The sequence below is a fragment of the Arcicella aurantiaca genome, assembly GCF_003148625.1.
GTDB lineage: Bacteria > Bacteroidota > Bacteroidia > Cytophagales > Spirosomataceae > Arcicella > Arcicella aurantiaca.
In genome coordinates this window covers 173,014-230,684 of the sequence record NZ_QGGO01000003.1, presented here as the reverse complement: position 1 = coordinate 230,684, position 57,671 = coordinate 173,014, and the positions used below count along the sequence as shown (strand labels likewise).

47 protein-coding genes (1 of these 47 running past the window's edge) are annotated in these 57,671 nt (G+C 35.0%); 26 read left to right on the top strand and 21 right to left on the bottom strand.

Annotation, left to right across the window (positions count from 1 at the left end):
• The first annotated feature begins 253 nt into the window (after positions 1-253).
• Positions 254-2,392 carry a S9 family peptidase gene (locus LV89_RS04185; protein ID WP_109741609.1) on the top strand — a complete coding sequence of 713 codons (2,139 nt, stop codon included), beginning with the start codon at positions 254-256 and terminating at the stop codon, positions 2,390-2,392.
• Positions 2,393-2,449: 57 nt separating this feature from the next.
• Here the strand turns inward: LV89_RS04185 and LV89_RS04180 are convergent, their stop codons facing one another.
• The 6 genes from LV89_RS04180 to LV89_RS04155 all read right to left on the bottom strand — a co-directional run bounded on the left by LV89_RS04180 (position 2,450) and on the right by LV89_RS04155 (position 9,699).
• The gene (locus LV89_RS04180; protein WP_109741608.1) at positions 2,450-3,115 is read right to left on the bottom strand and encodes a CBS domain-containing protein; all 666 of its coding nucleotides are present in this window, start codon (positions 3,113-3,115) and stop codon (positions 2,450-2,452) included.
• Between the two features lie 132 nt (positions 3,116-3,247).
• Positions 3,248-4,027, bottom strand: a complete 780-nt coding sequence (locus LV89_RS04175) for an alpha/beta fold hydrolase (protein ID WP_109741607.1) — start codon at positions 4,025-4,027, stop codon at positions 3,248-3,250.
• Between the two features lie 472 nt (positions 4,028-4,499).
• Positions 4,500-5,465 (bottom strand): AAA family ATPase, encoded by a 966-nt coding sequence (locus tag LV89_RS04170; RefSeq protein ID WP_109741606.1) that lies wholly within the window; start codon positions 5,463-5,465, stop codon positions 4,500-4,502.
• 445 nt (positions 5,466-5,910) lie between these two features.
• Positions 5,911-7,257 carry a peptidylprolyl isomerase gene (locus LV89_RS04165; RefSeq protein WP_109741605.1) on the bottom strand — a complete coding sequence of 449 codons (1,347 nt, stop codon included), beginning with the start codon at positions 7,255-7,257 and terminating at the stop codon, positions 5,911-5,913.
• 188 nt (positions 7,258-7,445) lie between these two features.
• Entirely contained in the window at positions 7,446-8,396 is a 951-nt protein-coding gene (locus LV89_RS04160; protein WP_109741604.1) for a nucleoside hydrolase, read from the bottom strand.
• Between the two features lie 25 nt (positions 8,397-8,421).
• The gene (locus LV89_RS04155; protein WP_109741603.1) at positions 8,422-9,699 is read right to left on the bottom strand and encodes a M20/M25/M40 family metallo-hydrolase; all 1,278 of its coding nucleotides are present in this window, start codon (positions 9,697-9,699) and stop codon (positions 8,422-8,424) included.
• A 495-nt stretch (positions 9,700-10,194) separates the two neighbouring features.
• Between LV89_RS04155 and LV89_RS04150 the strand changes: the two genes are divergently transcribed.
• Positions 10,195-11,619 carry a glycoside hydrolase family 125 protein gene (locus LV89_RS04150; protein WP_109741602.1) on the top strand — a complete coding sequence of 475 codons (1,425 nt, stop codon included), beginning with the start codon at positions 10,195-10,197 and terminating at the stop codon, positions 11,617-11,619.
• Between the two features lie 95 nt (positions 11,620-11,714).
• Here the strand turns inward: LV89_RS04150 and LV89_RS04145 are convergent, their stop codons facing one another.
• Genes LV89_RS04145 through LV89_RS04135 form a run of 3 tightly spaced genes read right to left on the bottom strand, consistent with a single transcriptional unit; the run spans position 11,715 to position 14,952 of the window.
• Positions 11,715-13,028 carry an alkaline phosphatase D family protein gene (locus LV89_RS04145; RefSeq protein WP_109741601.1) on the bottom strand — a complete coding sequence of 438 codons (1,314 nt, stop codon included), beginning with the start codon at positions 13,026-13,028 and terminating at the stop codon, positions 11,715-11,717.
• A 17-nt stretch (positions 13,029-13,045) separates the two neighbouring features.
• The gene (locus LV89_RS04140) at positions 13,046-13,573 is read right to left on the bottom strand and encodes a hypothetical protein (protein ID WP_109741600.1); all 528 of its coding nucleotides are present in this window, start codon (positions 13,571-13,573) and stop codon (positions 13,046-13,048) included.
• Positions 13,574-13,587: 14 nt separating this feature from the next.
• Complete coding sequence (locus tag LV89_RS04135; RefSeq protein ID WP_109741599.1) at positions 13,588-14,952, bottom strand: AAA family ATPase; 1,365 nt, start codon at positions 14,950-14,952, stop codon at positions 13,588-13,590.
• Positions 14,953-15,074: 122 nt separating this feature from the next.
• Here LV89_RS04135 and lysA point away from each other — a divergent pair, with 122 nt between their 5' ends.
• Positions 15,075-16,319: a diaminopimelate decarboxylase gene (lysA, locus tag LV89_RS04130; protein WP_109741675.1), complete on the top strand. Its 1,245-nt coding sequence runs from the start codon at positions 15,075-15,077 to the stop codon at positions 16,317-16,319.
• A gap of 218 nt (positions 16,320-16,537) precedes the next feature.
• Here the strand turns inward: lysA and LV89_RS04125 are convergent, their stop codons facing one another.
• Complete coding sequence (locus LV89_RS04125) at positions 16,538-17,455, bottom strand: porin family protein (protein ID WP_146199072.1); 918 nt, start codon at positions 17,453-17,455, stop codon at positions 16,538-16,540.
• Positions 17,456-17,767: 312 nt separating this feature from the next.
• Between LV89_RS04125 and LV89_RS04120 the strand changes: the two genes are divergently transcribed.
• Entirely contained in the window at positions 17,768-18,214 is a 447-nt protein-coding gene (locus LV89_RS04120; protein WP_109741597.1) for an Hsp20/alpha crystallin family protein, read from the top strand.
• 66 nt (positions 18,215-18,280) lie between these two features.
• On the opposite strand, the gene LV89_RS04115 is transcribed toward LV89_RS04120, so the two are convergent.
• Together LV89_RS04115 and LV89_RS04110 are read right to left on the bottom strand one after the other, a co-directional pair.
• Entirely contained in the window at positions 18,281-19,171 is an 891-nt protein-coding gene (locus LV89_RS04115) for an NAD kinase (RefSeq protein WP_109741596.1), read from the bottom strand.
• A 248-nt stretch (positions 19,172-19,419) separates the two neighbouring features.
• A complete protein-coding gene (locus tag LV89_RS04110) occupies positions 19,420-20,514 on the bottom strand; it encodes a chorismate mutase (protein ID WP_109741595.1) in 1,095 nt (364 codons plus the stop codon).
• 307 nt (positions 20,515-20,821) lie between these two features.
• Here LV89_RS04110 and LV89_RS04105 point away from each other — a divergent pair, with 307 nt between their 5' ends.
• Positions 20,822-22,036, top strand: coding sequence for a proline dehydrogenase family protein (locus LV89_RS04105; protein ID WP_109741674.1), 1,215 nt, complete (start codon positions 20,822-20,824; stop codon positions 22,034-22,036).
• A 209-nt stretch (positions 22,037-22,245) separates the two neighbouring features.
• A complete protein-coding gene (locus tag LV89_RS04100; protein WP_109741594.1) occupies positions 22,246-22,974 on the top strand; it encodes a lipoprotein signal peptidase in 729 nt (242 codons plus the stop codon).
• Between the two features lie 149 nt (positions 22,975-23,123).
• Here LV89_RS04100 and LV89_RS04095 read toward each other — a convergent pair whose 3' ends face one another.
• From LV89_RS04095 to LV89_RS04085, 3 genes are all read right to left on the bottom strand, one after another.
• A complete protein-coding gene (locus LV89_RS04095) occupies positions 23,124-23,831 on the bottom strand; it encodes an ATP-binding cassette domain-containing protein (RefSeq protein WP_109741593.1) in 708 nt (235 codons plus the stop codon).
• Between the two features lie 89 nt (positions 23,832-23,920).
• The gene (locus tag LV89_RS04090) at positions 23,921-24,256 is read right to left on the bottom strand and encodes a YbaB/EbfC family nucleoid-associated protein (RefSeq protein WP_109741592.1); all 336 of its coding nucleotides are present in this window, start codon (positions 24,254-24,256) and stop codon (positions 23,921-23,923) included.
• 117 nt (positions 24,257-24,373) lie between these two features.
• Complete coding sequence (locus LV89_RS04085; RefSeq protein ID WP_109741591.1) at positions 24,374-26,656, bottom strand: T9SS type B sorting domain-containing protein; 2,283 nt, start codon at positions 26,654-26,656, stop codon at positions 24,374-24,376.
• Between the two features lie 780 nt (positions 26,657-27,436).
• Between LV89_RS04085 and LV89_RS04080 the strand changes: the two genes are divergently transcribed.
• Entirely contained in the window at positions 27,437-28,645 is a 1,209-nt protein-coding gene (locus tag LV89_RS04080) for a bifunctional 3,4-dihydroxy-2-butanone-4-phosphate synthase/GTP cyclohydrolase II (protein ID WP_109741590.1), read from the top strand.
• A gap of 125 nt (positions 28,646-28,770) precedes the next feature.
• Here LV89_RS04080 and LV89_RS04075 read toward each other — a convergent pair whose 3' ends face one another.
• Complete coding sequence (locus LV89_RS04075) at positions 28,771-30,258, bottom strand: Do family serine endopeptidase (RefSeq protein ID WP_310588761.1); 1,488 nt, start codon at positions 30,256-30,258, stop codon at positions 28,771-28,773.
• Between the two features lie 406 nt (positions 30,259-30,664).
• Here LV89_RS04075 and LV89_RS04070 point away from each other — a divergent pair, with 406 nt between their 5' ends.
• From LV89_RS04070 to LV89_RS04045, 6 genes are all read left to right on the top strand, one after another.
• Entirely contained in the window at positions 30,665-31,717 is a 1,053-nt protein-coding gene (locus LV89_RS04070) for a hypothetical protein (RefSeq protein ID WP_109741589.1), read from the top strand.
• 58 nt (positions 31,718-31,775) lie between these two features.
• Positions 31,776-32,450 carry a type IX secretion system protein PorG gene (gene porG / locus LV89_RS04065; RefSeq protein ID WP_109741588.1) on the top strand — a complete coding sequence of 225 codons (675 nt, stop codon included), beginning with the start codon at positions 31,776-31,778 and terminating at the stop codon, positions 32,448-32,450.
• A gap of 343 nt (positions 32,451-32,793) precedes the next feature.
• Positions 32,794-33,540 (top strand): undecaprenyl pyrophosphate synthase, encoded by a 747-nt coding sequence (uppS, locus tag LV89_RS04060; protein WP_109741587.1) that lies wholly within the window; start codon positions 32,794-32,796, stop codon positions 33,538-33,540.
• Positions 33,541-33,633: 93 nt separating this feature from the next.
• A complete protein-coding gene (bamA, locus tag LV89_RS04055) occupies positions 33,634-36,246 on the top strand; it encodes an outer membrane protein assembly factor BamA (RefSeq protein WP_109741586.1) in 2,613 nt (870 codons plus the stop codon).
• A gap of 282 nt (positions 36,247-36,528) precedes the next feature.
• Positions 36,529-37,170 carry an OmpH/Skp family outer membrane protein gene (locus LV89_RS04050; protein WP_109741585.1) on the top strand — a complete coding sequence of 214 codons (642 nt, stop codon included), beginning with the start codon at positions 36,529-36,531 and terminating at the stop codon, positions 37,168-37,170.
• Positions 37,171-37,195: 25 nt separating this feature from the next.
• Complete coding sequence (locus LV89_RS04045; RefSeq protein WP_109741584.1) at positions 37,196-37,792, top strand: OmpH/Skp family outer membrane protein; 597 nt, start codon at positions 37,196-37,198, stop codon at positions 37,790-37,792.
• 289 nt (positions 37,793-38,081) lie between these two features.
• Here LV89_RS04045 and LV89_RS04040 read toward each other — a convergent pair whose 3' ends face one another.
• Positions 38,082-38,633: a septal ring lytic transglycosylase RlpA family protein gene (locus LV89_RS04040; RefSeq protein ID WP_109741583.1), complete on the bottom strand. Its 552-nt coding sequence runs from the start codon at positions 38,631-38,633 to the stop codon at positions 38,082-38,084.
• A gap of 296 nt (positions 38,634-38,929) precedes the next feature.
• Here LV89_RS04040 and LV89_RS04035 point away from each other — a divergent pair, with 296 nt between their 5' ends.
• The gene (locus LV89_RS04035; protein WP_109741582.1) at positions 38,930-39,724 is read left to right on the top strand and encodes a thymidylate synthase; all 795 of its coding nucleotides are present in this window, start codon (positions 38,930-38,932) and stop codon (positions 39,722-39,724) included.
• 188 nt (positions 39,725-39,912) lie between these two features.
• On the opposite strand, the gene LV89_RS04030 is transcribed toward LV89_RS04035, so the two are convergent.
• Entirely contained in the window at positions 39,913-40,776 is an 864-nt protein-coding gene (locus tag LV89_RS04030) for a nitrilase family protein (protein WP_109741581.1), read from the bottom strand.
• Between the two features lie 289 nt (positions 40,777-41,065).
• Here LV89_RS04030 and LV89_RS04025 point away from each other — a divergent pair, with 289 nt between their 5' ends.
• Positions 41,066-42,175, top strand: a complete 1,110-nt coding sequence (locus LV89_RS04025) for a redoxin domain-containing protein (protein WP_109741580.1) — start codon at positions 41,066-41,068, stop codon at positions 42,173-42,175.
• Positions 42,176-42,286: 111 nt separating this feature from the next.
• Here the strand turns inward: LV89_RS04025 and LV89_RS04020 are convergent, their stop codons facing one another.
• Together LV89_RS04020 and LV89_RS04015 are read right to left on the bottom strand one after the other, a co-directional pair.
• Positions 42,287-42,745 (bottom strand): DUF1801 domain-containing protein, encoded by a 459-nt coding sequence (locus tag LV89_RS04020; protein WP_109741579.1) that lies wholly within the window; start codon positions 42,743-42,745, stop codon positions 42,287-42,289.
• 111 nt (positions 42,746-42,856) lie between these two features.
• Complete coding sequence (locus LV89_RS04015) at positions 42,857-44,017, bottom strand: hypothetical protein (RefSeq protein ID WP_146199071.1); 1,161 nt, start codon at positions 44,015-44,017, stop codon at positions 42,857-42,859.
• A gap of 284 nt (positions 44,018-44,301) precedes the next feature.
• On the opposite strand from LV89_RS04015, the gene LV89_RS04010 reads away from it, so the two are divergent.
• The 10 genes from LV89_RS04010 (at position 44,302) to trxA (ending at position 56,596) form a co-directional block, all read left to right on the top strand.
• Positions 44,302-46,344, top strand: coding sequence for a kojibiose hydrolase (locus tag LV89_RS04010; protein ID WP_109741672.1), 2,043 nt, complete (start codon positions 44,302-44,304; stop codon positions 46,342-46,344).
• A gap of 199 nt (positions 46,345-46,543) precedes the next feature.
• On the top strand, positions 46,544-47,122 hold the full coding sequence (locus LV89_RS04005) for a Crp/Fnr family transcriptional regulator (protein ID WP_109741577.1): 579 nt from the start codon (positions 46,544-46,546) through the stop codon (positions 47,120-47,122).
• Positions 47,123-47,197: 75 nt separating this feature from the next.
• The gene (locus LV89_RS04000; RefSeq protein ID WP_109741576.1) at positions 47,198-47,737 is read left to right on the top strand and encodes a DinB family protein; all 540 of its coding nucleotides are present in this window, start codon (positions 47,198-47,200) and stop codon (positions 47,735-47,737) included.
• 82 nt (positions 47,738-47,819) lie between these two features.
• Positions 47,820-50,690 (top strand): DNA polymerase I, encoded by a 2,871-nt coding sequence (polA, locus tag LV89_RS03995; RefSeq protein WP_109741575.1) that lies wholly within the window; start codon positions 47,820-47,822, stop codon positions 50,688-50,690.
• A 343-nt stretch (positions 50,691-51,033) separates the two neighbouring features.
• Positions 51,034-51,741 carry an Abi family protein gene (locus LV89_RS03990; protein WP_109741574.1) on the top strand — a complete coding sequence of 236 codons (708 nt, stop codon included), beginning with the start codon at positions 51,034-51,036 and terminating at the stop codon, positions 51,739-51,741.
• A gap of 7 nt (positions 51,742-51,748) precedes the next feature.
• Positions 51,749-53,662 (top strand): ATP-binding protein, encoded by a 1,914-nt coding sequence (locus LV89_RS03985; protein WP_109741573.1) that lies wholly within the window; start codon positions 51,749-51,751, stop codon positions 53,660-53,662.
• Between the two features lie 3 nt (positions 53,663-53,665).
• Complete coding sequence (locus LV89_RS03980; protein ID WP_109741572.1) at positions 53,666-54,040, top strand: DUF3574 domain-containing protein; 375 nt, start codon at positions 53,666-53,668, stop codon at positions 54,038-54,040.
• Between the two features lie 124 nt (positions 54,041-54,164).
• Positions 54,165-54,926 carry an SDR family NAD(P)-dependent oxidoreductase gene (locus LV89_RS03975; RefSeq protein WP_109741571.1) on the top strand — a complete coding sequence of 254 codons (762 nt, stop codon included), beginning with the start codon at positions 54,165-54,167 and terminating at the stop codon, positions 54,924-54,926.
• Positions 54,927-55,153: 227 nt separating this feature from the next.
• Complete coding sequence (rlmF, locus tag LV89_RS03970; RefSeq protein ID WP_211321143.1) at positions 55,154-56,119, top strand: 23S rRNA (adenine(1618)-N(6))-methyltransferase RlmF; 966 nt, start codon at positions 55,154-55,156, stop codon at positions 56,117-56,119.
• A gap of 153 nt (positions 56,120-56,272) precedes the next feature.
• Positions 56,273-56,596 carry a thioredoxin gene (gene trxA, locus LV89_RS03965; protein WP_109741569.1) on the top strand — a complete coding sequence of 108 codons (324 nt, stop codon included), beginning with the start codon at positions 56,273-56,275 and terminating at the stop codon, positions 56,594-56,596.
• Between the two features lie 88 nt (positions 56,597-56,684).
• On the opposite strand, the gene LV89_RS03960 is transcribed toward trxA, so the two are convergent.
• On the bottom strand, positions 56,685-57,152 hold the full coding sequence (locus tag LV89_RS03960; protein ID WP_109741568.1) for an FKBP-type peptidyl-prolyl cis-trans isomerase: 468 nt from the start codon (positions 57,150-57,152) through the stop codon (positions 56,685-56,687).
• 108 nt (positions 57,153-57,260) lie between these two features.
• Between LV89_RS03960 and LV89_RS03955 the strand changes: the two genes are divergently transcribed.
• On the top strand, positions 57,261-57,671 hold the 5' end (the start) of the coding sequence (locus tag LV89_RS03955) for a methyltransferase RsmF C-terminal domain-like protein (protein ID WP_109741567.1). Its footprint extends 975 nt past the window's final position; the window shows 411 of its 1,386 coding nt (coding positions 1-411); it begins with the start codon at positions 57,261-57,263; its stop codon lies off the right edge, out of view.

The window sequence follows — 57,671 nt, the reverse complement described above, 5'->3', positions numbered from 1 at the left end:
TGACAAATCTATTTACTATACCATTTAAAGTCAAATTACGAAGTAAAATAAATAAAATTTAGATAATTTATCTATTTCATAGCAATAAAACAAACAATTTATTTAGACAAAAAGAACATTTAATAAATAATTTCAACACCCATCATTATACGTAAAACCTGATTTATAGGGTATCTATTTTCTATTTTGTGAGACGTAAACGAAATATGGCTAAATTTGAGTAATCACATTTTTAAATATTAACTCATCAACAATGAAAAAACTATTCTTCCTTTTTTTACTTATTTCAAACCTAATATTAGCACAGTCGGGTAAAGAAAAAGTTTTGGTTACAGACATGACCAAGCTAAAACAAATTACAAATGTAACCATTTCTCCAGATGGAAAACGAGCGGTTTATGCACTTCGTAGCAATGAAGTAAATGAAACTGACAAATTAGATTTTGATTACCGAAGTCATTTATGGGTAACTGATTTTCAGTCGGTTAAACAATTAACTCGTGGAACAGAAAGCGTTGGCGGAGCTTCTTGGAGTGCTGATAGCAAACAAATTGCCTTTACGAGAAATGTAAAAGGGAAATCTCAAATTTTCATCATGCCTCTTGATGGTGGCGAGGCTATTCAATTGACAGATTTGAAATACGGAGCAAATAACCCGCAATATTCTCCTGACGGAAACAAAATTTTATTTTCAATCAATGTTTCTTTTTCTGAATTATTGAAAGACACCGTTTTGAATCCCAACAAAAAACTCCCTTCTTGGTCATTTGAAAAAGCTGGTTTTAAAACAAACGATTTCTTAAAAGCTGATAAAAAAGTGAAAGCTAATCCAGATGGTTCATTGGAAGAAATTAGAGCCTATTTGGATAAAGATGTTGATGATAAAAAAGCAAAAGTTTTTAGTCGATTAAATTTTCAAGGAGAAGCCAGTACAGAACCAGAAATCCGTTTCAATTTACTTTTTGTAGTTGATGCAAAAGAAGCAGCTAAACCTCAACAAATCACCCGTAGTTTTTGGTCTTTTAATGGTGCAACTTGGTCGGCAGATAGTAAAAAGATTTACGCAGTTTGTGGTAGGGATTCACTTCAACATCCTGACCGTGAACAAAATACGGCTATCGTCCGAATGAATGTAGATGGTACAGGTTTGCAAACATTAATAGCTGAAAAAGGAATTTCATACAGTAATCCAACACTTTCTCCAGATGGCAAGTCAATGGTATTCACGATGTCAAAAATAGAATGGTTGGGTTTTAATCAAACCTTGATTGCTAACGCTGATGGCACAAATGTAACGCCAATCGTTTTCGACCGTGCAGTTAGCAATTTTGAGTGGTCGGACGATTCAAGATTTGTTTATTTTGCAGCAAATTCAAATGGTGGAATTCCTCTTTACAGACTTGATTTTACCACGAAGAAAGTAGAAAAACTAAGCGATTATGATTCGGGGATTTCAAGTTTTGATATTTCTAAAGACAGAATTATCTATGCAAAAACTGAAGTAAAAAATCCTTCTGAATTATACTCGTCAGATTTATTGATGAAAAATTCTATAAAGCTTTCTTCTCACAACGATAATCTTTTGAAAAATAAAGCTTTAAGTTTTCCAGAAAAGCATATCTACGTAAACTCGAAAGGGCAAAATGTTGAATATTGGATTATGAAACCTGCCAATTTTGAAGCAGACAAAAAATATCCATTATTGCTCAATATGCACGGAGGACCAACCGCCATGTGGGGACCGGGAGAAAATTCAATGTGGCACGAATTTCAATATTTCTGCTCGCAAGGTTATGGCGTTGTATATGCAAATCCAAGAGGTTCGGGTGGATATGGTAAAGATTTTCAGTTTGCCAATTATCAAGATTGGGGAACTGGCCCTGCCGAAGATGTTTTAGCAGCAGCTACCAATGCCACAAAAGAATCTTGGGTTGATACTGCTCGTCAGGTTATCACAGGAGGTTCTTATGCAGGATATTTAACCGCTTGGATTGTTGGGCATGATAACCGTTTTAAAGCGGCATTTGCACAACGTGGCGTATATGAATTGACAACTTTTATGGGTGAAGGAAACGCTTGGAGACTTACGCCAAACTATTTTGGGGGTTATCCTTGGGAGGCTAAAACAAAGGATATTTTAGACCGAGAATCTCCGTATTCTTATATCGACAAAATCAAAACGCCATTGTTGATTAAACATGGAGAAAATGACTTACGAACAGGCGTAATTCAGTCGGAAATGATGTATAAATCTTTAAAAATCTTAGGAAAGGAAGTTGAATATGTTCGTATGCCGGGAGCTACACATGAACTTTCTCGAGCTGGGAATGTGCGTCAAAAAATTGACCGAATGTTGAGAATTTATGAATTCTTTGAGCGATATATTTTTTAGTAACACAGACTTCAGTCTGTATGAGTATTTTACAGACTGAAGTCTGTGTTACCAAATTTACATATCTAAATATCTCATGAGCATATCATATCGTTCACGGTCAGGGGCTTCGATAGCATCAAAATTGTAAGCACCTACAATATCGTAGCTATACCTTTCTAAAGTAGCAACAACGTGAGTAATATCCTTACGATTCAATTTTAAGGTCAAAACATCTTTCATATCTTCAGTCGAATTGCCACTTGTATAATAAGAACTAATAATTTTTGTATCATTAGATTCTATCAAACGGCTAATTTCAGCCAATGAATAACTCCTATTTTCTACCGCAATTTCAATGACGGCACCCATTTCTTGCGTGCCTAAATTCTTTGAAAACTGATTGAGCAATTCATTTACGCTAATTGTACCCGAAAATTTCTGTTCGTCATCTAATACTGCAACTGCCTGCAAATCATGCTTTTGGGTTACAGATAATATTTCAAAAAGGTGTTGATGTTCAGAAACAGAGATGTTTCCAAATTCGGGTTGAAGAGCTAATAAGGGTAAATCTTCGTCTGCATCCAATAAGGTATCGTGACTAATTAATCCTCGATATTCCTGTTCATTTACAACGGGTAGTTGTCCTATTCGATATTCTTCCATCCAGTCCATCACCTCTCCGACTGTATCGGTAGATTTCAAAACTGGCAACATTGGATTAATGAAGTCTTTTGCGAACATATTGTTGATTTGAAGTGGCAAATTATTACACTAAATTACTGATTTTCAAATAATTTCCAAATAAATATTATTTCAAAACTAATGAATTATGATAGGTGTATTATTGCCTTATACCCAAAATCTTGCCACTTATTACGCCATCACTTCAGCGTGAATTGGTGTTTTTTCGAGCCATCCTTCCAAGATTTCGTTAAATCTTTCGGGGCGTTCCATCATGGGTGCATGACAACATTTATCAATAAAGTGTAATTCAGAGTTTTCAATTAACCGATTAAATTCATGCCCAACTTGTGGCGGAGTAATTGTATCATTAAGTCCCCAAACCAAAAGCGTTGGTACTTTTATGTTAACAACCTCTTTCGACATATTGTTCCTTTGTGCAGATTTGGCAATTGAAATGATACGAATTACTTTAGAAGCTGTATTGGTTATATCAAAAACTTCATCAACTAATTCTTTGGTAGCAGTAGCTGGGTCATAGAAAGTGTATTCAACACGCTCTTTGATATAAGCATAATTTCCACGTTTTGGATAAGAACCACCCATTCCGTCTTCAAAAAGTCCCGAACTTCCAGTAAGCACTAATCTTTTAACTTTAGACGGATTTTTAAGGGTATAAATCAACGAAACATGACCACCTAAAGAATTTCCTAAAAGCGTTAATTCATCATAACCTTTCCAATCTACAAAGCCTTCTATGAATTCACAAAGTCCTTCACAGCCAGCTTTAAGAATTGGCATTTCATAAATAGGCATCATCGGAATAATAACTCTATATTTCGATTTAAAGCCTTCTATAACGCCTGCCCAGTTGCTCAATGCTCCGAATAAACCATGAAGAAGTAACAAAATTTCGCCTTCTCCTTCGTCGATGTATTTGTAGCCGTTTCCTTCGTGAATTTGATATTTCATAAATTTTAATATTTTGAGAATTTGTGGATGACTTAGTAGTATTTTTATTGATTGGAATTAATTATTACCATTCTTAACATGAATATATACTTAATAACGGTTTTATACTATTTTAGTTCAATTCTAATTTTAATACAAAATAATAAAAAATCTCTGAAAAATATGTTATTTCAATGTTATGAGTTTTAAGAAAATATTAACTTTTCTTAAACAAGAATCCAGAATAAAACACAAATATTTGTATATCAACAACTTAACAGCAGTACATTTTCATTGACATTTTAAATTTTTATTGCTTTAAAAAAGGAAAAAATACAAATAGACTTAAATCTCAACAAAAAGCTATTATTAGAATAATACTATTTTCCTTTATTTTGTACTAAAGAAATTATAGGCATCAAAAAGTTCTATAAAAGAAAAAACCTCTCGAAAAACTTCGAGAGGTTCAGTTTAAAAATTATTTTAATACGAATTACATCAATTTTCTAACAATATCTTCAACAGAAACGCCTTCAGCTTCAGCCTTGAAGTTTCTAACAATTCTATGACGAAGTACACCCATGGCAACGGCTTTTACGTCTTCAATATCTGGCGAATATTTACCATTCAATAAAGCGTTACATTTAGCTGCTAAAATTAAATTCTGAGATGCTCTTGGGCCTGCTCCCCATTCTAAGTATTTATTTGTTGTGGCATCGGCAGATTCTGTATTCGGACGAGTTTTATGTACTAATTTCACCGCATATTCAATCACATTATCAGCCACAGGAACACGTCTTACCAATTGTTGGAAAGCCAAAATTTGCTCGCCAGATACTTGTTTTTGAACTTGATATTTTTTGTCAGAAGTAGTGCTTTTTACAATATCCAATTCTGCTTGATATGATGGATAATCCAACTTCACCAAGAACATAAAACGGTCTAACTGTGCTTCTGGAAGCGGATATGTACCTTCTTGTTCAATTGGGTTTTGGGTTGCCAATACAAAAAATGGTTTATCTAAAGGATACTTCTTTCCCGCAACCGTTACCGAATATTCTTGCATCGCCTCAAGCAAAGCAGATTGAGTTTTTGGAGGAGTACGGTTAATTTCATCGGCAAGAATGATATTAGCGAAGATTGGACCTTTTACAAAACGGAAATTACGCTCATTATCCAATGTTTCAGAACCAACAATGTCGGACGGCATTAAATCAGGAGTAAACTGAATACGATTAAAGTCTAAGTCCAAAGCTCCTGCAATCGTCTGAATTAAGAGGGTTTTTGCCAAACCCGGTACACCCACTAATAAACAATGACCTTGACAAAAAATAGCGGTGAGCAACATTCTAACGGTATCTTCTTGACCGATAACTACTTTTCCGATTTCGGCGGTGAGTTTTTGATAAGATTCTTTCAAAGCATTCACTGCTTCTACATCTGACTGGTATTGAGCCATATTTTTTAATTTAGGATTTTAAAGTAAGCGAAAAGCGAATGCCAAAAGCAAATGCCACAGTTAATTTGATTTAAAGTTGCTTATTTTTCTTGTTACTATAATGGAAAAATAGCATTAATATTTTAAAACGAAAGCAAATTATCGAGGTTTGATAGTCTATAAACTTTTGCTTTACAAATATAAAAATTAAAGTGTCAGGCATTGCTACCTGACACTTCATATTACTAAACAAAATTATTGCCAAAAGTAATTACTGGAAAGAGTTATTAGTTATTGGTGATTAGTTATTAGTTAATTTATTTTATAAAGCTCTTATTATTAATAGAATAATCTATTTTCAATAGATATATTTAGCAAAATAAAATATGTTTTAATTCTACAAAAATAACCTAAATATTAAACCACTAATCCCTAAATCCTAACATCTAACAACTATTTAAAACCTTTACCGTTCATTACTTTTCATGACATTGCATTCTTTATATTCATCAACAATATAAATGAAAACGTCATTTTTGGCTTTGGCAAACCATTTTTCAATGGCTGTATTTTTCTTTCTATTCAAAGTATAATTTGATAATCTTTGGAAGTCATCTTCTAAATTGGCGAAGTGAGGTGCGTGCTTTGTTTTATAATATAGAATTCTCATGGCTGAACGTCCATCTTCTGTACGATATGCCATTGGTGCTGAAATCGTTCCTACTTTCATGGTATCAATTGTGAAATATAAACCAGATTCCATTGAACCGTCTAATGGCATTCTGATTGAACGAGTCTGTGGGTCAGTCAACATTCCACCTGCATCTTGTGTTGCTTTATCTTCCGAAAATTGCTTAGCTGCTTTCTCAAATTTCAAAGTATCACGTTGAATTAACACACGAACACTATCCAAGAAACGTGTCGGCTCAGTCACATCAAGTCTCTGATAATCAGGACGAAGAAGAATATGCAAAGCATGATATTCTTGTCCACGAGTTTCTAACAATTTAATTAAATGATAGCCAAATTCAGACTCTACAACATCAGACATTTGATTTGGTTTCATTTTCAATGCAGCCGCCTCGAAAGGTGCTACCATTTGTCCACGTTTTGCAAAACCAAGGTCGCCTCCACGTTTTCCTGAGCCTAAATCTTCAGAATACAGTTTAGCTAAATCTTCAAATTTTTCTCCGTTTTCAACTCTTTTTTTATAATCTAACAATCTTTTATAAAGTTCATCTTTCTGAGCCTTAGTAGTTTTTGCCATTCTCACAATTTGCCCTACTTCAACCTCAGAAGGTAAATATGGTAATGAATCTTTAGGAATTTCTTCAAAGAAACGTCTTACTTCTTTAGGTGTAACTTTTACTTCTCCCGTAATTTTCTCTTGCATTTTACGAGTCGTCAATTGCTCCTTGATTGCCGAACGCAATTCGTCTTTTAAAGATGAAATGGTTTTCCCATAAGCTTCAACGATATTTTTTGTTGAACCAAATTGTTGTTCCATTTGCTCCATACGAGAAGTCAATTCGCCTTCAATTCTTTTATCTTCTACTGTAACAGAGTCAATTTCAGCCTTTGCTAACATTAATTTTCCTACCACAAGACTTTCTAATAATTGACATTTAGGTGGAGCAGGTTGCTGACTTTGTGCATATTGCTGTAATTGAGCCTCTAATTCAGATTTCAATAAATAGTAATTATCAACTTTAGCAATGATTTTATCAAGCACTACTGGCGTTTGTGCCATCAGCGACTGCTGAAATATGACCGATACGATAAGTAGTAAAAAAAGATTTTTTAGGAATTTCATGTATAAAAAATTAATATATAAGCGAAAAGTGATTGGTGAAAAGCAAATAATAACTGTTTAAGAGAAATACATTATGCTTTCCGAATCAGAATACTTTTAGTATAACACGTAAAGATAACGCTTTTTGTGGAGTGGATTGGTATGATGGCTTAGTTAAAAAGTGTTAAGTAAACTGAAAATCGCTAAGCTTATCTCTTTCCTCTATAATTTTTAACCTTTTCCCAAAACTTCTCAAACATTTTCTCTTTGTCGATTTTCACGTAAACATTTACTTTATGCTGATGATTTTCGGGTGGTGTTTTTACGGTTTTTACTTTGGCTAAATCGGGGGAAAGATAGGCTTCAACCAAAGCTAAATCCCAAATAATACGGGTTTTATCGTCTGGGTTCGACTCCACCCAACGTTGTTTTAGCAATTTCTCCACTGGATATTTTGAGTCTAAACGAGCATAAGTATCTTCACGGTCAAAGGTCAAAACTTCACAAGTTTGAGCTGGCATAATTGACCACTCAATATCGGGATTATTGAATAAATAGTTTACCGCATTCAAATCTCCTCTGATATTAAATTCGTTTTTATCCCAAACTTTCTCTTTTGCATCAAATCGCATTCCCATACAAAATAGGCGTAACTTCTTGGCAATATTAGGTTCGAGTGCAATAGCTGAAGCAATATTTGTAGCCACTCCGATAAAAAGTACGTCCAATTTTTCGCCTTCGGGCATGGCTTGCACCACTTCAATCAACTTCTTTGTCATTTCTGATGGTCTGGGAGTATCGCCTCCCCACGCCTGTCCCATCGGACGTTCTGCTCCCATTGGGTGTGGCAAATTCATCATGCCAAAAGCCTGCAAAAGTTTCTCATTTTCCTCCTGACTCAATTTCACGGTATTGATTCCTTTAGTTGGATATTGATTCCATTTATCCGAAAGCATCAAATCGACATTCACAAAATGGGCAGAACTTACACCCATTATTTCATATTTATCAGCATCAACCAACAAACGAGTTAAGGCGAAAATATCGTCCATTTCGTTTGCCATGTCGGTATCAAACCATATTTTTTGTTTTTGTGCCACAACATTCGGAATAAAATAAAAGGAAGTAAGTAGCAAGAATAAAATTCTGGTAATAGTCATTTGGATTTTTAGGTTAATTGGATTTTTATCTGGTCAAACGATACAATAACAAAGCGGTTCGCTGAACTAATTTTGGAAACTCTTTCATATTCATGGTTTCCCCCGGTGCATGAGCCCCTTTTCCCGACGCTCCCAAACCATCTAAACACGCCACATATTTAGCAATGTAAGAAATATCCCCTGCTCCTCTTGAGCCTGGGTCGCCCGCTTTTACTTCGCCAAAACCTAAATCTAAACTTACTTGATTCAATACGGCTAAGATTTTTTCATTCTCAGCAGTTGGTTCCATCGCAGGAATGCCATCTTGAAAAGTAATTTCGGCTTTGGTTTTATTCAAATTTTTAGAGACTATTTCACGCATTTTCACACGAGCATTTTCTTTTTGGGTTTCGGTCAGGAATCGTAAATCTCCTGTTACACTCACTCTTGGAGCAATGATATTATCCTTCCCGATAGCCTCTCTATTATCATTAATTTCTGAACCTCCCACAATTAAACCGGGATTGAAAGTCAGGTACTTTTCAGTACTCATTTGTTCTCTAAATTCATTCAAAATTCGGGCAGCTTCATAAATGGCTCCGTATCCTGCTTGCTGACTAAAAATGGTTGATGAATGTCCCATAATTCCTTTTACATTCAATTTCCAACCACTTGAACCTCTACGAGCCGTAGCAACGGTATTTAAGCCAATGGCAGTTTCAAAAGCCAAAGCAATATCACATTTTTTTGCTCTATCAATAAAATCTTTGCGACTCACACTTGTAGGTTTGCCAGAACTTTCTTCGTCTCCTGTAAAATAAATTGTCAACGAAGTATCATCCAATAAACCATTATTTTTCAAAGCTTTAAGGGCCGCCAACAAAACAACATCACCACCTTTCATATCATTTACGCCTTGTCCTGTTACGGTCGAATCGTTCAAATAGGTGTAAGGCGTGAAGGACATCGCTTTTTCAAAAACTGTATCCAAATGTCCAATCAAAAATAGCTTTTTGCCTTTGTTTCCTTTGCGTTCAGCCACCAAATGTCCTGCTCTATTGACTGAATCTGGCAAAGAAATCCATTCTGTTTTAAAACCTAAATCATCAAATTCTTTTCTAAAAATTGCCCCAACTTCACGCACGCCTTCATGGTTGAGCGTTCCGCTGTTGATGTTAACAACTTTCTTTAAAATTGCCTCTGATTGTGGCATTTGAGCATTGACTTGTGCTATAATTTTCGCTTCGGTTGGGCTTAATTTTTGAGCAAAACTCCATGTTGTTGATGATAATAAAAAGAATAAAGGTAAAATGCGTTTTCTCATTATAAATGCTGTTTGTTAATGAAATTATCGGTTAAAAAGAAACTACTTTAAATTACGACATTATCCTGATTTCAGTGTCATACTTACACAAAAACATAAAAATCAAGATAGAAAATTGAATGTTAAATCGTATTTTGTGAGACTAAAATAAAAATCTTAGATTTTCATTTATATCCAATCATAATCTTAAATCCTAATAACGTTTAATTTGGTAGATTACGCCCTAAAAGTTTTATGCTTTTAGCAGGCTTTTCTATTTGTAATCTTTTAGAGAAACGTTATTAAGGAACGTTGAAATAATAACTTGTAAAATTTTAAGGTGGCTATTTTATAGTTAGTTTTATTCATTTTTGAAGCGAATAGCACCGCTCTTTAATGAAAAAATGAATGAAAATAGCAGTAAAAGAGTCGTTTAAAAATTATAAGTTATTGTTTCAACGTTCCTAAAACCTAAATCAATTTATTTCCACAAAAGCATTTAAAATTTCAGGAAAAATGAAAAATCTCAATCGTAGAAAGTTTATCCAAAGTGCCACCATTTTAACCACTGGAACATTATTAAAGTCAAAAGCCGCTGAAAGTTCATTTCCTGTGGTAAGAGTTGCTACCGACAAAAGAAATTTTAGTAGCTCTGCCATCGAAGACACCATTGCCCGAATGAAAGTAAAAATCAAAGACCCAGAATTAGCGTGGTTATTTGAAAATTGCTTCCCGAATACCTTAGATACTACGGTAAATTTCAAAATGAAAGGCGATAGACCTGACACTTTCGTTATCACAGGTGATATTCACGCTATGTGGTTGCGAGATAGTACGGCACAAGTTACGCCTTATTTATCGCTGATTAAACAAGACGAAAAACTTAAAAAGTTGATTGCAGGAGTCATCAACCGCCAAACGGAGTGCATTTTGATTGACCCTTATGCCAATGCTTTTAATGATGGCGTTGGACATTCGGAATGGTTAAGCGACCATACTGAAATGAAGCCCGAATTGCACGAACGTAAATGGGAGTTAGATTCTCTTTGTTACACGGTTCGATTGGCGTATAACTATTGGAAAATCACGCAAGACGCAAGCATTTTTGACGAAAAATGGATGAAAGCGGCACAGTCAATTATTGCCACTTGCAGAGAACAACAACGCTTAAAAGGCAGAGGAAAATACAAATTCGGACGTACCACTTCTTGGTCAACCGATACCGTCCCAGGTGATGGATACGGGAACATTACGAAACCTAACGGATTGATTCATAGCATCTTCAGACCTTCTGACGATGCAACCGTTTATCCATTCTTAATTCCTTCAAATCTTTTTGCGGTAGTTTCATTCAGACAAATGGCTGAAATTTCAGAACAAGTTTATAAGAATTCTTCTTTTGCAAAAGAATGTTCGAGTTTTGCTACTGAGGTTGAAAATGCTATTAAGAAATATGCCATTATCAATCACCCAAAATATGGTAAAATCTACGCTTTAGAAGTTGATGGATTTGAGAATAGTTTATTGCAAGATGATGCCAATGTACCAAACTTATTGAGTTTGCCCTATTTGGGAGCAGTAAAAACAGACGATGTAGTTTATCAAAACACTCGTAAATTAATGTTGAGCGAGTCTAATCCGTATTATTTTAAAGGAAAAGCTGCCGAAGGAATTGGTAGTCCACACACGTTATCAAATCAGATTTGGCATTTGAGCATCATCATGCGAGCAATGACTTCAAGCGATGACAAAGAGATTTTACAACAATTACGTTTCTTGAAAAAAACGCATGCCAATACAGGTTTCATGCACGAGTCATTTGATAAAGATGATGCCAATAAATTTACCAGAAAATGGTTTGCATGGGCAAATACTTTGTTTGGGGAAATGATTTTAAAAATCGAAAAAGAACGTCCTCATTTATTGAAGGAAGTATTGTAGATGTAAAAAATTGTCCGAAAAGTCATAAGTCATAAGAAATTCTATACAGTCGGTTTTCTTACAACTTATTAACTTTTCGGACAACTTTTTAATCCCTACTTCAACTCACTTGCTTTAATATCTCTTGTCCATTTCTGAACGCCTTTTGAATCCATAATACTGATTTTCAAAACTCTATCTTTCAATGTTCCAGACACTTCACAAAGTGCAAAATTACGTTCTGTGAATAATGTACCTTCTACAATAGGCGAGTTATCTTCTTCTTTGACAGGTTTTGCAGGTCCAGAAGTAAGTGGAGAAACCGTTAAATCATACAATGGATAATTGGCTCCTGAACGGTCTAATTTTTGGAGAACTGTATGATGACGGTCGCCTGTAAAGAATAGAACACCTTTAATTTTTGCATCGGTAATTTTCTTTAATAATTCTTGACGTTCAGCTTCATAATTCGACATATTTTCAAAAACTTTGGCAGGATTTACAATTTGTCCACCCGTCACAATTACTTTGAAAGTTGCACTACTTCCAGTCAAAGCATCAATCAACCAAGTAAGCTGTTTTTTCCCATAATAATCACGGTCGCCCGTAAAATTCTCGTTAGGAGCTTTAAACCAACGGTCATCTAACATAAAAAATTGAACATCGCCCCATTGGAAAGTTCCTGTACACGCTTGGTCTTTAAATATATAGTTAGGATTTGCCCAAAATAGTTTGAATATTTCAAGCGAAGTATCTTTCATCCAAAAAGAACGGTCTGAATCATTACTGCCGTAATCATGGTCATCCCAAATGGCATAATGGTGCGTATTTCCCAATAAAGGCTGCAATTCAGGAACATTACGAGAGTGGGTATTACGGTGAATCATACCTGTACGAGTATTCCAATCAGCTTCACGGTAATAATTATTATCGCCTCCCCAAATCATGAAATCTGGTTTTTTGTCATAAATAGATTTGAATATTTCATTGTATCCTCCATACGGACGACCCGGTCGGTCAGTTTCTGCTTCATTGATGTAATTACAACTTCCAAAAGCAAATTTGAATGATGCAGGGTCTTTGCGGTATTGCCAAAGTTCTTGCGTTTGAAATGATAATGGATAATTACGAGCTATTTTTTTATTATCAACAAAAACTTCATAAGCATATTTTTTGCCCATCGTCACTTGGTCGCAAACAATTTTGGCAACAAAAGCATTCCTTTTATTCGTAACAATTTCGTCTGTTGTCATTTTCTTTTCTGGTGTACCTTGCTCCCAATACACAAACTTTACTTTAGCAGGTTTTTCCGTTTGCACCCAAAGCATGACTTCTTTCATCTCTGAATACCCGACCATCGGACCATTTTTAATTTGGGCATTTACACCTATACTTTGAATAATAAGGAATAATAAAATTAGTTTTTTCATTGAAATGGATTTTATGTTTATTGACAAGGTTGAATTACGGGATTGGGTAATCTATGTTCAAGTAGATATGGACGATTAGCAAATTTGCAAGGTCTTTGAGAAAGTAAACTATCCATTCGAGTTGGTTTACTTTTATTATCTTTTTTGCTTTCAGATGGATTTGAAATAAAGAGTAATTTTATAGAAAATTCATACGCAATATCATAAAAATAGTCTCTGAATCTATCACTCATAAAATCATCAAAACAGTTCTGAAATTTATCCCTAATATCACTTAACTTCTCCGTTTTCAGAGTTTCAATAGCCTTTAATTCTACAAGGTAAAGTACAAATTTTTCTCCTTCACAATGTTGAATAATCAAACAATCAGGAGATTTTGGTGGATTATGAACCAAGTTTGAGTTATAATATTCATCTACCCGAATAATGATGTAATCTTCTTTTTTCACCAAAGGACTTACATTAACGCCCACACCATTTTCAGTACAATCATCACACAAAAATTTAGACAAAATAGGGTCTTCTTGAATTCTTTGAATTAACATTTTAATAGGTGTAATTATAGTTTTTCTAACAATGACATTCTTTCTTCATAGAGTTGTTCAGCTACATCGACAAAATTATTATCCTCAATTCCGTATTCATCCATCTGCATGGCTCCATCTTCAATAACACTACCTTCGGGAGTCATTTTCATTAACGATACACTCAACTTTTCTTTATCTACTTTATTGGCAATCAATAAATTACTCAATTTATTGAAAATATAATTGCTATGCGAAGTCATTACGATTTTTACATTCCCTTTACTCAATTTTACAAAATATTCCAATAATAAAATCTGAATTTCTGGGTGTAAATGAGCTTCTGGTTCTTCAATAAAAAGAATTGAAGGCTTATCACTTTCCAAAGGAATGATATATTTCAAATGAGCAATGATTGGTGCAATTTCTGAAATCATAGAAGAGGTTGCAGACAAATCAAAAATCATATCAGGATTTGCATTGGGTATGTAATGATATTTTCTGGTTACTTTATCAAAACCAATCGTTCCTTTCAAAATATCTTTTTCTATTTTTTCAAAATCCACAGAATATTTATCTGAAACAGAAACCTTTTCAATATTATTCAAATTTAAAAAATAGTCAGAAATGGGTTCTGATAAATTGGGAATTTCAAATTTTGCATTAGTTACAAGTCTATACTTCGATATTTCTGCGAAAATTGGTCCAAATGAATTCAAAGCATTATAAAGCCCTGAACGTGAGACTGGTAAGAAAAATATAGTATCTGTTGTGTTTATAATTTCTTTGCGTAATTGAAGGTTTAAATTCCAACTTATTCTATTTATTGGTGTAATTATTTTTGCCTTCTTGTAATAAATAAAAATATAAATGTTTTTCTCAATTTCATTAAACTTAAAAAACTCATCATAAATTTTAAACTCAGAATAAAGGTTTATATTTTTAACTTCAAGTTTTTCTATGCTTTTATCCAAACAAATTTCTATTTTCCCAATTTCTGCACTCAAAATTATTTTCAAATCAGTATTCGTTTTATTATTATTTATTGACTGGAAGTCAAACGAATTTTTCAAGGAATTGGTTAATGCTGGGATAAAGCTTGTTTCAATCGAATATTTAAAGGATTCAATTATTTTATCCTTAACATCATATTCCACAAATTCTAAATCTCGTAATTCTTGCTCAACAAGTTTTTCTAAGTCGAAAGTAGCCGATTCTCTTTGTATTGAACTGTTCCCGTCATAATAATCATATTCCCTTAAATTCTTCAAAATCAAATAAACCGCACTAATCGCATACGATTTTCCAATATTATTCTTTCCAAAAATAGCGTGAATATCCTTATCCGTATCAAATTTGAAAGACTTTATCGGTCCAAAATTCTGTAATTCAATTATCATATCTTTCTAATGTTTTCGTAGCACAGACCTTAGTCTGTAAGCTGCAATTTACAGACTAAAGTCTGTGTTACGTATTCGGTTTAAATACTTTGGGCGTATCTTTGCAAAAAAATCAAAATTCAATGTCATATTACAACATCCAAAACATTCCACTTACTGATTTAGCTAAACAATTTGGCACGCCTTTGTACGTCTATGATGCTGACAAAATTATCGAAAAAATTGCCATTCTTCGTGATTCTTTCAAGAATGTTAACTTAAAGATAAAATACGCTTGTAAGGCTAATACCAACTTGAGCATTTTGAAATTAATGCGTAAACATGGGGTGGAGATTGACGTGGTGTCGCCAGAAGAATTACGTTTGGCAATGATGGCGGGTTATGAAGGTTCACAAATTACTTTTACGCCAAGTGGTGTTTCATTTGATGAAATTGAATTGGCAGCAGAATTAGGAACTCGCATTAATTTAGATAATTTGGATGTTCTCGAAAAATTCGGGAAACAATACGGCAATACGAAAGGTGCTTTGATTCGTTTGAAACCACACGTTTTTGGCGGTGGAAACGAAAAAATCATGACGGCTCACCCAGAGTCAAAATTCGGAATTTCAATTCACCAAAAAGATGAAATTCTTGAAATTGTCAATAAATACGATATGAAAATTATCGGTTTGCACCAACATACAGGTTCAGACGTGAAAAATGCTGATGCTTTCACACAGGCTGCAACTGCGATTTTAGACATTGCTTCAAACTTCAAAGATTTAGAAATCATCGACTTAGGAGGAGGTTTCAAAGTTCCATATAAAGAAGGTGATTCTGTAACTGACATGGCTGAAGTTGGCGAAGTGCTAAGTAATGCTTTCTTGGAATTCTGTAAAAACTATGGTCGTGAGTTACAATTATGGTTTGAACCGGGCAAGTTTTTAGTAAGTGAAGCAGGAACATTTTTGGCCACTGCCAACGTCGTAAAAACTGACCCAATTAAAACTTTCGTGGGTATCAACTCTGGATTAAACCACTTGGGTAGACCCATGATGTACGGTGCATACCATGATATTTTCAATGCTTCAAATCAGGATACTTCTGAACAACAAGAATATCGTGTCGTTGGATATATTTGCGAAACAGATACTTTTTCATGGACTCCCGAAGGAAAACAAGGTGAGCGTTTAATGAATAAGGTTTCGGCAGGAGACATTATTGCAATTAAAAATGCAGGAGCGTATTGCTTCTCGATGGCATCTCAATACAATTCAAGACTTTTACCTGCGGAGGTTTTGGTAATTGATGGAGAAGCAAAATTGATTCGTAAGCGTGATACTTTTGACGATATTGTTAGAAATTTAGTATCCGTTGACATTTGAGAATAGTTTTTAGAGAACAGAGTTTAGATTTTAGAGAACAGATAATAATTTTAGAGAATTGTCTTCTATATAAATTCAATAAAATACTTCATAGATATAAAACAAAACGCCCTGTCATTATTTGAAAGGGCGTTTTGTTTGTTTTGAAGATAACTCTTTTCTCTAAAATCTAAACTCTATTCTCTAAAATCTAACCTCTGCTCTCTAAAATCGGTTCTCTAAAAAAGGTATCCAATACCAATTGTCCCAATACCGTTCTTATTAATATTGTCTTTCAAACTATAAAAACTACGAGCTTCAATCATAAAGCTATTGTTCAACTTGACACCCAAGCCTAAACCAGCACCGTAATCAAATTTATCATTTCCAAGGTCAACAGAACCGTCGAAAACCGTTGAGCCACCTATTACAACTTTTGATGTTTGACTTAGGGCATAATTACCATAACCACCCAGATTTAACATAAATTTTGTTGAACCACTCCCGAAATTAAAATTAAACATCAAAGGAACTAATATACTACTGCCCGTTGATTTTACGAAATTATTCGCATCTTCAGTTACTTTACCATTGGTCATAGCAAATAATATTTCTGGTTGAATTGATACTACGTTGCTGATTGGTAAATTAACAATTAATCCAGCATTTATTCCGGGTGACAAATCATAATTCCCTCCACTTTGAAGTGTATAAAGTTGCGATGCTTCTGCTCTGATACCAAATCTTACTCTACCATCATTTTCAGGGCCTACCTTCGGAATTCTTACTTTTTCAGGTTTTTCCTCACGAATTTTCACAGGCTTTTCTTCTTTCTCAGGTTCTGGCGTTTTCGCCTTTGTATTTTTTGATGGTCCAGTAGATTGTACTGTTGTAGTTGAGGTATTTGTCTGCTGTGGCGACGAACTCGTCGTCGTTGTGGTCGTGGTTGTTTTCTTTTGCTCAACAGGCTGCGAAACCACAGGGACTGAACTCGTAGTTGTTGTAGTCGTTTTGGTAGTAGTGGTAGTTTTAGGAGGCGAAGTCTTCACTGTTGTTGTGGGCTTCTTCGTTGTGGTAGTTGGTTTCTTGGTCTGAGCCAATGCTATTGTACCACTCATACAAGTTATTAGCAAGGCAAGGATAATCTGATTCTTCATGATTCAAATGGATTTTGTGGACTTAAATATGTGTGCAAGGTATAAAGGTTCATTCGGATGTTGTTAACCATTTAATAAGTCTAACCGACCATTTACTAAATAATTACTAACACTTTGAAAATAGAGAATCTGACATTTTAAAAACTCAAATTCCTGAAAATCGGCAATTTTGTCATTAAAAAATTACTAAAATCTAAAAAATCAAGACAAAATGACATTAATATTCAACTGGTATAGCTTTTGAAGAAAAGGAAACATCTCTAAATCAGAGAAATTAGTAAAACATAAAATCATCATAAAAAATATAAAATCATGAAACTTGTAAGATTTAACCAACCAACAGCTAACTTTTTAAATGCAGATTTCAACAAATTATTTAACCAATTAGATACCATGTTTCCATCAAAATCATTCAACAACGTAAGTTATAATAATATTCCAGCGGTAAACGTAAAAGAAAGCGAAAACGGCTTCCAGATTGAAGTTGCTGCTCCGGGTTTAAAGAAAGAGGACTTCAAATTAAGTCTTCATGAAAACCGTTTAACAATTTCAGCAAAACAAGAAGAAAACTCGGAAGAAAAAACAGAGAAATACACTCGCCAAGAGTTTAACTACACGTCTTTCCAACGTACTTTCACTTTGCCTAAAAATGTAGATGGTGATAAAATTGAAGCAACCTATGCAGACGGTATTTTACACGTAGGTCTTCCTAAAAAAGAAGAATTAAAACCTGCTGTGAAAGAAATCGCAGTAGCGTAGTTTAATTAGTGAATTGTGAATTAGTGAATATTGTTCGTCCAAAATTCACTAATTCACAATTCACAATTAATTCCGAACATCAAAACCCCAGTTTAGTTTACTTCTGAGGGTATTTAAGAAATTGGTTCCTGATAATTTAATAATATTGGCTTTGAATTTTTCTCGTTCCATTCTGATTTTCACGTTACTATGAACCACTTTTGAACGAGCATCCAACGAAATCAAGCAATTACTGCTTCTACTTTCTATCTCAAAATCTAAAACGACATCTGTTGAAACTACCAAAGGACGCACATTCAAATTATGTGGACTCATCGGTGCAATCACAAAAATATCTGAACTTGGCATTACTAAAGGTCCACCAACACTTAAATTATAACCTGTTGAACCAGTGGCAGTTGCAATAATTAATCCGTCAGCCCAATAAGTATTTAAAAATTCACCATTCAAATACGCCCTCACCATAATCATTGACGACGAATCAGTCTTCATGATTCCTAATTCATTCAAGCCAAAATTTACACCGTTAAAAATGTCTAATGGCTCACCATTTAGGCTTGAACTAATACTTACTAAAGTTCTTTGGTCGAGTGAATAATTACCTGCAAAAATTTCTGCTAAACCTTCCTGAATTTTGTCAGGAGAAACAATTGCCAAAAAACCTAAACGACCAGTGTTAATGCCCAAAATTGGAATTTCACGGTCGCCTACGTGTGTTACTGCATCTAAAAGCGTTCCGTCACCTCCCAAACTCAATACAACATCAGCATCAAAGAGATTAGCTTTATCGGTATAAAAAGAATTGCTGGAATGAATTATGTCAACATCTGAAAGGAATTGTTGATAAGATTCTGAAATTTGAAGTTCAATATTTTTTTGTGCCAATGTATCAAACATCGACTGCACGAAAGGCTTAGTTTCTTCCTTAAAGTTTCTCCCGTGAATGGCTATTTTCATTAATATTCTGTGTATTTGTTTCGTCTATCCAAAATTAAGCAAAAGAGAAGAGGATGCAGATAAATTGTTGTTTTTTTATTTTTCAGAAGCAAATTATACTTTGGATAAAACAAAAAAGCTGTTCTCAAATTGAGAACAGCTTTTTTGCAAATTTATTTTAAGTTTGAATTCTAAAGTGATTTTGCCTTAAATTTCGTTAATCGATATAAAACGAATCACTTATTCACAACTCGCTAAATCATCATTGATTAAGCTGTAATTGAACTCATTACTTCAGTTTGCTTACGGATTGATTCTAAGTGAACTAATTTAAACAATTCTTCAACAAATTCAGGATATAAACCTAAACCAGAAGCTTGTTTAGCACGGTCAGCATGAACTTGTTTCCAACGGTCAAGTTGAAGAACAGCTACGTTATTATCACGCTTATATTCTCCTAATTTCTCAACAATTGCCATACGAGCAGCCAATACTTCCATTAATTCACGGTCAACATTGTCAATTTTAGCACGCATTGCAGCTAATTCGTCAGAGAAATCTGCACCATAATTTGCTTGACGAACTTCTAATTCACGCAACATTGTCCCTAATACTTCAGGAGTAACTTGTTGAGAAGCATCAGACCAAGCAGCATCAGGGTCACGGTGAGTCTCGATAATCATACCATCGTAATTCAAATCAAGAATTCTCTGAGACAATTCCGTCAATAAAGCACGCTTTCCAGCCATGTGAGACGGGTCACCAATCATTGGTAATTGCGGGAACAAACGTTTCATCTCAACGGCTAATTGCCACATTGGAGAGTTACGATATTTTGTTTCCTGAGCATTTGAGAAACCACGGTGGATAGCACCTAATTTCTTCAAACCTGAGTTTTGTAAACGTTCAAATGCACCAACCCAAAGAGCTAAGTCTGGGTTAACTGGGTTCTTCACTAATACAGGAATATCCACACCTTTCAAAGCATCTGCTAAATCTTGAACGTTGAAAGGGTTTACAGTTGTTCTTGCACCAATCCACAATACATCAACACCATATTTCAATGATAATTCTACGTGTTCAGGCGTTGCCACTTCACAAGCTAATGGAAGACCAGTTTGTTTTTTAGCTTCAACAAGCCATTGCAAAGCTGGCTCACCCATACCTTCAAAACTTCCTGGACGAGTACGTGGCTTCCATACCCCTGCACGCATAATGTGAGCGTAACCTTCCGCTTTGATACGGTTGGCAGTCTCCAACACTTGCTCCTCGGTTTCAGCCGAACATGGTCCAGCTATTATCAATGGTTTGCCGTCAGTATTAATCCATTCCTGCATCGGCGTTATGTCTAAATTCGCATTCATTTGGTTTACTTTATTCGTTATTCTTAAAAAACAATTTTATAATCACAAAATGTAACTTATTAATATGACTTATCATCAATTTTATAGTTACTTTACAAAAAAATAATGCGGGAAATACAATAAAAATTTCCCTCTTATAAATTTAATATGGCAAAACGTATTTTTGTATTATTCTAATATACTATATTTGCACGTTTTTGTAAAACAAGTGACGAGACTCTGAATCATATTAAACTGATAATCAACAATTAAATTATTTATTCAGTTTTTTAAATATTAAGAACATCAAGTCTGTAACATGACCAAAATGCCAACCACCAAATCCTTTTTGAAGTCTCCCAAAGTTAGTTTTGAGGATACTTCTATCGCTTTCTCTTCCAAGTCAAACTTACAGTTAAAAAAGATATACTTGATTTTTGCAAGTATGAATCAGAATTGGCTTGTAAAGTTAGGGACTTTTTTTATCAAACTCTTCCTTTTTCTTCATTTTCCGATAAAAAAACTAATAAAAATTACGGTGTTTGAACAATTTTGCGGAGGGGAAAATCTGCAAGAGTGCAATAAAACCATAGAAAATTTGGACAAATCCCATATCGGCACAATTTTGGATTATTCCGTTGAGGGTGAAGATAATGAAAAAAGTTTCGATAAGACGGCAAAAGAAATTCTGCTAACCATCGAAAAAGCTCATAATAATTTAGCAATTCCATTTGCTGTATTTAAAATTACAGGCATCGGTAGTGCTGAATTATTGGAGAAAGTTCAGAATGAAGGAGCTTTAGATGAAGACGAAAAAAATGCTTTCCAAAGAATTAAGGAAAGAATCAATACGCTTTGTAAACAAGCTGCCGACCTAAATGTTAGAATTTTTGTTGATGCTGAAGAATCTTGGATTCAGGATACGATTGATACATTGACTTATGAAATGATGGAAAAATATAATCACGAAAAATGTGTGGTTTACAATACTTTCCAAATGTATCGTAAAGAAATGTTATTGAACTTGAAACAAGCTACTGAGCAAGCACGTAAAAACAATTATTACTTAGGCGTAAAATTGGTAAGAGGTGCGTACATGGAAAAAGAACGACAAAGAGCTCATGAAGATAATTATTGTGAGCCTGTTCATGAAACCAAAGCTGATACTGATAGAGATTTTAATTTAGCGATGGAATATTCTGTTGAGAATCGTGAAATTATCTCTATTTGTGTAGGTACGCATAATGAATATAGTTGTAAACTTTTAGTTGATTTAATGAATCAGCACCACGTTGAAGCAAAAGATACCCATTTCTACTTTGCTCAATTATTGGGAATGTCTGATAATATTTCATTTAATCTTTCTAAGGCAGGTTATAATGTTGCAAAATATGTTCCTTATGGTCCTGTTGATGCTGTAATGCCTTACTTATTCAGAAGAGCAGATGAAAATACCTCAGTAGCAGGGCAAGCAAGCCGTGAATTTACTTTAATTAAAAGAGAAATTGTACGTCGTAAAAGATTGATGTTTCAAGGAAAGTAAATATTAATTATTCCAAAAATTTCAAAGAAGCCACAGATTTACACAATTTGTGGCTTCTTTATTTCGTATCTTTGCAAGACAAATCAGTTAGCAGTAAACAATTATCAGTAAATCAAAATCTTAAAATTATATATCATTTGTAATTTTATGCTCTTGTTTACTACTAATAGTCAACTGAAAACTGTTCACTGAAAACTGTTCACTATATTATGTTTCGTTCCCCGTATAAATATTTTTTGCTTACTTTATTACTAATTGTCATTGACCAGCTCATTAAACTTGCTGTACATCGTTATATGATGTATGAAGGCAATGAAATTGAAGTTTTTGGACATTGGTTTAAGTTACACTATGTATTAAATAGAGGAATGGCATTTGGGATGGAACTTAGTTTTATTCCTGGGGGATATGCCAAAATTGTATTGAGCCTTTTCCGTTTGGCTGCTATGTTTGGTATTGGTTATTATTTAGTTCGTTTGGCAAGCAGAAAAGCTCCTGAAGGACTTTTATGGAGTATTGCAGCTATTTTGGGTGGAGCAATCGGCAATGTGATTGATAGCACGTTTTACGGAAAATTATTAGAAAATAACCCTCCCGGTTCGCCTACTCCTTGGTTTCATGGACAAGTAATTGATATGTTCTTCTTTGACCCATACCAAGGTTGGATTCCTGACTGGGTACCACTTTGGGGGGGAACGTGGTATTCAACTCCAATTTTTAATTTTGCTGATGCAGCTATTTTTTGCGGAGTTGTGACAATCCTAATTTTCCAAAATAAATTCTTTGAGCAACCTAAAGAAGCAGAAATTGAAGAAAGCTTTGAAGAAACGGCTGACAAAATAGAAAATATTAACAATGAAGAAATTTCTGATAAAGTAGAAAACATTGTTATTGAAGAAAATACAAAAGAAGAAAATTCAGATTCAACAAAAGAATAAAAAAATCCCTCATTGGTAGCCAATGAGGGATTTTTATTTTGGAACTTCCCGAAATAACTCCGTTAGGGGTTAAACTTTCGGGAAGTTGAGCCAAGTTATTAAATTTTACTTCTAATAAGTTATGTCGCAGTCTATAAATCACCCAATACTCAATTCGCAGTCAAATCTCTAAAAACCTCCTCCATTGTTTTTCCTGCCTGTTGTAAGCTACTCAATGAAGTATCTTTCACGATATTTCCACGATTGATAATGATTACTCTATCACAAATGGCTTCTACTTCTTGCATAATATGGGTTGAAAAAATAACGGTTTTTTCTCGCCCAATATTTCTGATAACTCCTCTGATTTCAGCTAATTGATTAGGGTCAAGACCAGTGGTGGGTTCATCTAAAATCAAAACTTTGGGGTCATGTATCAATGCTTGAGCAAGACCTACTCGCTGACGATACCCCTTTGAAAGTTGACCAATTTTCTTTTTGTACTCAAGGGTAAGTCCAAGTAGCTCAATAATTTCTGCAATTCGCCTTTGAAGGTCTTGACCTTTGAGTCCGTAAATTCCTCCGATAAATTCCAAAAATTCCTTCACATACATATCCAAATAAAGTGGATTATGCTCTGGCAAATAGCCAATATTTCGACGAGCTTCCATTGGCGACTGCTGAACATCAAAACCGCAAACTTCAACCGTACCCGAAGTAGCAGTTAAATAACAAGTAGCAATTTTCATCGTGGTAGATTTTCCAGCACCGTTTGGCCCTAAAAAACCCACAATTTCACCTTGTTTTGCTTCAAAAGATATATCATTAACGGCTTTTTGCGTACCGTAAATTTTGGTTAGATTCTGTACTTTTAGCATTTTTGAAGGGATTAGGTGTTGGGGATTAGGTGTTAGAAAAAAGCGGACATTTACCACTAAAACCTAACTCCTAAAACCTGACGCCTTAATTACGAAAACATTCCTCCTAAGTCCATTCCTGGAATATTAGGCACTAAACCTTGCGTGGCTTTTTGAAGATGTGCTTTTACTTTATCTTCAATATTTTCCATTGCATTATTGGTTGCGGCTACAATTAAATCTTGTAAAACCTCACGGTCTTCTGGCTTGATGAGGTCTTCATCAATTTCAATTTTGAGTAATTGTTTTTTACCATTAACGGTTGCTTTTACCATTCCTGCTCCAGCTTCACCTGTTTCGATGATTGAGCCTAAAGATTCTTGAGCTTCTTTCATTTTGGCTTGGAGGTCTTTCACTTTTCCAAGCATTCCCATCATATCAAACATATTATTATTGATTTATTTCTATTGCAATTTACAATTACTATTAATGTAACGCAAAAAAGAAACCTCAACATATCTGTCAAGGTTTCTTTTTTATGTTAGACTTCCTACAAAAGTATTTTAGTAAGCCAATAATAATGCTCCTTCTTTTACGGTTGTTTGCCCGACAGTATCTATGATTTCAATCTTATAGGCATAACTTCCTTCTAAGGCTTTATTTCCGTTATTCATCGTGCCGTCCCAACCTATGACAGTTGTTTCATTTTGATTGCTTTCTATTGGATAACTATTCGATTCTTCATAAAAAATAGCATTACCCCAACGGTCATAAATGGTCATTTTTAATTCTTTGATAAATTTACCCCTTACCATAAATTTATCATTTTGACCATCTCCATTTGGTGTAAATATTTGCGGACTGATAGCTAATGAGGGTCTAAAAATCTTAACAATATTTGATAGCGTAGTTGGTAAAGTACTACCACCTATTACATTCCAGCCTACTGGACGAGCTTCAATCTGAATATAAATTTCTTGTCCTTCCGTTTCTGGTAAAATCTGAGTATTGTAAGTATAAATATTTTGTAAATTACTTGCTAATTCTTTAATATTTGTTCCGTTTGTTGGATTAACTCTTTGCACTATGTAACTATCTGTACCCAGTGAAATGGAAGATTCTTTTGTCCAATTTACAGCGGCTCCACTTGCTTTTAAGTTTATAGTACAAATCTTTTCAGATGGGTCAGACTCTTTATCGCACAGGTTTGTCCATGTCATATAATAACAATACGATTTATCTTCGACGTTGGCGGTTAAATCTTTAAAAACTGTATTCCCAGTATTCAAGAGCGAATAAGTGCCGTTGATTGTATTAGCACGGTAAAATTTATAGGCATTTGCTTTAATGTTGACAGGAATATTTGATGGGTCAAACTGCCCTTGAACAAAAGCATTTTTTGCATCGTTGGTCATAGTAGCAAAGACTCTTGGAATCTTAGGAGGAACATCATCCGAAACAGCTTTTACTTTAATAATTTGAGAAAGCGATTTCTGGTTATAATTTGTTTCCACTCGATAAGTATATTCCTGTCCACAAATCACTGAATTATCATCTAATTTAAGTTCAGAAATGTTGGTAATTGCTGGAAATACTTTATCAGTTGTACCATCAGGATTCAATCGTTCTACTTGATAATAATTAAATAATGCACCTATTATGGGGGCAGCAGCAGGCAACCATTCTACCACATTTTTATTACTTACGGCGGTTACCTTTGCAGGAGTTGTACAAACTTCTTCAGCACTTAATAAATTCGATGAGGCAGCACAAGCTAAATCAACAGACTCTGCTTGAAAACAATACTGTTTATCTCCATTGGGTACTTGTAAAGTTGTTGTTTCAAACGGAGTGGCAGCCAAAGAACCATACGTTTTAAAAGGCGTAGTATAATTGTACGTAGATGAGGATTCTCTCATATAAATATTTCGCCCAAAACTCGCTTGCCCCGACACATCTATCTTAAACTCTCCTTTATTAACTGTTCCAACAATTGTACTAATTGCGGGTCTAAACATGGTTGCACCATTGATGGCAAATTGCCCCAAATTATTTAAAGGAGCAGGACAACCTCCTGTTACAGAAAGTCCTTTTATCGTAATAATTCTGTCTTGAGCATCTGGCAAAGTTGTCCCACTTTTAATCGTAAATGGATAACTGCCTGGCTTTCCTGTTTTTAAGATTGGATTACCTGGACCCGAAATTGCATTAAATTGAATTTCATAATCATCAAAATTATTGGCTGCATTGGCAGGCAAAGTAATTTGTACTTCTTGCCCAGAACAAGCTGTAACCGTTGCAACTGGTTGTTGTGGAGCAATTACTTCAATTACTTGGCAAGTATGCGTTGTAATGGTAGAACCAGCTAATGAAGTAGCAGTTTGATATTGTGTGATAACATATTTCCCTGGCCCACCATAAAATCTTATTCCATCTGGAGTAGATGCCGTTTTATCAGTCATTCTGAGGTCAACGCTCACTCCTCCTGTGGCAGGATTATAATTTGCTGAAGCACTTACTGGAGTAATAGGTGGAGCCGATAAAGTCTGATAAGAACTTAAACTGGTTACCCAATAATTTACATCAGTACCTGACGATACAGCCAAAGTACTTTTGAGTGTAATTAATTCACCTTCACAAATTTTGATTGGAATATTATTTGAGGCAGTAGCAACACCATTTCCGTCACCATCAACAACCACTTTATTGCCATTAATACTCAACTGCCCAGCCACTTCACCAGCAGCAGCCCTTGATTTACACTGAGCGGCGGAATCAGTAGATACGAGAGACCAAACAACAATGCTTATCATCACTGTTGTAATGTTTTTTATAATCTTATTCATATTTTATGGGTATCAATCTCTTCAAAGCCAATTCTACAAATAGCTGTCAGTAAATACATAAATAAAATATTTGAATTTTCTGACTATTGAACACTACTTTGAACGAAATTCTTAGGCTTTGTCACATGGGTTATTCCCAAAAACAAGCAAAAATTGTGCTAATTTTTTCAAATTGGTCTTTAAAGAGTAGATTACCGTTAAAATTTTTGGATTAACTACTTATACGCTATTTGCGTGCCAAAAAATATTTTGGAAAAGGTGAAGATAAATCTTTAATAAGAAAGGAATTTTCAGAAGGACTGCTTCAAAGTAAATTTAAGAAAATATTTGTGTTTCATTCTACTAAAAGCACTAAATATTTTACAATCAAGGGCTTATAAATTAATCATAGCGTAAAATGAATCGGTACTATAAAGGGTATAAACGATAGACCACTGATGAAACGGATTATACTGATTTTCGCTGATTTTTCTTTATTTTATCTGACTGTGTGTCTCAGACTGTGCGTCGTCTCAGTGTAAATCTGTAAAATCTGTTCAATCTGTGGTCTAAATTTGTCTGAGACAAATAGTTTCCAGTTCCGAAATGAATTTACTCGAATAGAGTTTGGTTATAAGTGAGAGTATCGAAACAAAAAATCGTAACTTTGAACCTCGATACGTTGTGAACTCGGAAATTTATATAATTCTTCTATTTTCGATTCTCGGAAATCATTCTAAAAACACAAAACCATTTAAAATTAGCCGAAAGTTTAACGCTCTTCGCTAATTATTTATTAAAATGTCAAAGATAAAGTTAGATACAATTGAAGAAGCAATTGAGGCTATTCGTCAGGGAAAAATCATCATCGTTGCCGATGATGAAGACCGTGAAAATGAAGGAGATATGATTTGTGCTTCTGAAGCCATTACTCCCGAAATGACCAATTTTATGATTCGTGAAGGGCGTGGTTTGATGTGTGTTTCACTAACAGAGGAGCGTTGTGACGAATTGGGCTTATCCATGATGGTTGGCAAAAACACTACTTCTCACGAAACCCCTTTTACTGTTTCGGTAGATTTATTGGGTAACGGTTGTACCACAGGTATTTCGGCACAAGATAGAGCTAAAACAATTGCTGCCTTAGTTGACCCTGCTACCAAACCAGATGATTTAGGTCGTCCAGGGCATATTTTCCCTTTAAAAGCTAAAAGAGAAGGTGTTTTAAGAAGAACTGGACATACAGAAGCTGCTATGGATTTTGCAGAATTAGCAGGTTTTCAACCCTCAGGTGTTTTAATTGAGGTTTTGAACGAAGACGGAACAATGGCTCGTTTACCTGATTTAAGAGCGATTGCCGACAAGTTCGACCTTAAATTGGTAACTATCAAAGACTTGGTAGAATATCGTTTGAAACACGAAAGTTTAATCAAACGTGAAATCGGTGTTGATTTACCAACTGAATTTGGACATTTCAATCTGATTGCCTTCAAACAAATTCAAACAGGTGAAACTCATTTAGCACTTACTAAAGGCACATGGGAAAAAGACGAACCTGTCATGGTACGTGTACATAGTTCATGCGTTACGGGTGATATTTTTGGTTCTTGCCGTTGCGACTGTGGAGGACAATTGCACAAAGCGATGGAAATGGTTGAAAAAGAAGGAAAGGGCGTAATTTTGTATATGTTCCAAGAAGGAAGAGGCATTGGCTTAATCAACAAATTGAAAGCTTACAAATTGCAAGAAATGGGTCGTGACACCGTTGAGGCGAATTTAGAATTGGGCTTTAAAATGGACGAACGTGATTATGGTATTGGAGCGTCTATCCTTCGTGATTTAGGAATTAGCAAACTTAGATTAATCTCTAACAATCCTAAAAAACGTGCTGCTTTGTTTGGATACGGTTTAGAAATTGTAGAATCTCTCCCAATTGAAATGCCATCAAATCCTCATAACGAGAAATATTTGAATACCAAAAGAGATAAAATGGGACATACGATTAGTTGATTAATTGTGATTTAGTGAGTTGTGAATTAGTGATTATTATTCGTCTTATAATCACTAAATCACAAATAAAAAAGTGAGTTGCGATACGAAAATCACAACTCACAATTCACTAATTCACCATTAAATTAAAGCACCATAATTACACGAGTACCATCTACATCAATTCCTTCAATTTTCACTCTTCCTTTACGGTTTGCTAAAATTTCAGCTACTTCTTTGGCATCAGCTACTGCTTTTTCATCAATTTTTGTGATAACAAAACCTTTATCAAAACCTTGATAACCTAAGCGTCCGTTCGGGTCAACTTCCGTGATTTTTGCACCGCCTTGAATTTTATATTTAGCTTTGTCATTTTCAGAAAGGTTAGCCAATTTAGCTCCTAAATAATCACTTGAAACAGAACTTGCCGTTTCACCTTTCACGATGTTGGTATTGCCGTCTTTATTTTTCAAAACCACATTGAAATCTTTAATTGCTCCGTCACGGTTTACCGTTACCACAACGGTTTCTCCTGGACGTTTACGACCAACCAATTCCATCAATTTCGACTGTGAAGGCGTTCCTACTCCGTCCACTTTCACAATTACGTCATTTACTTTCAAACCTGCTGATTGTGCTGCACTTCCGCCCGCAGGAAAACCACCTACATACACACCATCATTTACTTTCAAATCTTTTTCTTCAACCAATTTACTGTTCACTTCTTGAATATTAACACCCAAGAAACCACGCTGAACATTGCCGTATTTAATTAAATCAGCCGATACTTTTTTCACAATACTTACTGGTACAGCAAATGAATATCCTGCAAACTGACCTGTACGGCTATAAATTGCCGTGTTAATACCAATTAGTTCACCTTTCAAGTTTACTAATGCACCACCTGAGTTTCCTGGGTTTACGGCTGCATCAGTCTGAATGAATGATTCCAAAGGATTAACATCTTTGTCACGGTCGATGATATTCTGACGACCTTTTGCCGAAACAATACCCGCCGTAACGGTTGATTCCAAATTGAAAGGATTACCAACTGCCAAAACCCACTCTCCTACTTTAATATTATCAGAATCGCCAAATGTTAAAAAAGGAAGATTACTCGATTTTACTTGAATAACCGCCAAATCCGTTGAAGGGTCAGTACTGATAACTTTTGCTTTTAATTCTCTTTTGTCATTCAAAATAACTGAAACTTCGTCAGCATCTTGAACCACGTGATTGTTCGTTACAATAAAACCGTCTGAACTAATAATTACACCCGAACCAGACGCTTCCTGAGCTTCAGGTTGACGACGGTTTCCGCCACCACCAAAAGGATTTCCTCCAAAAAACTCTTCAAAAGGGTCCATCATTTGACGGCTAACATTACGAGTCATTTTAGTTTTAATATGTACAACTGCTGGAGTCGCTTTTTCGGCTGCATACGTAAACTCACCAGGTGAACCCGCAGGCATAGGCGAAGCATCTGAAACTAAACGAGTAAAAGCTGAAGGCGTATTAGTAAATACAGAGTCAGAAGGCGATTTCTCCAAGAATAACTTATAAGCTCCGAGCGTTGTTGCACTACTCAACGCTCCGACAATCGCAAGGGTTTTTAAATTACTTTTAATTTCCATGTTTTTGATTAATTTAAAGTTCATGAACGAAATTACTGGTTAATAGTAAACGTTTTTTAAAACTTGGGCGAACCTTTTGCTCAAATTTCGTTTACTGAAAAATCGTGTCACTAAATTAACGTTAAAACTTATTTTGAGGTGCATTAGTTTAACGGTTTTAACAAATTTTAAGAAAAGTAGGTTGGGTTTTAGGAATTAGGTTATTGGTTTTAGTAATTTAAGGTTGGTTAAAATTCAATCTTTATCATACAAGAACTTAGTCTAAAAAGAGCTTTAACATTAAAATTGGCATTATTTTCGTGATAAAAAAACTAAATGCCGAGTATAACAAACTGTTTTTTTTTACGTTAAAAATTATGTAAACTAAAACGGTATCTTTGTCGAAAATTCGATTCAATTTAATAATATGAAAAAACTGCCTCAATTACTTGGCTTATTACTTGTTGTTGCCCTAAGTTCGCAATCAGTAGTGGCACAGTTTAAGTTTTCAAATCTTTTTGGAGGAAAAGAAAAAACCCGCAAAAATCGCCTTTTTGAACCAACTTCAACGGTTAGTTTGGGTTTTGGGTCTTCAAGTTATTATGGAGATTTATCACCTTACGGGCGTATTGTACAGTCAAGTATCAATGGCGTTCGTTGGAATGCTAACTTCAATTTTACCCGTCAAATTTCTCCAACCATAGGCATTCGTTTCGGACTCACTTGGGCGAGAATTTCGGGGGATGATAGTTATATGGACGGCGTGGCAGGTTATGAAGCTAATTTTATGCGTAATCTTCACTTCCGAAATGACATTAAAGAACTTTCAATTGTAGGTCAATATGATTTAATTCGTACCGAACGCAGTTATTTACGTCGTGAACCCATCATTCCATATATTTTCGGAGGTGTAGCGGTTTTTGCCCATGATCCCGTGGCTCGTCCTGATGCTTCTCTTTATAGTAGTAACGACTGGGTTCGTTTACAACCACTTAATACTGAAGGACAAGGTTTGCCAGGATATGGAACACCATATTCATTAATTAGCGTTTCCTTTCCTATTGGTTTCGGCGTTCGTTATAAATTGAATCCAAATTGGGATTTAGGTTTTGAAATGGGCTTCCGTTATACATTAACAGACTATTTAGACGATGCAGGAGGAAATTATGCAGACCCTAACGATTTAGCGGCTCAAAGTCCATTAGCTCGTGATATGGGAAATAGAACTTTAGAGGCATCAGCCGCTAATCGTGGAATTGACAGAAGACCCGGTGTAATAAAATATTTAATTGCTCAAGGTGTAATTCCCGCATCAACCCCACTTAATTCAGATATTACAACACTTGTACCCGCAGTTGATGGTTTTTCTACCCGTACTGACCAACGTGGAAATCCTAAATACAACGATAGTTATATGCTAACAACGGTAAAATTAATTTATCATATTCCGGGTAAAATTAAATGCCCAGGCATTCGTTAGTATAAAAGAAATAACATGATGATAGTCAGGAATAATTAGCCTGACTATTTTTTTAGATATGAAATTAATCAAAAGCCTTTTTATTGTTTTCAGTTTTTTCTTCCTAAATATTGAATCGTTTGCTCAAAAAATAGAAATTGGTGGAGGTTTAGGAGCGATGAATTATAAGGGAGACATTTCACCTGATTTTCATCCATCTTTTGCCCAATTGGGCGGACATTTATTGTTTAGATATAACCTAAAAAAAGATGTCACGTTCAGATTAAGTACCACATTTGGTTCAATTTACGGCAATGACAAAGAAGTTAGCGATTCATTTAATCAGCAACGTGGGCAAACTTTCAAAACCAGTATCAAAGAAGTCAGTTTAGTTACTGAATATAATTTCTTTAGCTATCAATACAGCCGTATGCACAAAGACTGGTCGCCGTATGTATTTGGTGGAATTGGTTTTATGGGTTTTTCTCCGAGAGATACGCCCGTTTCTGACTATAAACAAGCAGGCGTAATTATTCCATTTGGCGTTGGTATTAAATATAACCTAACAGGACCTTGGGACTTAAACCTTGAATTTGGCACACGGAAAACCTTTACCGATTATCTTGATAATTTAGGGGGTGATAATCCAGCACTTTCACGCAATATTCAAAATGATTATTCACGGGGAGATATGTACTATTATACTTCACTTGCACTTACTTATAAATTCATCAAAATATATTGTCCGAAATAAAATAGAGGTTGTTCTTGAAAAATTATTCAGAACAACCTTTATTTTTATCCCCTCTTTTATTCCTCTTCCAGTCCGATACCTTTTATACTAACGCATAATTCCGTAAATTTGTAATCTCATTTTTAAATGAAAGACAAGGGTTTATTGAGATGCTTTCTTTTTATTCAAAAATAATTATAAACAACTGACATACAGATATTTATAATTATAGCAAAATAATATCTTCAAGATTATTTTAGATTTGAAATAAGTAAGAAAATCATTCTATAAAAATAGAAATAAAGGTATCATTCAAAATAAGCCACCTCAAAAAAAAGACATTCTGTTAAATTGTGTTAAATCAGTGAAGGAACAATTAGACTCAAACAATCTACCAAAACATATTGCCGTTATCATGGACGGGAACGGACGCTGGGCAAAACAACAAGGTTTTGTTGACAGAATTTTCGGGCATCGTAACGCACTCAAAGCTGTAAATGAAGTCATTGAAGGTTGTGGCGAATTAGGAATATCGTATTTAACACTTTATGCTTTCTCGACAGAAAACTGGAATCGCCCAAAAGCAGAAGTTGATGCTTTAATGATGCTTTTAGTCAAAACCATTAAAGATGAATTGCCAAAAATGCAGAAAAACAATATCCGTTTAGAAACCATTGGAGCAACTCATACTTTACCAGAAATTTCCCAAAAAGAACTAAGAACAGCTATTGAAGAAACCAAAAACAATACGGGACTCACCGTGATTTTGGCTTTATCATACAGTGGTAAATGGGATATTGTGAATACTACCAAAAAATTAGCTCAAAGAGTTCAAAATGGAGAGTTAGCCATTGAAGATATTAATGAACAATTATTTGAAGAATCATTAGACACCAAAGGAATTCCAAATCCAGATTTGATGATTCGTACAGGTGGCGACCACAGAATTAGTAATTTCTTATTATGGCAACTGGCTTATGCAGAATTATTCATTTTTGAAGAATTATTTTGGCCAGATTTCCGCAAAGAACATCTTCACGAAGCGATTTTAGACTACCAAGACCGTGAAAGACGATTTGGCAAAACATCAGAACAAATAAAAAATAGTTAATTAAGCAATCAGAAGGTAGATTTATAACCCTTAACTGAAGTAAAAAAAAACTACTGACAGCCGAAAGCACACCGCTGAAAGCTACATTAAAATATGAAAAAATATACATTGCTTTTTTCCCTTCTAATTCTTTCGTATCTGTCGCAAGCACAGTTGCGTGGTGCTTTGGGTCAACGTTCGACGGCAACAGCCAATGAATTAGATTTGAACTATGCTGAACCTAAAGAGTACGAAATTGCTGAAATTACGACAACAGGCTCAAAATATTATGATGGTAATTCGATGATTTCATTATCAGGATTACGAGTGGGCGATAAAATCAAAGTTCCGGGAGATGCCATTTCTTCAGCAATCAAAAAATTGATGGGGCAAGGTATTTTGGAAGAAGTAGAAGTTGATGCCGTAAAAATAGATGGTACTAAAATTTGGTTAAATCTTGCTATCAAAGAACGTCCAAGACTTTTCAAACTTGAATATTCAGGTATCAAAAAAGGGGAACAAGAAACTATTAGTGATAAAATCAAAACTTACAAAGGCAAAATTGTAACGGCTACGGTTAAAAAGAATATCGACCTTGCTATTCGTAAACATTTTCAAGACAAAGGATATTTGAATGTAAATATCAAGATTGCAGAAAAAACGGATACGGCACGTGGTAATAACGCTGTTATGAAAATTGACATTGTTAAAGGAAATAAAGTAAAAATTTCTAAAATCGTATTTGATGGCGTTGCTGAATTGTCAGAAAAAACAGTTCGTCGTAAATTAAAAAATACGAAACAAAAAGCATTCTACCGTCTTTTCAGTCCTTCAAAATATATCCCGAAAAAATTTGAAGAAGACAAAGGTAAATTGGTTGATTTCTATAATAAAAAAGGATACCGTGATGCTCAAATCTTGATGGATTCGGTTTATAAAGACAGTGATAAAACCGTAAAAATCATCATGAAAATTGATGAAGGAAAACAATATCATTACCGTAATATTTATTGGGAAGGAAATTATATCTATCCCGATACCGTGTTGACAGAAGTTTTAGGCGTGAAAAAAGGTGATGTTTACAACGTAGAAGACTTAGAAAAACGCTTAAACGGGAAACCAGGAGAAGACGTAAGTTCTGCATATATGGATAATGGATATTTATTCTACCAATGTGAACCCGTTGAAACTGCCGTTGCAGGAGATTCAATTGATATTACCTTTAGAATTACAGAAGGTAAGCAAGCTACTATCAATAAGGTAATTCTAAACGGAAATACAAAAACCTCTGACCACGTAGTTATGCGTGAAATCAGAACGCTTCCTGGACAAAAATTTAGTAAATCAGCCATTATTCGTACAGTTCGTGAACTTTCAACAATTGGTTATTTTAACCCTGAGAAAATTACGCCAAACCCAATTCCAAAAGCTGACGGAACTGTTGATATTGAATACAACGTAGAAGAAAAACCTTCTGACCAAATTGAACTTTCTGGTGGTTGGGGTGGCTACATCGGTTTTGTAGGAACTTTAGGAGTAACCTTCAATAACTTCTCAGCTCGTAATATTGGTAATTTATCAGCATGGAAACCACTTCCTTCAGGAGACGGACAAAAACTTTCAGTACGTTTCCAAGCAAATGGTTCGTCATTCCAAAACTACTCTTTATCATTTACAGAGCCTTGGTTGGGTGGTAAAAAACCAAACTCATTCTCGGTAACATTAAGTCGTAGTATTTCATATCCATACAAAATCCAACAGTACAATCAGTTAAGCGGATATGGAAGTGGTTATGGAAGTGGATATGGCTACGGAAGTGGTTATGGATATGGTGGATACGGTTATGGATACGGAACCACTACAACAACACAGACAGACAGTGCAACCGAAGCACAGTCAGAAGCACACTTTAACAGTACATCGTTATCATTTAGTTTAGGAAAACGCTTGAAATGGCCAGATGATTATTTCTCATTAAGTAACTCTCTTTCATTTCAATTAATTGACGTGAAAAACCTTCCTTACTACGGATATCCAGAAGGACAATCTGTTTCGGCGGCATTTGTAACCAATTTCTCAAGAAACAGTATTGATAACCCAACCTTCCCACGTTCAGGTTCAAGCTTTTCATTGACTGCATCATTAACGCCTCCATACTCATTATTTGGAGGAAAAAACAGCAACTTAATTGAATATCATAAATGGATGTTTGATGCCTCATGGTTTACGCCAATTACTAATAAATTGGTATTTCACATGAGAACACACATGGGTTTCTTGGGTTCATATAGCCCAGACAAAGACATTACCCGTTTTGAACGTTTTGACTTAGGTGGTTCGGGTATGCAAACAGGATACAATGTAATTAGCCGTGATATTATTGCCTTACGTGGATACAAAGATAGAGCGTTGGGTTCACAAGGTTCTGTGCCAAATGGTGGAGTTGCCTACAATAAATTTGTCATGGAAGTACGTTATCCAGTATCGTTAAATCCATCTGCAACAATTTTCTTATTAGGTTTTGCAGAAGGTGGCAACAATTTTGCTAACTATACAGAATACAATCCGTTTAAATTGTATAAGTCAGCAGGTTTTGGAGCAAGAATCTTTATGCCAGCATTTGGTATGATTGGTATTGATTATGGTTTTGCATTTGACAAAATTCCAGGAGTAACAGATGGAGGACGTCAGGCATTTACCTTCTCAATCGGACAGCAGATTAGATAGTTAGTTAGAGAATAGATAAGATTAGAGTAAAGAGAATAGAGTAATTGCTCAGAAGTTAGTGGTTAGATGAATTATTTAGTTAATTTAAACACTGAAATCTAAACTCTACCATCTATTCTCTATCATCTACTCTCTAAACTCTAATATAATTGTTAATCTTTTGTTAAAGAAAAGCATTCTACAATAACCTAAATTGAGATACGTTAATACAACAAATCAGCTTGACTTATTGATTCTTTAACATAATTATTAACTGTAAATCATTAACTATTCCTTAAAGCCGTGAAAAAGAAGATATTTTTACTAATTTTACCATTCTTTTGTGTAGCACTTAATTTGAAAGCTCAAAAGATTGGGTACATTGATACAGAATATATCACTTCAAAAATGCCTGAGTATCAAACAGCACAGGCAGAAATTGAAAAACTCACGACGAAGTGGATTAAGGAGGTATCAGATAAAAATGATGAAGTAGCGAAATTAGAGAGAAATTTTCGGGCAGAAGAAATTCTATTGACCGAAGAAATGAAACAACAACGCCAAAGAACTATTATCGAAAAAGAAAAAGAAGCGAAAGACCTTCAAAATAAAATTTTCGGAATCAATGGCGAATTACTCAAAAAGAAACAGGACATCATGAAACCTGTTCTTGATGAAGTTGCTAAGGCCGTTGAGAAAATAGCAAGAGCAAAGAAATTAGATTTCCTTTTCGATAAATCGTCAGATGGTATTGCGATGCTTTACACAAACCCAATTCATGATTATACTGATTATGTAATGGAAGAGTTAGGGATTTCGCCAGACCAAATTAAGGACAAAGAAAGAGAAGAAAACGAAGCTAAAACCAGCGAAGACAATAAGGGAAGTGACGCAACAGAAAAACCAAAGTCAAATAGAAAAAATACAACCCCTAAAAAAGAGTAAAACCAACCAGAATAATAACAACAAAATGAGAAACAAATTTTTAATTGCTTTATTCGCATTTTTTGGCTTAGCTGTAGCTAACTCAAATGCACAACAAAAAATCGGTTACATCAGCTTAGACTACATCTTGGCACAAATGCCCGAAGCAAAACAAGTAGAGACTGAATTGACAACGACAAAGACGCAGTACGATAATATGTATCAGTCTAAAGTGAAAGATTTTCAAACTAAATTGGCTGATTATGAGAAAAACGGTGCTACAATGGCAGACGTTATCAAAGCTGATAAAGAAAAAGAATTACAAGCGTTACAATCACAAATCGAAGAGTTTCGTCAAAATTCTTCAACTTCTTTACAAAAGAAACAAGCTCAATTGTTACAACCTTTGTTAAAGAAAATTGAAGACAATATGCACGCAACTGCTAAAGAAAACGGATTTGCATTTGTATTCAACTACGATGCAGGACAAGGAACTACTCCTATCGTTTTGCACGCTCCAGAAGATGCTAACATTTCTGATTTAATCTTGAAGAGAATGGGTGTTACACCTAAGCCATTAGCTCCTGCTGCTGCAACTCCTGCAACAACAACTCCAGCTACTGCTGCTCCAAAGAAAAACTAAGAATTGATTTTCTATAAAAAGCCTTCCAAATTTGATTTGGAAGGCTTTTTACTTTCTTATGTAGTTGTTGAGATTTAGGGGTTAGGATATGGCTTATGAAATTTCAAAAATAGTTTAATATTAAAAAGCTCGCATAAATTGGAAAGAAAAATTCTCCAATTTATGCGAGCTTTTTATTTAACTTCCTTTTTATGTAGCTTTTGAAAATTATTAGGAAATTCTACGAAGCATTATAAGTTGCCAATAAACATTACCCATTTCCTAATCACCAATAACTAATTACTATCCATTAAGGATTTGGTCGAGTCTCTGAATATTCAACTTTTACAGTACCGTCTGGATTTTTTACGATAACCATATATTGATGTTTGGTATTCGAAAAAGTTGGAAAAGAAGGTAAAGATTGAGGTTTATTTTCTGAATTATCAACTACAAAATCATCTGTTAATTCTTCTGTATCAGTGAGAATGCCCGAACCTAATGCAACAACTTTGATACTTACGCTGGCAGTGCCTGAGCTAACCAGTCCTAAATCTTTAGCGGCTGAATAAGAAACATCTAATAAACGTGACCTTGAATGTGGACCTCTATCATTAACTCTTACAACCGTTTTTGCTCCATTTCCCCGATTTGTTACTTCTAATAAAGTCCCAAAAGGATAAGACCGATGAGCAGCAGTATAATCAGAAGCTCGGTAGCGTTGTCCGCTTGAAGTACGTTTTCCCTCAAATTTGCGAGCGTAATAAGACGCTTTACCTAAAATAACTTTGTCTTCGTTTGAAGGATTAATTAATTTAATAACAGCAAGGAAAACAAAAGTAAATACACTTTTAAAAATCATAATTGATAAGTAACTCGACTCGTTTGCAACTAATAAACCACTGTTATTCAAAAACTTGTGATTTAAAACCGATTCTTATTACTTTTTAGTTAATAAAATAATTGGCTCATAGATTAACGAAAAAACAGATTAATCTATTGGGTATGGTTACTTTTAACTACTATTTTGAAGTGCAAATTTAAGCAAAAAACTCGTAAAAGCCTAAAATCGAGCTTTCCACCCTCCTGACGCTTTTCTGAATTTATCTTTGGAAGATGTTTTTTTAGAAGTAATTTTGAAAAATAGACAATAATCAAATGCAACAATATCAAGCTCTGCTTAAACATATTCTTGAGACTGGCACTCAAAAAACTGACCGTACTGGCACTGGAACAACTTCTGTATTTGGCTACCAAATGCGTTTTAATTTGAATGATGGCTTTCCAATGGTAACTACTAAAAAAGTCCATTTGAAATCAATTATCCATGAATTACTTTGGTTCATTAATGGCGATACCAACATCAAATATTTGAAAGATAATGGGGTGGGAATTTGGGACGAATGGGCAAATGAAAATGGCGATTTAGGTCCTGTTTATGGCAAGCAGTGGAGAAGTTGGACAACACCCGATGGAAAAGTAATTGACCAATTGAAAGAGGTTATCGAGACATTAAAAAAGAGTCCAGATTCACGTAGAATTATTGTAAGTGCTTGGAATGTGGGCGAATTGTCACAAATGGCGTTAATGCCTTGTCACGCACTTTTTCAGTTTTATGTAGCAGATAACAAATTGTCGTGTCAATTATATCAGCGTTCAGCGGACGTATTTTTGGGCGTGCCTTTCAACATTGCCTCTTATGCACTTCTGACGATGATGATTGCTCAAGTTTGTGATTTAGAATTGGGAGATTTCATCTGGACAGGTGGCGATACGCACATTTATTCAAACCATTATGAGCAGGTAAATACGCAGCTTGCCCGTGAGCCACGTCCGTTACCAACCATGAAAATTAATCCAGCGGTAAAAGATATTTTTAGCTTCAAATACGAAGATTTTACCTTAGAAAACTATAATCCATACCCGGGAATTAAAGCTCCTGTGGCGGTATAAGTAGCACAGACTTCAGTCTGTAAAGTAACACAAATTTTAGTCGGTTATTATTATTATCCTTACAGGTTAAAACCTGTGTTACTTAATTACAGACTTCAGTCTGTAAAGTAACACAAATTTTAGTCAGTTATTATTATTATCCTTACAGGTTAAAACCTGTGTTACTTAATTACAGACTAAAGTCTGTGTTACTTAATTTCAAAATCGTCTGCATCTAAAAATGCAGGAAATTTCGTTCTAAAATCTTCTAAATCTTGCTTGGTGATAATTTGGGTATGAATTACCTCTGAATCCGTTTGAAAAAACATTTGATTTCCCTTAAAATCAATAATAGCAGAGTTTCCATTGTAGTGTAAGCCCATTCCGTCGCCTCCTACCCGATTGACACCGATACAGTAACTCAAATTTTCAATCGCCCGTGCCTGCAAAAGTGTATCCCAAACTTTTGAACGAACAGCAGGCCAATTGGCAACGTAGATTAATAAGTCATAAGTAAGTTGTGAATTGTGAATTGTGGATTGTGAATCGGAAACCTCAATCTTTTCACTTTGTGCCTTTGTGCCTTCGTGGCTTTGTCCCTTAGTAAATCCTTGTCTCGACCAAACAGGGAATCTTAAATCATAACAAATTAATGGGCATATTTTCCAGCCTTTTAATTCTACAATGAGGCGTTTTTCTCCTCCTGAAAAATTATTATTCTCCCCTCCCATTCTGAATAAATGGCGTTTGTCGTAAGTTTCAAAACTTCCATCGGGACGCATCCATATCAAGCGATTGTAACAATTTTCGCCTTCTTTTACGATATAACTTCCCGATACAACCGCATTTGTCTTTTTAGCTTGTTGCTTCATCCATTTGAAAGTCGTGAAATTCATGGGTTCAGCTACCGATTTTACATTCATCGTAAAACCCGTATTGAACATTTCTGGAAGAATTATTAAATCTGTTGGAGAAGAAATTTGAGCAATTTTTTCTTCTAAATTTGCCAAATTTGCCGTCGGATTTTCCCAATATAAATCCGTTTGAATAATAGTAACCGATAGGTCTTGCATAGTACAGGATATTAATATTCTGTAAATTTACTAAATTTCAATAGTGGACTTCCTGCGAAAGTGTTTTATGATTGAAAAATGGTATATTTTCGAGCGAAAATAGCGAAAATTTTGAAAGCATAGCAGAGAAATGGGGGGATGCCCAATCTTGAAAAATTCTCGCTATTTATAGCCGAAAAGATGGTGTTTTACGACTTAAAACACTTTCGCAGGAAGTCTAATGTTATTCCATTTGAAAAGGAACAATTTATGCACTATATCCAATCTCAATTCTTAAATTATTTCAATTATGAAAAAGCTTTTCGGTTTATTAATTTTTGCGATTTTATTTTCGTTTAAACCAGACGAACGTCCAAGTCTGGCAATTGGAGCATCTGCTCCAAATTTCAACTTAAAAGGAGTTGATGGAAAAATGTACACCTTGCAATCATTTGCAAAAGCTAAAGTTTTAGCCATTGTTTTTACGTGCAATCACTGTCCGACTGCTCAGGCTTACGAAGACAGAATCAAGAAAATCGCAGCAGAATACAAAGCAAAGGGCGTACAAGTAGTAGCAATTTCGCCAAATGACCCAACGTCAGTCAGATTAGATGAAATGGGCTACACTGATTTGGGCGACACCTACGAAGACATGAAAATTAGGTCTAAAAATGCCAATTTCAATTTTCCCTATTTATTTGATGGTGATACAGAAATTACCTCCAAAAAATATGGCCCTGTGGCAACACCTCATATTTTTATTTTCGACGAAAAAAGAATTCTTCGTTATTCTGGTAGAATTGATGATGTTGAAAAACCAACAGGAAAACCTAAAAGTTTAGACGCTCGTAATGCCATTGAAGCGTTATTAGCAGGAAAAACCGTTCCAGTTGAAAAAACAAAGACTTTTGGTTGTTCTATCAAATGGAAAGAAAAAGAAGTTTTGACGAATAACGAAAAGGAAAGCTGGGCAAAAGAACCCGTTGCCTTAGAAAATATTGATGAAGAAGGCATTAAAAAATTATTGAAAAACGACTCTGGAAAACTACGTTTAGTGAATGTTTGGGCAACTTGGTGTGGTCCTTGTGTAGCTGAAATTCCTGATTTTTTGAATATCAATAGAATGTATCGTCACCGTGATTTTGAATTGATAACGATTAGTGCAGACAAACCAGACAAAAAGGAAAAGGCATTAGCAACGTTGAAAAGATTGCAGGCTTCGAGTAAAAACTATATTTTCAACTCGGATGATGCGTATAAATTAATTGAATTAATTGACCCAAAATGGCAAGGAGCTTTACCTTATACACTTTTAATTGAGCCTAATGGTAAAATTATTTATCAGAAACAGGGAACAATTAACCCCATGAAAATGAAAACAATGATTGTTGAAAATCCGTCGGTTGGGAGATATTTTTAGGAAATTCATTGGAACTATGATTTTTTGGATGAAAATATTTATGGGTTTTAAAAATTACAATCCTAAAATTCTCTAATCTAACAAATCATAGTTCTGATGAATGAGTACGTTTTAAGCTATTCCAAACTTCTCTTCATACGTTTTTATCCACTCCTCCACAGTGATTTTTTGAGCCAGTTCTCCAATTAATTGATATGGAATTTGGTCAAGTTTTTTAAACCGCATACAGCTTTTTCCAATATCTAATTTGGCTTTTGAATGTTTGGGATATTCCGAAACAAACCAATCCATTAAAGATTGGTTGGCATAAAGATTCATGTGATACAACGCCACAAAATTCTTTTGGGAAGCAATATTGATAAAAGGCAAAGGTAATTTGGGTGTACAATGATAACCTTTTGGATAAAGACTGTGAGGCACAACGTAGCCAATCATACCATAACTCATTTCTTCTCTGAAACCTTCGGGGAGATTTTCAGAAATGATTTTTCTGAGTTTTTGAATAACCTCTTTTCGCTCTTCGGGAATTTGGTTTATGTATTCTTCTACGGTATCAACTTTTATCTGCATAATTTGAGGAATTTATCATGCAATTTATAAACTTACTTTATCTGAAAACAAAATAAATCAGCGAAATAACGGTATGTTTTGCAGATATTTCGCCGATTTATCCAATCAACTTTACATATCTCGATACGCTTTTCTCAAACGACCTTGAAAATAATTGGCAAATTGATTACTAATGTTGGTAAAAAAAGTAATTTCACTTGGTTCTACATTGCCATAATTAGTTGCGGTTGGCACTTTTTTACCATTCAAGGCTTCTGGATTTCCTTCAAATTTTTGCCAAGAATCTGTCCAAGTATAAGCTTCGTTTCGTACTTCTTGCGTAATGACGTTATTTGTTCTGTAATCAAAAACTTTCAGTTCAACCGTGCCATTCATCACGATGGTTTTGGTGTAGGTCGTAATTCGAGCCGTAACATCTTTATAAATATCTACAACGGTAGAATCTTTATTTTTCTTTGTGCCAGTTTTAACAGATTTTGTAAAATTTTCGACGGAAGAATTTACCGTTTTAATTGGCAAACTCATATTCACTAAAGACATTTTTACGATTTCATGAATTGGAAATTTCTCCTTTTGAACATCAATTGTAGTGTAATATTTTACAAATTGACTTGGTAATTTCGAGCGAAAAATTTCACGATTAAACGCTTCTTGCAAAATTTGATATTCATTACTTCTTAAACGAAAAACATCATGAACAGGCTCAATAATTACTCGATAAGTAGCATATTGATAAGCCAAATCTAACTGCTGATTGATGTCTTTATAATTGGGCATCAGCTCATTTACTCGCTGAAAATGACCAATAGCATCTTTAGCTGCCAAACGATTTTCTTTGCTATTCATAGCCACCATTCCCGCTTGATAACGTTCATCAGCCGCCAATTTACGTGCAGATTCTACTTCATTAATATAATTCTGAGGCATTCCTACTTCACGAACACTTACAGGCGAGCGGGCAATCATATCATGTATTTTATTCAATTGTTGATATTCTGCCAATGCTTTTTCCCAACGAAATGGCTCATGTGAATTTTCAAAATTTCTAATAGTACGTTTATGATTTTCAACCGCCAAAGGATAAGCGTCGTGCAAAACAGCAAGGGCTTTACTATTATCAGAACTTTTTTGTAAACGTTCTACCGAAGTAAAAACGGCTTCATCAAAATTCCCTTTTTGGAGTTGTTTCATGCCACTACTACAAGAATTAAAAAGGATGATAATAAAAATATAACATAGTGATTTTTCGAAATACTTTTTATGTGTTCTCATTGTATTGATGGTTTAGTAATCTGAGCAGTAAGACAGATTTACGTGGTAAATTTAAGTCAGATTAAGCTATTTTTCAGCCTAAAAGTGCTTTATATCGTCAAGACATTTAGGACTATCCTGTCCCCTAATGGTATTCTGTTAATGATTTGTTAAAGATTTTTCATAATTTCGGTTAATGGATATTTTGTTTGAACAATGATTATTTGGATTTAATGATGGTAAGATTTGTAAAAATCTTAGTGCAGACAGTCCTTTTCAACCCATTTTTATTAACGACAAAAACAATGAAGAAAAAACTTTTATTGCTATTACCTTTAATTGTAGCTCAGTGTTCTGCACTGTTTGCCCAAGACCCTTGGTTAGTTACTGCCGACAAAATTAATCCTAATAATTATTACGGAGTAACTGTTGCCAACGGAATGATTGGAATTGTTTCATCTCCTGAACCGCTGAAAGTAAAAGACGTAGTTTTGAACGGAGCTTTTGACACTTACGGACGTGGACGAGTGTCAAATATCTTAAAAACTTTTGAGTTTGCCAATATGGATTTAGAAGTTGATGGTCGCCGTTTGGGACGTGCTGATATTAGCAACTACAAGCAAGTATTGGACATGAAAAATGCCATTTTAACTACCACTTTTGATTATTCTGATAAAGTTGCGGTTAAATATTCGATTATGGCATTACGTCATTTGCCTTATACCATGATGATTGATGTGGAAGTTAAAGCAAAAAAAGATTGCGAAATAACGCCCCACAGCGTAATGTCGGCACCTGATATGTTGCGTGATGTAAAAAATTCTTATGCACTTATTGACCGTCCGCACGCATTAATTCCATTGATGACTTCTGTTGCAAAATCTCCAACGGGTAAACATACTTTGGCGGCATCAAACTCATTTGTTTTTGCAGAAGAACGTGGCAAAGAACCACAATTAATTCACGAAGAATGGGACTACGGAATGCACCGTTTGAAATTCTCAAAAAAAATGATTGCCAACGAAACCTATTCATTTAGTGTAGTAGGTTCAACGATTTCGACAGAACAAACACCTGACCCACTCAACGAAGCAGAACGTTTGACAATTTATGCAGCCTTAGAAAAACACGACCGTTTATTGAAACGCCACAAAGAAGGTTGGGAAAAATTATGGACTTCCGACATTAAAATTGAAGGCGATGCTGAAGCCCAAAGAGCAGCACATTTTGCCCTTTATCATTTGTATTCTTTCTGCCGTGAAGGACAAGCATATAGCCTTTCACCAATGGGACTTTCGGGTTTAGGATACAACGGACACGTATTCTGGGATACTGAAATTTGGATGTACCCAGCTATTTTGGTTTTACATCCAGAAATGGCAAAATCTATTTTGGAATATCGTTTTGAACGAATGGAGTCGGCTCGTGCCAATGCCAAATCACATGGTTATCAAGGTGTTATGTTCCCTTGGGAATCTGATGACAAAGGACAAGAAGCTACGCCAGTTTGGGCTTTAACGGGACCATTTCAGCACCATATTACAGCCGACGTTGGTTGGGCATTTTGGAAATATTATCAAGTAACGCACGACAAAGAATGGTTAAAAACTCGTGGATACCCAATGCTAAAAGAAGTTGCTGATTTTTGGGTTAGTCGTGCCGAGAAAGGAACAGACGGAAAATATCATATCATCAACGTTGTTTGTGCGGACGAATGGGCTGAAAACGTGGACGATAACGCCTATACAAATGGCATGGTAAAAGAGGTTTTGGATTTTGCCATTGAGGCTTCGGACGAGTTAAAAATGCCTGTTAATCCAAAATGGGAAGAAGTTATGAATGGCTTAGTAATTTTAAGAAATGCCGATGGAGTTACGAAAGAACACGCTACTTACAATGGCGAGACAATCAAACAAGCGGACGTAAACTTATTGTCGTACCCAATGCACCAAGTTGTTGATAAAGAGTTAATTAAAAAAGATTTAGATTATTACGAAGCGAGAATGTCTGCCGATGGTCCAGCCATGTCACAAGCTATTTTATGTATTCTTCATGCAAGATTAAACAATACCGACAAAGCAGCCGAACTTTTCACAAAAAGTTATAAACCAAATGAAGTACCCCCATTCGGCGTATTAGCAGAAACGGCAGGTGGTACAAATCCATATTTTGCGACGGGAGCAGGCGGATTTTTACAAACCATCTTAAACGGTTTTGGCGGTTTAGACATCGAAGAAGAAGGAATCATTCAACTAAAAGACATTAAACTTCCCAAAACTTGGAAATCATTAACCATCACAGGCGTAGGCGTTGATAAAAAGACGGTTACGGTTTTGGGTGGGAAGTAGGAAAATATCACCTTTGTCATTGCGAACATAGTGACGCAATCTGTTGGATTGATGCAAGAGAACTTAAATGCCTTTTCTTGTAAGCTAACAGATTGCTTCACGATGTTCGCAATGACAAAGTTTAACATTAAATGAACAGAAAGTATAACGACCTAAAGATATGTTTTAAACCACAAAGAGTATTTCATTCACAATAAAAATGTCTAATTCCCTCCTCCACAAAACCCTAAACCAAATCCATCCATTAACCCATGAGGAGTTTAAAGCATTTTCTGCTTGTTTTAAGCCATTTTCTGCCAAACGAAAAGAAGTTTTGACGCACGCAGGCTCAATAGAAAAGCATCTGTATTTTGTTTTGGATGGCTTACAACGAGTTTATTATTTGGACGAACAAAACCGAGAAGCCACTTTGTTATTCTCTTATACAGGAAATTTCGGCGGTGTTTTGGACTCAATGATGAACCAAACACCATCACGATTTTATTACGAATCTCTCACGCCTTCTACTTTTCTAAGAGCGTCTTATTCACAAATTGAAACGCTTGCTCAGAACAACGAAAACATCGAATTATTACTCCGCAAAGGTCTAACCAATGCTTTATCAGGCATTATGGAGCGTTTAGTGGAATTACAATGCTTTTCTTCGGAAGAAAAATTCAAGAAATTATTGCAACGTAGCCCACACATTTTACAGATTGTTCCTCACAAATACTTAGCCAATTATATCGGTATTGATGCCAGTAATTTCAGCAAATTGGTAAACAGTATCAAAATATAAATCTTGGTAAAAACCAACATTTCATAACATTTTACCCTACAATTTTGTGACTATAAAATAATCAATCGCAAAATCATGGATAAAATATCACTTCTCAATCAGTTAGAAAACCAAGTTGAAAATCACTTACAACAAGCACTTGTTAAATTCCAAAACGCAACAAATGAAATATCACTAAAACCCTCTGATTCAAACGGTTGGAGTATCGCCCAATGCTTAGAACACCTCAATACATATAGCCATTATTATTTACCGTTATTTGAGCAAGAAATCGCTAAAAGTCCCGACAAGCCAGAAGCCAACCTTATAAAAAGTTCGTGGTTGGGACGAAAATCTATTGAATCCATGAATCCAGAAACGGGAACGAAAAAGTTTAAAGCTCTCAAAAATCATATACCTGTACCAGATTTAGATGCTCAAGCGGTTATCGCTGAATTTATTAGCCATCAAGAAAGGCTTTTACAAATTATCCGACTTGCCAAATCTAAAGATATTCAACAAATTAAAATTCCCATTTCAATTGCCAAATTTCTAAAATTGAATCTTGGCGATGCTTTACAATTTCTGATTGTCCACAATGAAAGGCATATTCAGCAAGCCAATCGGAATTTATAGCAATTCTCTTTTAGTCATTTCTAAAAATCCCCTGCCTTTTCCGTATTTTTGAAAATCGTAAATCCGATTCAAAAATACTTAGATGAAAAAATTATTTCTTCTCGACGCAATGGCGTTGATTTATAGAGCCCATTTTGCTTTTCAAAAAACACCACGAATTTCCTCTACGGGCATGAATACCAGTGCCGTATTTGGTTTTGCCAATACCCTTTTAGAAGTTATTTCCAAAGAAAAACCTACACATATAGGAGTTGCGTTCGACACGCCCACTCCAACCTTTCGCCATGTACAATTTGAAGCCTACAAGGCTCAGCGTCAGGCACAACCAGAAGACATTACCATTGCCATTCCGTATATAAAACGCCTTTGCGAAGCCATGAATATTCCGATGTTGATTATGCCGGGATACGAAGCCGACGACGTAATTGGAACAATTGCCAAACGTGCCGCCCGTGACCACGACGATATGGAAATCTACATGATGACGCCCGATAAAGATTATGGTCAGTTGGTCGAAGAACGCATTTTTATGTACAAACCTGCCTACATGGGCAAGGGCGTAGAAGTGTTGGGGATTACGGAAATTTGCGAGCGTTGGGGCATTGATGATGTCATGAAAGTGATTGATATTTTGGGATTAATGGGCGATGCTTCCGATAATATTCCGGGAATTCCGGGCATTGGAGAAAAGACTGCTCAAAAACTTATTGAAGAATATGGTTCGGTAGAAAATTTGATTGCTAATGTTGATAAATTAAAGGGAAAACAACAGGAAAATGTACGAAATTTCGCTGAACAAGGGCTTTTATCGAAAGAATTAGCCACCATTCATTGCGAAGTTCCTGTGACTTTTGATGAAGAAGATTTAAAAATGTCGGAAGTAAATAAAGAATTACTTTCACCACTTTTAGATGAATTGGAGTTTAGAACTTTACGAAGAAGACTGTTAGGAGATGAAGCCATGAGCAGTGAACAGTCAACAGTAAGCAGTAAACAGATTGCAACAAGTAGTAAAAAAGTTGTTGCTCCTTCTGGACAAATGGATATGTTTAGTAGTTTAGCACCTGAAAAACAATTGGATATATTTAGTGCTAATGGAGAGGAGGAAAATAAATCCGAAAACCAAAATCCAAAATCTACAATCCACACCACCGTACATCAATATCACCTCATCGACACGCCAGAATTACGTCAGTCGTTGATTCACTTTTTGAGTTTGCAAGATGCTATTTGTTTTGACACCGAAACTACCAGCGTTGATGCCGTTGAAGCTGAATTAGTAGGAATGTCATTTGCGTACCGTGCGGGCGAAGGTTATTACATTCCCGTTCCTGCCAATCGTGCAGAAGCTCAGGCAATTGTTGATGAATTTAAGCCGATTTTCTTAAACGAAAAGATTGAAAAAATTGCTCAAAATATCAAATATGACCTAATGGTTTTGAGTCAATACGGCGTAGAAATCAAAGGAAAAACTTACGATACGATGTTGGCTCATTACATTATTGAGCCAGAAAAACGTCATGGAATGGATATTTTGGCGGAAGATTTCTTGAATTATACACCAGTGTCTATCGAAGAAATTATCGGTAAAAAAGGCGTAAAACAAGGGAATATGCGTGATGCAGATATTGAAAAAGTGAAAGAATATGCTGCCGAAGATGCCGATATTACGCTCCAATTGAGAGATAAATTACACCCGATATTGGCTCAAAATCCAAGTGCGGTGAAATTATTTGAAGACGTAGAAATGCCTTTGACGCAAGTGCTTTGCGATATTGAAATGGAAGGCGTGAAATTGGATATTGAGTTTTTGGCGACGATGTCGAAGGTTTTAGAGAAAGATATGTTGGAAGTGCAAACCCGTGTTTTTGAATTGGCGGGACAAGAATTTAATTTGAGTTCTCCGAAACAATTAGGCGAAATTTTATTCGACAAACTCAAACTTGATTCAAAAGCTAAAAAGACCAAAACGGGTCAATACATGACGGGGGAGGATATTTTATTGAAATTAGAATCACAAAATCATGAAATCGCTCGTAAAATTTTAGACTTTAGAGAATTACAAAAATTAAAATCAACTTACGTAGATGCTTTACCACAGTTGATTTCACCCAAAACAGGACGTATTCATACTTCGTTCAATCAAGCAGTTACCGCAACGGGACGTTTATCAAGTACCAATCCGAACTTACAAAATATCCCAATTCGTACCGCTCGTGGGCGAGAAATCAGAAAGGCGTTTATTCCTAAAAATGATGATTTCTTAATCCTTTCAGCCGATTATTCGCAAATCGAATTACGCATTATGGCGGCTTTTGCCAAAGATGAATCCATGATTGAAGCCTTCAATCAAGGGCGAGATATTCACGCTACAACTGCGGCAAAAGTATTCAACGTAAGTTTAGACGAAGTAACTTCTGAAATGCGTAGAAAAGCCAAAACCGTCAATTTCGGGATTATTTATGGCGTTTCGGCATTTGGTTTGGCAGAGCAAGTGGGCGTAAGCAGAACCGAAGCCAAAGAATTGATTGATAATTATTGGAAGGAATTTCCAGCCATCAAAAAATACATGAACGATGCCGTAATTACTGCTCGTGACAATGGTTATGTAGAAACCATTTTGGGAAGAAGAAGGTATCTCCGAGACATCAATTCTCAGAATATGGTAGAGCGTGGTTTTGCTGAACGTAACGCCGTGAATGCACCCATTCAAGGTTCGGCAGCGGATATGATAAAAATTGCGATGATAAAAGTTAATGATTTCATCAAGCAAGAAAAACTACAATCTCGCATCATTTTGACAGTACATGACGAATTAGTTTTTGACGTTCACAAGTCAGAATTAGAACTCATGAAAACCAAAGTCAACGAACTGATGGTCAATGCAATACCTTTCCCTGTAAAAATGGAAACAGGCATGGGTGTTGGCTTAAATTGGTTGGAGGCACATTGATAGACTAAGGGAAAAGCCATTTGCGAAAAAGCGAACACTTAAACGACTTATAATCAACAGCTCAAGTTGTTTTGCAAATCTCAATTAGTTGAGGATAAAACACTTATTCTATATGTAAATAGGATAAGTGTTTTTTATTTGCAATAAAATAATTGCTAAAATATTTTGCAATAAAAAAAATGCAATTTAGATTTGCATAAAAAAAGACCTATCATTACTGACAGGTCTAAATTCTTTTACTTGGTTACGTTATAAATAAGAGGCTTTACCAAGCATCACATAACAAATTTACACAGATTTAATTAAAATACCAACATAAATTCATCTATTTACAGTTTACAATATGATTTTTAATGATTTCATAAAACATTTTTCAAGAGCTCGAATAAATCGTTATTGGATAGCTACGAATAAATCTAAGCGTAAAACAATCAAACTTTATAAAGCAAATTTGGAGATTTCACAAGCCTTTCACCCTTTACTGGGAATGGTTGAAGTGGTTTTAAGAAATCACTTAAATGAAAGACTAAGTTCGTATTTCAATGATTCCGATTGGATTATCAATCAAAAATCAGGATTTATGGCAGACCCATCCCTTACTTACGTACAAAAACACACACGGAAAAAAGTTACAAACAATTTTTTAAAAAGAGAGGTACAAAAAGTTGAAGATAGACTTCGTAAATCTGACATCCCTATTACGAGCGGAAAAATTATTGCCGAACAAACATTTGGCTTCTGGACTGATTTATTTGAGGTTCATCATTATAAACTTCTTAAAGGAAAACCCATTCAAATCTTTAAGGGTTTACCAAATAACTACGGAAGAAAAGAGATTATGGATGACTTGACTAAAATTAGGCGTTTTAGAAATAGAATTAACCACAATGAACCTATCTGTTTTGTAGGAAACTGTATAGATTTTACAGAAACGATACAGGTTTATACTTCTATCTGTAATATTTTGAAGTGGATTGACCCTCAGCTAATAAAAATTATGAAAGAGTTTGATGTAGTACAAAAAAGCATAAACAAGGCAATTAAGATTTGATTAAAAAATGTCTGAAACTAAACTAAAATATCTCTTCAATCCCACTCAAAAGGATGCCCGACAACTCAAAGCGGAGTTTGTAGTAAGAACGGCAATTTTTAATCAGATTTTCACTGATATTCAAGAAGATGCTATGCAAAAGCCTCCTCAACATTATATGATATTAGGGCAGAGAGGCATGGGAAAAACTACCCTTTTATTACGGTTAAAATATGCAGTTCAAGATGACGAAAATCTACAAAAATGGCTTTTACCTGTAGTTTTTAATGAAGAACAGTATGCCATGTCTGATTTGGCTTCGTTTTTTGAACATATTGCCCAAATTATTGCCGAAGTCCATCCATCGTATGAAAGCCTTTTGGAAGAAATGCGAAAGTATGAATTTGAGAATGACTATGACCAAAAAGCATTTGAGATTTTAGTAGAATACTTAAAGAAAAACGAACAAAAAATAATTGTCTTTCATGATAATTTCGGGCAGTTTTTAGAAAAGATTGGCAAGGTAGCTACTCATCGCTTACGAAATATTCTGATGAACTCAACGCATATTCGTTTAGTGGGTGCATCCGCTACTTTATTAGAACACACTTTTAATTACAAAGAACCCTTTTTTGATTTTTTCTACCAAATCAGGCTCAAAGGAATGACTTCCGATGAAACGATTTTGCTCTTTGAGAAATTAGCCGAAAACGAAGGTAAAGCAGAATCATTTCAAGAAATCTTAAAAACCGAACGCCCACGTATAGATGTCATGCGTAAGCTATCGGGTGGTGTGATACGCACAATGGTGATGCTTTTTGATGTGTTCATCGACAACGAGAAACAAGATAGTTTCAAAGACTTGGAGGCAATTTTAGACCGAGTTACGCCCCTCTACAAACACCGCATGGATGATTTGAAACCCCAACAACAACAAATTGTGGATGCTGTTGCTCGTGCTTGGGATGCCGTAACCGTAAGTGAAATTGCTGAACTAAGCCGTGCCGAAAGACAAGGACTAAAAACTAACCAAATATCTGCTCAATTAAAGCAATTAGTAGAGAATGGTATCATTGAAATTGAGCCACGCACCACAGGACGCACTAATTTATACCGTTTGCAGGAACGTTTTTTTAATATTTGGTATTTGATGCGTTACTCTACCCGCCAAGACAAACAGCGAGTGATTTGGTTTATAAAGTTTTTGGAGGAAGGATGTGGTAGAGAAAGAGTATTGAAAATATTAGAAAGTTTCATTAAAAGATTGGAAGAAGGAGTTATTTCTACTAATAGTTCTTACAGTTGGATAAATTCATTTACAATGTTAAAAAATGATGTATTATCCAAAGAAGAAAAAATTGCATTATTGATACTATGCAAAATCCAATCTGAAGAAAAAGATAATGAAGAACTAAATACTTTTCTTGATAAAAAAATAGAAGAACTTGAATTTGATTTTAAAGAAATAGAAAAAGGATTATCGGATGAAAAGAATGAATGGTTAATATTATTCAGCTTAGTTATTTTAGGAATAATTATTTGGAACAAAAGCAAAGCTAAAAAAACAAAAATCGACATAAAAGAAAGATTCCCCCAATTTATTAAAGACAATCTGATAGCTATTTTAGAAAATTTAGTTGAGAATAAAGTTAAGGAGTCGTTAGAATTATTTGAACAAACATATACTAATGATGAACTTTCAGAAGATTTTTTACAGGAATTTTTATCATTGTTGATTGCAAAAAAACAATATCATTCCGCTAACAAACTCTTTCAAGACTACCCAGAACTCAAAGACCGCCTTAAACCCATCTACTACCTAACAATGGAATATCTAAAAGATGAATATCCCAACGAATATCTCAAAGCGGGAGAAGAATACCGAGAAACGATTGAGGAGTTGAAAGAACGGGTAAAATGGTTTGAACAAAATTTATCGTAAAATATGAAATATTTACTTTTAGGAATTCTCCTAACCTCATGCAGTCATTTCCCAAGCCAGACAATGACTCGAACGGAATTATTTTTCGGCTTATCTAAAGCAAATGGAGGTTCGGTTTCTTCATCAGATTTTCAGGCATTTTCGGATACTGTTATTACCAAAAATTTCACAGAAGGTTCAACCATTATTGATGCCAAAGGGCAATGGTTGGGTAATGATGGAAAACTAATTTCAGAATCTTCAAAGGTATTAATAGTAGTCTCAAAAATGGATAAAAATCAGTCGGAGAAAATAGAAATGGTCAAAGAAAAGTATAAAAAATACTTCCAACAAGAATCCATTTTACGGGTAGATAGTAAAGTAAAAGTTGGATTTTAACAGTATTTCCCGCCCAATTCTAAATAAATGAAGGGTCAAAAAGTAGAAAAACATCGTTTCAGACTTTAATTGTCAAAGTATAATTGAAAGAACAGACAATTAATTTAATCAAAAATAAAAGACGATGTTAAACTTCAAAGTTGAAAACAAGGTTGCATTAGTAACAGGTTGTAGTAGTGGAATTGGAATGGCAATTGCCATTGAACTGGCTCAGTCTGGTGCAGATATTATTGGTGTAGCGGTTGATTTACCAGCAACAGGAAGCGATGTTGCGAAAGCAGTTGAAGCGGCTGGTAAAAAATTCTACCCTTACGTTGCCGATTTTTCTAATAGAGATTCTCTTTACACTTTCTTAGAAAAAGTGAAAGCAGAACATCCAAGAATTGATATTTTAATTAACAACGCAGGACATATCATGCGTAAGCCTGCAGCAGAACACCCAGACGAATATTGGGATTTAATTATTGATATTAACCTAAACGCACAATTTATCATTACTCGTGAAATTGGTAAGCGTATGGTTGAACAAAATTATGGTAAAATCGTATTTACTTGCTCATTATTGAGTTTCCAAGGTGGTATCAATGTTCCGGGTTATGCAGCAAGTAAAGGAGCAGTTTCTTCTTTATTGAAGGCTTTTGCTAACGAATGGGCTCCATTTAATATCACGGTAAATGGCGTTGCTCCGGGGTATATTGCTACCAATAACACAACTGCATTAAGAGCAGATGCAGACAGAAGTGCTGCCATTTTATCAAGAATTCCAGCAGGTCGTTGGGGAGAAACTTCTGACTTAACAGGTGCTTACGTATTCTTGTCGTCTCCTGCATCTGATTATATCAATGGCTCAATCATCACTGTTGACGGTGGTTGGATGGGTAGATAATCTTTGTGATTGAGTGATTAATTTCACTGCAATTCAGTTGTCATTATAAAACGTCGGTAAGGTTTCATTCAACTTTACCGACGTTTTGTTTTTATAAATCATTCTTCAGAAAATAAAAAATCAGCGAAAATCTGTACCATCCGTTTCATCAGTGGTCTATTTTACGTCATGGCAAATCAAACAAAAAACACGAAAATCACTAAATTGCAGGAAAAATAGCATTTCCTTTGAAAAATACTCCAACAGAAAAAACGAATCTTCATCCACGAAATCAGCACCGTTTTCGATACGATTTTCCGCAACTTATACAAAGTTGTCCAGCACTTGCCAACTACGTTTTTGTGAATCAGTACAATTCTGAAACGATAGATTTTTCTAATCCAGAAGCCGTAAAAATGCTCAATAAAGCTATTTTAAAGCATTTTTACGAGATTGATTATTGGGATATTCCTGCCAATTATCTTTGTCCGCCCATTCCAGGGCGTGCCGATTATATTCATTACATAGCCGACCTTTTAGCAGCTTACAACAAAGATATTATTCCCAAAGGACGTTCCATAAAAGTGCTTGATATTGGCGTAGGGGCAAATTGTGTGTATCCAATCATCGGCACAAAAACGTATGGTTGGCAATTTGTAGGTTCAGATATTGATGAAATTGCGATAAAATCAGCGGAAAAGATTTGTAGTGAAAATTCAGCATTGAGTGAAAATATTGAGTGTCGCTTACAAAAAAATCCAAGCAATATTTTCAGAGGAATCATTCAACCCGATGAAGTTTTTGACGTAACTATCTGTAACCCTCCATTTCACGCATCACAAGCAGAAGCAATGGCAGGAACACAACGCAAATTGAAAAACCTAAAACTTGATAATAAACCCAAACCAACACTAAATTTTGGAGGGCAAAATTCTGAATTATGGTGTGAAGGTGGCGAAATAGCTTTCATTAAAAAAATGGTTAAAGAAAGTGTTTCAATGGCAAATCAATGCTTTTGGTTTACCAGTTTGATTTCTAAAAAAGAGAATTTACCAAGTATTTATTTCGCTCTTAAAAACGCAAAAGTATTTGACTACCAAACATTTGAAATGGCTCAAGGACAAAAAGTAAGTCGCTTTGTAGCATGGACTTTCTGGAACGAAGAACAACAGAAAACTTGGAGAGAAAAACTAAAAAATAGGCTAACAATTTGATTCACAAATAATTTAAGGCAAAAAAAACCTTTAAAACATTTCTTTTTGTTCTATAAGAACAACGTCGGCGAGGTTTTGAACCTCGCCGACGTTAATCTCAATGATTATTGAAATAAAATAATCACCATTCTCAAATCTCTAAATAATACTCCCATGAGCAAGAAAGAAACATTTCAAGATATAATTGATGGAGACACTCCCGTTTTGGTAGATTTTTTCGCTACTTGGTGTGGACCATGCAAAACGATGTCGCCAATTTTAGAGGCATTTTCTAAACAAATGGGCGACCGTGTACGAGTTATCAAAATTGATGTGGACAAGGCAACTTCTACCGCAGCAACTTATAAAATTCAAAGTGTCCCGACTTTGATTTTATTTCAGAAAGGACAAATTTTATGGCGTGCATCGGGAGTTATTCAAAAGCAACAATTAGAAACAATTATTAATCAGTTGACGGTAAAATCGTATCAGGAATAACGAAAATCTGAACTAAGATTTACAAGATGAAAGAATTTTAAGATTCGTTTTTAAATCTTGAAATTTAATAAATCTTAGTTCAGACAAACTACTTCACTGAAACAACCTCAATTTCAAACAAAAGAGGCGTATCTTCTGGAATTGAACCTGCTCCAGATGAACCATAACCCATCGCAGAAGGAAAGATAATGACAGCCTTCTCTCCTACTTTCATTTTGGATATTCCTTTGTCAAATCCTTTTACAACTTCTCCTCCGTTAAGCGAAAAGCTAAAACTGCCCGAATCAAATTCTTTATCCATTTTCTTCCCCGCAATAAATTTTCCCGTATAATTAACCGAAACAGTTTGCCCACTTTGTAAGACCGTCCCTAATGGATTTGCCTTTGTCAAGATAAATTTCAAACCATCTTCGGTAGAATCAGAAATCGTTAAATGTTTTGCTTTAATATAATTTTCAATCTGACTTTCTTCTGTGCCTAATTGTTCCTTTTCTCCGCCACAACTTGTTGTAATTAAGGAAAAAACCAAAAGTGATAATGCAATAAATTTGTTCATAATAGTTGTTTATTTTTTCAAACTCAAAGATACATCATCAAACAAAGCATATCATAACTTTTTGTTCTGAATAACCAACACTAAGGGGATTTTCTGTAATTTTGAATAATGAAAATTCCACAAGCATTAATAGATTCTCTTCAAAACGTAAAAGGCTTTCACGAAGAAGCTTTTATTAAGATTCATGAACAAAGTGAGTCTCCTACTTCCATCCGTTTAAACCCATTTAAACCAATTCAAAAATGGGGAATTTCTCAAGAAAACACTACTGATGAAGGCGTTTCACAAGTACCTTGGTGTGAAAAAGGAAGATATTTGGCAACTCGTCCAAAATTCACCTTCGACCCACTTTTTCACGCAGGTGCATATTATGTACAGGAAGCAAGTTCGATGTTTTTGGAAACTGCCCTAAAGCAAACCGTTGACTTAACAAAAGACCTTAAAGTATTAGACCTTTGTGCAGCACCGGGAGGAAAAAGCACCCTGATAAACAGTCTCTTAACACCAGAATCTTTATTG

What these genes read in the sequence shown, in the direction of transcription:
- LV89_RS03985 (WP_109741573.1), top strand. Translation starts at nt 51,749, where the DNA reads ATGTCTGAAACTAAACTAAAATATCTCTTCAATCCCACTCAAAAGGAT.
- LV89_RS04010 (WP_109741672.1), top strand. Translation starts at nt 44,302, where the DNA reads ATGAAGAAAAAACTTTTATTGCTATTACCTTTAATTGTAGCTCAGTGT.
- LV89_RS04015 (WP_146199071.1), bottom strand. Translation starts at nt 44,017, where the DNA reads ATGAGAACACATAAAAAGTATTTCGAAAAATCACTATGTTATATTTTT.
- LV89_RS03960 (WP_109741568.1), bottom strand. Translation starts at nt 57,152, where the DNA reads ATGAACAAATTTATTGCATTATCACTTTTGGTTTTTTCCTTAATTACA.
- LV89_RS04140 (WP_109741600.1), bottom strand. Translation starts at nt 13,573, where the DNA reads ATGTTAATTCAAAGAATTCAAGAAGACCCTATTTTGTCTAAATTTTTG.
- lysA (WP_109741675.1), top strand. Translation starts at nt 15,075, where the DNA reads ATGTCATATTACAACATCCAAAACATTCCACTTACTGATTTAGCTAAA.
- LV89_RS04070 (WP_109741589.1), top strand. Translation starts at nt 30,665, where the DNA reads ATGAAAAAACTGCCTCAATTACTTGGCTTATTACTTGTTGTTGCCCTA.
- LV89_RS04075 (WP_310588761.1), bottom strand. Translation starts at nt 30,258, where the DNA reads ATGGAAATTAAAAGTAATTTAAAAACCCTTGCGATTGTCGGAGCGTTG.
- LV89_RS04145 (WP_109741601.1), bottom strand. Translation starts at nt 13,028, where the DNA reads ATGAAAAAACTAATTTTATTATTCCTTATTATTCAAAGTATAGGTGTA.
- LV89_RS04125 (WP_146199072.1), bottom strand. Translation starts at nt 17,455, where the DNA reads ATGAAGAATCAGATTATCCTTGCCTTGCTAATAACTTGTATGAGTGGT.
- LV89_RS04095 (WP_109741593.1), bottom strand. Translation starts at nt 23,831, where the DNA reads ATGCTAAAAGTACAGAATCTAACCAAAATTTACGGTACGCAAAAAGCC.
- LV89_RS04080 (WP_109741590.1), top strand. Translation starts at nt 27,437, where the DNA reads ATGTCAAAGATAAAGTTAGATACAATTGAAGAAGCAATTGAGGCTATT.
- LV89_RS03975 (WP_109741571.1), top strand. Translation starts at nt 54,165, where the DNA reads ATGTTAAACTTCAAAGTTGAAAACAAGGTTGCATTAGTAACAGGTTGT.
- LV89_RS04025 (WP_109741580.1), top strand. Translation starts at nt 41,066, where the DNA reads ATGAAAAAGCTTTTCGGTTTATTAATTTTTGCGATTTTATTTTCGTTT.
- LV89_RS04165 (WP_109741605.1), bottom strand. Translation starts at nt 7,257, where the DNA reads ATGAAATTCCTAAAAAATCTTTTTTTACTACTTATCGTATCGGTCATA.
- LV89_RS04120 (WP_109741597.1), top strand. Translation starts at nt 17,768, where the DNA reads ATGAAACTTGTAAGATTTAACCAACCAACAGCTAACTTTTTAAATGCA.
- LV89_RS04030 (WP_109741581.1), bottom strand. Translation starts at nt 40,776, where the DNA reads ATGCAAGACCTATCGGTTACTATTATTCAAACGGATTTATATTGGGAA.
- LV89_RS04040 (WP_109741583.1), bottom strand. Translation starts at nt 38,633, where the DNA reads ATGATTTTTAAAAGTGTATTTACTTTTGTTTTCCTTGCTGTTATTAAA.
- LV89_RS04100 (WP_109741594.1), top strand. Translation starts at nt 22,246, where the DNA reads ATGTTTCGTTCCCCGTATAAATATTTTTTGCTTACTTTATTACTAATT.
- LV89_RS04020 (WP_109741579.1), bottom strand. Translation starts at nt 42,745, where the DNA reads ATGCAGATAAAAGTTGATACCGTAGAAGAATACATAAACCAAATTCCC.
- LV89_RS04085 (WP_109741591.1), bottom strand. Translation starts at nt 26,656, where the DNA reads ATGAATAAGATTATAAAAAACATTACAACAGTGATGATAAGCATTGTT.
- trxA (WP_109741569.1), top strand. Translation starts at nt 56,273, where the DNA reads ATGAGCAAGAAAGAAACATTTCAAGATATAATTGATGGAGACACTCCC.
- porG (WP_109741588.1), top strand. Translation starts at nt 31,776, where the DNA reads ATGAAATTAATCAAAAGCCTTTTTATTGTTTTCAGTTTTTTCTTCCTA.
- LV89_RS04045 (WP_109741584.1), top strand. Translation starts at nt 37,196, where the DNA reads ATGAGAAACAAATTTTTAATTGCTTTATTCGCATTTTTTGGCTTAGCT.
- bamA (WP_109741586.1), top strand. Translation starts at nt 33,634, where the DNA reads ATGAAAAAATATACATTGCTTTTTTCCCTTCTAATTCTTTCGTATCTG.
- LV89_RS03990 (WP_109741574.1), top strand. Translation starts at nt 51,034, where the DNA reads ATGATTTTTAATGATTTCATAAAACATTTTTCAAGAGCTCGAATAAAT.
- LV89_RS04005 (WP_109741577.1), top strand. Translation starts at nt 46,544, where the DNA reads ATGTCTAATTCCCTCCTCCACAAAACCCTAAACCAAATCCATCCATTA.
- LV89_RS04035 (WP_109741582.1), top strand. Translation starts at nt 38,930, where the DNA reads ATGCAACAATATCAAGCTCTGCTTAAACATATTCTTGAGACTGGCACT.
- LV89_RS04155 (WP_109741603.1), bottom strand. Translation starts at nt 9,699, where the DNA reads ATGAGAAAACGCATTTTACCTTTATTCTTTTTATTATCATCAACAACA.
- LV89_RS04170 (WP_109741606.1), bottom strand. Translation starts at nt 5,465, where the DNA reads ATGGCTCAATACCAGTCAGATGTAGAAGCAGTGAATGCTTTGAAAGAA.
- LV89_RS04105 (WP_109741674.1), top strand. Translation starts at nt 20,822, where the DNA reads ATGCCAACCACCAAATCCTTTTTGAAGTCTCCCAAAGTTAGTTTTGAG.
- LV89_RS04110 (WP_109741595.1), bottom strand. Translation starts at nt 20,514, where the DNA reads ATGAATGCGAATTTAGACATAACGCCGATGCAGGAATGGATTAATACT.
- LV89_RS04135 (WP_109741599.1), bottom strand. Translation starts at nt 14,952, where the DNA reads ATGATAATTGAATTACAGAATTTTGGACCGATAAAGTCTTTCAAATTT.
- LV89_RS04175 (WP_109741607.1), bottom strand. Translation starts at nt 4,027, where the DNA reads ATGAAATATCAAATTCACGAAGGAAACGGCTACAAATACATCGACGAA.
- LV89_RS04090 (WP_109741592.1), bottom strand. Translation starts at nt 24,256, where the DNA reads ATGTTTGATATGATGGGAATGCTTGGAAAAGTGAAAGACCTCCAAGCC.
- LV89_RS04150 (WP_109741602.1), top strand. Translation starts at nt 10,195, where the DNA reads ATGAAAAATCTCAATCGTAGAAAGTTTATCCAAAGTGCCACCATTTTA.
- LV89_RS04000 (WP_109741576.1), top strand. Translation starts at nt 47,198, where the DNA reads ATGGATAAAATATCACTTCTCAATCAGTTAGAAAACCAAGTTGAAAAT.
- LV89_RS04160 (WP_109741604.1), bottom strand. Translation starts at nt 8,396, where the DNA reads ATGACTATTACCAGAATTTTATTCTTGCTACTTACTTCCTTTTATTTT.
- LV89_RS04180 (WP_109741608.1), bottom strand. Translation starts at nt 3,115, where the DNA reads ATGTTCGCAAAAGACTTCATTAATCCAATGTTGCCAGTTTTGAAATCT.
- LV89_RS04185 (WP_109741609.1), top strand. Translation starts at nt 254, where the DNA reads ATGAAAAAACTATTCTTCCTTTTTTTACTTATTTCAAACCTAATATTA.
- polA (WP_109741575.1), top strand. Translation starts at nt 47,820, where the DNA reads ATGAAAAAATTATTTCTTCTCGACGCAATGGCGTTGATTTATAGAGCC.
- LV89_RS04115 (WP_109741596.1), bottom strand. Translation starts at nt 19,171, where the DNA reads ATGAAAATAGCCATTCACGGGAGAAACTTTAAGGAAGAAACTAAGCCT.
- LV89_RS03980 (WP_109741572.1), top strand. Translation starts at nt 53,666, where the DNA reads ATGAAATATTTACTTTTAGGAATTCTCCTAACCTCATGCAGTCATTTC.